The 43,451-nt window shown below is 40.0% G+C and carries 30 protein-coding genes, 10 tRNA genes and 1 rRNA gene; 30 read left to right on the top strand and 11 right to left on the bottom strand.

Annotated features, from left to right (window positions below; translation table 11 throughout):
• From L1264_RS15800 to L1264_RS15785, 4 genes are all read left to right on the top strand, one after another.
• Positions 1-1,180: TonB-dependent receptor domain-containing protein (locus L1264_RS15800; protein ID WP_235404210.1), on the top strand; the 1,180-nt coding region annotated here is incomplete at its 5' end.
• 424 nt (positions 1,181-1,604) lie between these two features.
• On the top strand, positions 1,605-5,801 hold the full coding sequence (locus L1264_RS15795) for an ATP-binding protein (protein ID WP_235404208.1): 4,197 nt from the start codon (positions 1,605-1,607) through the stop codon (positions 5,799-5,801).
• 113 nt (positions 5,802-5,914) lie between these two features.
• Positions 5,915-6,220, top strand: a complete 306-nt coding sequence (locus L1264_RS15790) for an H-NS histone family protein (protein WP_135925343.1) — start codon at positions 5,915-5,917, stop codon at positions 6,218-6,220.
• 67 nt (positions 6,221-6,287) lie between these two features.
• Entirely contained in the window at positions 6,288-8,033 is a 1,746-nt protein-coding gene (locus L1264_RS15785) for a DEAD/DEAH box helicase (RefSeq protein WP_199527399.1), read from the top strand.
• Between the two features lie 26 nt (positions 8,034-8,059).
• Here the strand turns inward: L1264_RS15785 and L1264_RS15780 are convergent, their stop codons facing one another.
• A complete protein-coding gene (locus tag L1264_RS15780; RefSeq protein ID WP_135925338.1) occupies positions 8,060-8,392 on the bottom strand; it encodes a ribonuclease E inhibitor RraB in 333 nt (110 codons plus the stop codon).
• Between the two features lie 171 nt (positions 8,393-8,563).
• On the opposite strand from L1264_RS15780, the gene L1264_RS15775 reads away from it, so the two are divergent.
• The 6 genes from L1264_RS15775 (at position 8,564) to L1264_RS15750 (ending at position 19,905) form a co-directional block, all read left to right on the top strand.
• Positions 8,564-10,291, top strand: a complete 1,728-nt coding sequence (locus L1264_RS15775; protein ID WP_442960448.1) for an autotransporter assembly complex protein TamA — start codon at positions 8,564-8,566, stop codon at positions 10,289-10,291.
• Positions 10,291-13,977 (top strand): autotransporter assembly complex protein TamB, encoded by a 3,687-nt coding sequence (tamB, locus tag L1264_RS15770; RefSeq protein WP_235404207.1) that lies wholly within the window; start codon positions 10,291-10,293, stop codon positions 13,975-13,977. Before L1264_RS15775 ends, tamB begins: the two co-directional genes overlap by 1 nt.
• 91 nt (positions 13,978-14,068) lie before the next feature.
• A complete protein-coding gene (locus tag L1264_RS15765) occupies positions 14,069-14,959 on the top strand; it encodes a peptidylprolyl isomerase (protein ID WP_199527401.1) in 891 nt (296 codons plus the stop codon).
• A gap of 260 nt (positions 14,960-15,219) precedes the next feature.
• On the top strand, positions 15,220-19,110 hold the full coding sequence (gene hrpA / locus L1264_RS15760; RefSeq protein WP_235404205.1) for an ATP-dependent RNA helicase HrpA: 3,891 nt from the start codon (positions 15,220-15,222) through the stop codon (positions 19,108-19,110).
• A gap of 121 nt (positions 19,111-19,231) precedes the next feature.
• Positions 19,232-19,600, top strand: a complete 369-nt coding sequence (locus L1264_RS15755; protein ID WP_442960449.1) for a response regulator — start codon at positions 19,232-19,234, stop codon at positions 19,598-19,600.
• Between the two features lie 8 nt (positions 19,601-19,608).
• Positions 19,609-19,905: a PilZ domain-containing protein gene (locus tag L1264_RS15750; RefSeq protein ID WP_119853297.1), complete on the top strand. Its 297-nt coding sequence runs from the start codon at positions 19,609-19,611 to the stop codon at positions 19,903-19,905.
• Here the strand turns inward: L1264_RS15750 and L1264_RS15745 are convergent.
• Positions 19,902-21,092, bottom strand: a complete 1,191-nt coding sequence (locus L1264_RS15745; RefSeq protein ID WP_199527404.1) for a class I SAM-dependent methyltransferase — start codon at positions 21,090-21,092, stop codon at positions 19,902-19,904. The genes L1264_RS15750 and L1264_RS15745 overlap by 4 nt on opposite strands.
• Before the next feature lie 135 nt (positions 21,093-21,227).
• Here L1264_RS15745 and L1264_RS15740 point away from each other — a divergent pair, with 135 nt between their 5' ends.
• On the top strand, positions 21,228-21,875 hold the full coding sequence (locus L1264_RS15740; RefSeq protein ID WP_135925325.1) for an HD domain-containing protein: 648 nt from the start codon (positions 21,228-21,230) through the stop codon (positions 21,873-21,875).
• A 1-nt stretch (position 21,876) separates the two neighbouring features.
• Positions 21,877-22,269, top strand: a complete 393-nt coding sequence (locus L1264_RS15735) for a VOC family protein (protein WP_199527405.1) — start codon at positions 21,877-21,879, stop codon at positions 22,267-22,269.
• Positions 22,270-22,285: 16 nt separating this feature from the next.
• Here the strand turns inward: L1264_RS15735 and L1264_RS15730 are convergent, their stop codons facing one another.
• Both L1264_RS15730 and L1264_RS15725 read right to left on the bottom strand, forming a co-directional pair.
• Complete coding sequence (locus tag L1264_RS15730) at positions 22,286-23,275, bottom strand: response regulator (protein WP_138558592.1); 990 nt, start codon at positions 23,273-23,275, stop codon at positions 22,286-22,288.
• On the bottom strand, positions 23,272-26,601 hold the full coding sequence (locus L1264_RS15725) for a PAS domain S-box protein (protein ID WP_199527415.1): 3,330 nt from the start codon (positions 26,599-26,601) through the stop codon (positions 23,272-23,274). Before L1264_RS15725 ends, L1264_RS15730 begins: the two co-directional genes overlap by 4 nt.
• 136 nt (positions 26,602-26,737) lie before the next feature.
• Here L1264_RS15725 and L1264_RS15720 point away from each other — a divergent pair, with 136 nt between their 5' ends.
• Positions 26,738-27,808, top strand: a complete 1,071-nt coding sequence (locus L1264_RS15720) for a GGDEF domain-containing protein (RefSeq protein WP_199527406.1) — start codon at positions 26,738-26,740, stop codon at positions 27,806-27,808.
• Here the strand turns inward: L1264_RS15720 and L1264_RS15715 are convergent.
• Positions 27,805-28,785 (bottom strand): ion channel, encoded by a 981-nt coding sequence (locus L1264_RS15715; protein WP_199527407.1) that lies wholly within the window; start codon positions 28,783-28,785, stop codon positions 27,805-27,807. The two genes, L1264_RS15720 and L1264_RS15715, sit on opposite strands and share 4 nt — an antisense overlap.
• A gap of 101 nt (positions 28,786-28,886) precedes the next feature.
• Between L1264_RS15715 and L1264_RS15710 the strand changes: the two genes are divergently transcribed.
• Positions 28,887-29,567 (top strand): M48 family metallopeptidase, encoded by a 681-nt coding sequence (locus tag L1264_RS15710; RefSeq protein ID WP_138558589.1) that lies wholly within the window; start codon positions 28,887-28,889, stop codon positions 29,565-29,567.
• Positions 29,568-29,621: 54 nt separating this feature from the next.
• Here L1264_RS15710 and L1264_RS15705 read toward each other — a convergent pair.
• Positions 29,622-29,706 (bottom strand) — tRNA-Tyr (locus L1264_RS15705).
• A 44-nt stretch (positions 29,707-29,750) separates the two neighbouring features.
• Positions 29,751-29,835, bottom strand: a tRNA-Tyr gene (locus L1264_RS15700).
• 112 nt (positions 29,836-29,947) lie between these two features.
• Here L1264_RS15700 and L1264_RS15695 point away from each other — a divergent pair.
• Both L1264_RS15695 and L1264_RS15690 read left to right on the top strand, forming a co-directional pair.
• Entirely contained in the window at positions 29,948-30,463 is a 516-nt protein-coding gene (locus L1264_RS15695; RefSeq protein WP_138557482.1) for a VC2046/SO_2500 family protein, read from the top strand.
• Between the two features lie 157 nt (positions 30,464-30,620).
• Positions 30,621-30,920, top strand: a complete 300-nt coding sequence (locus tag L1264_RS15690) for a DUF6172 family protein (protein ID WP_135925308.1) — start codon at positions 30,621-30,623, stop codon at positions 30,918-30,920.
• Between the two features lie 60 nt (positions 30,921-30,980).
• Here the strand turns inward: L1264_RS15690 and L1264_RS15685 are convergent, their stop codons facing one another.
• The 3 genes from L1264_RS15685 to L1264_RS15675 all read right to left on the bottom strand — a co-directional run bounded on the left by L1264_RS15685 (position 30,981) and on the right by L1264_RS15675 (position 35,065).
• Positions 30,981-31,376: a hypothetical protein gene (locus tag L1264_RS15685; protein WP_235383619.1), complete on the bottom strand. Its 396-nt coding sequence runs from the start codon at positions 31,374-31,376 to the stop codon at positions 30,981-30,983.
• A gap of 192 nt (positions 31,377-31,568) precedes the next feature.
• Positions 31,569-32,537: a cysteine synthase A gene (cysK, locus tag L1264_RS15680; RefSeq protein WP_135925303.1), complete on the bottom strand. Its 969-nt coding sequence runs from the start codon at positions 32,535-32,537 to the stop codon at positions 31,569-31,571.
• Positions 32,538-32,731: 194 nt separating this feature from the next.
• The gene (locus tag L1264_RS15675) at positions 32,732-35,065 is read right to left on the bottom strand and encodes a carbohydrate binding family 9 domain-containing protein (RefSeq protein WP_199527408.1); all 2,334 of its coding nucleotides are present in this window, start codon (positions 35,063-35,065) and stop codon (positions 32,732-32,734) included.
• Positions 35,066-35,280: 215 nt separating this feature from the next.
• On the opposite strand from L1264_RS15675, the gene L1264_RS15670 reads away from it, so the two are divergent.
• The 13 genes from L1264_RS15670 to L1264_RS15610 all read left to right on the top strand — a co-directional run bounded on the left by L1264_RS15670 (position 35,281) and on the right by L1264_RS15610 (position 41,247).
• On the top strand, positions 35,281-36,432 hold the full coding sequence (locus tag L1264_RS15670) for a dicarboxylate/amino acid:cation symporter (protein WP_199527409.1): 1,152 nt from the start codon (positions 35,281-35,283) through the stop codon (positions 36,430-36,432).
• 106 nt (positions 36,433-36,538) lie between these two features.
• Positions 36,539-37,189, top strand: coding sequence for a UvrY/SirA/GacA family response regulator transcription factor (gene uvrY, locus L1264_RS15665; RefSeq protein ID WP_054553647.1), 651 nt, complete (start codon positions 36,539-36,541; stop codon positions 37,187-37,189).
• An 8-nt stretch (positions 37,190-37,197) separates the two neighbouring features.
• Positions 37,198-39,021 (top strand): excinuclease ABC subunit UvrC, encoded by a 1,824-nt coding sequence (gene uvrC, locus L1264_RS15660; RefSeq protein WP_199527410.1) that lies wholly within the window; start codon positions 37,198-37,200, stop codon positions 39,019-39,021.
• Positions 39,022-39,063: 42 nt separating this feature from the next.
• Positions 39,064-39,609, top strand: coding sequence for a CDP-diacylglycerol--glycerol-3-phosphate 3-phosphatidyltransferase (gene pgsA, locus L1264_RS15655; RefSeq protein WP_062566986.1), 546 nt, complete (start codon positions 39,064-39,066; stop codon positions 39,607-39,609).
• A 139-nt stretch (positions 39,610-39,748) separates the two neighbouring features.
• Positions 39,749-39,824, top strand: a tRNA-Gly gene (locus L1264_RS15650).
• A 12-nt stretch (positions 39,825-39,836) separates the two neighbouring features.
• Positions 39,837-39,910, top strand: a tRNA-Cys gene (locus L1264_RS15645).
• Between the two features lie 34 nt (positions 39,911-39,944).
• Positions 39,945-40,031, top strand: a tRNA-Leu gene (locus L1264_RS15640).
• A gap of 67 nt (positions 40,032-40,098) precedes the next feature.
• Positions 40,099-40,174: transfer RNA gene (locus L1264_RS15635), tRNA-Gly, on the top strand.
• Positions 40,175-40,213: 39 nt separating this feature from the next.
• Positions 40,214-40,300, top strand: a tRNA-Leu gene (locus L1264_RS15630).
• Positions 40,301-40,339: 39 nt separating this feature from the next.
• Positions 40,340-40,415, top strand: a tRNA-Gly gene (locus L1264_RS15625).
• An 18-nt stretch (positions 40,416-40,433) separates the two neighbouring features.
• Positions 40,434-40,507: transfer RNA gene (locus tag L1264_RS15620), tRNA-Cys, on the top strand.
• A gap of 35 nt (positions 40,508-40,542) precedes the next feature.
• Positions 40,543-40,629, top strand: a tRNA-Leu gene (locus L1264_RS15615).
• A 171-nt stretch (positions 40,630-40,800) separates the two neighbouring features.
• Positions 40,801-41,247: a hypothetical protein gene (locus L1264_RS15610; RefSeq protein WP_199527411.1), complete on the top strand. Its 447-nt coding sequence runs from the start codon at positions 40,801-40,803 to the stop codon at positions 41,245-41,247.
• Positions 41,248-41,264: 17 nt separating this feature from the next.
• Here L1264_RS15610 and L1264_RS15605 read toward each other — a convergent pair whose 3' ends face one another.
• The gene (locus L1264_RS15605) at positions 41,265-42,683 is read right to left on the bottom strand and encodes an alanine/glycine:cation symporter family protein (protein WP_199527412.1); all 1,419 of its coding nucleotides are present in this window, start codon (positions 42,681-42,683) and stop codon (positions 41,265-41,267) included.
• 564 nt (positions 42,684-43,247) lie between these two features.
• Here L1264_RS15605 and L1264_RS15600 point away from each other — a divergent pair.
• A 16S ribosomal RNA gene (locus tag L1264_RS15600) occupies positions 43,248-43,451 on the top strand; the annotation flags it as partial.

The following is a 43,451-nucleotide window of genomic DNA, read 5'->3' as shown; positions in this document are numbered from 1 at the left end:
ATCACACTACGTAGGTATGGAATATTTTGAGCAAACTTATGCAGATATCTACGATGGTCAATCAGCTGCTGGTTTAATCGGTGGTTCAGCAGGTAACTCATCACAGGGTAAACGTGATGTAACAGCACTGTTCTTCGAGTCAGTTCTTCCAATTACTGAAACTGTAGAAGTTAACTTAAAAGCTCGTTACGATGACTACTCTGACTTCGGTGACAATATTGCTCCTGCGGTATCTGCTCGTTGGCAAGTAGCTGATAACATCGTTATCCGTGGTTCATATTCTGAGTCTTTCCGTGCACCAGGTCTTGACCGTCTTAATGCTGCGCGTTCATTTTCAGCAGAAGACGCTATTGACTATAGAAATGGCTCTACAACAGAGCGTCAGTACAATACATACTATACACAAAACTCAGAGTTAGATGCTGAAGAATCAGATTACACTAACCTTGGTATCGCGTGGGACGTAAACGACAACCTTACTTTCAAACTTGATTACTTCCAGTTACAAATCGATAATGTAATCCAACAAAAGACATTACAAGCTCTTTTATCTGACGAAGCTGCAGGCCTAATCTCTGCTGTATCAGTAGATACAGATACTTCGAATGAGACTTTCTATCTGAAGCGTGCTGCATCTGGAACGCTTATTGAAGCAGGTACATCTTACTTTAATGGTGCTGGTTTCGAAATTGAAGGTATCGACTTTACAATTGCTGCAAATCTTGAAACTGGTTTTGGTGATTTCCGTTTCCAAAACGTGAATAGCTTTGTACTTTCATATGAAGAAGAAGTAGGTGGTCGAGTTCAAGATACATCTGGTTGGTCAGGTCAACCTGAGCTTAAGTCTGTTGCAACGGTTGCATGGTCTTATGAAGATCACTCTTTAGCATGGAACGCAACATTTACTGATAGCACAAGTGAGTTTGAAAAAGCTCCTTTAGATGCTGATGGTAATCCAATTGCTGGTGCTAAATATGATGTGTCTGGTCGACTTGATAGCTGGTTAGTACATAACTTAACTTATACTTATAATGCTGGTGCATATGGTGCTGTTACTTTCACTGTTAATAACTTAACAGATGAAGATCCAGTGCTATCATCAAATGGCACATGGGATGATCAAGACTTATATAACAACTTTGGTCGCGATTATCGAGTAAGCTACTCAATCAGCTTCTAATAAAGTTTTTTGAACGTAAAAAGGCTGAATTTTTTCAGCCTTTTTTTATGGAATATACATGGCGATCATTGGACAAAATATTGATACAAGGCTACCTGATGTCTTTAGCAATTATTTTAATAGTTTATTAAGAAGGAGAGTTAAACGATTCGTCAAAACCATGATAATGAGCATAAAGTTCTTAAACTTAATCAAATGTTTGTTTGTCATCACTTTGAATCAATTATTATTCCGAACTAGAAAACTCTCAGTATTGTTAGTAAGTAAAATCAAAGAGTGGTTGATATTGAAGTGGGTTTTATAAAATAAGAAAGCACAGATATTAATGAGTGCTAATTGCATTGAAACAAGTTAGTTATTTGTACCATTTGAAATAATCTCTTATACTGGAATTTCCTGATTAACAATTAGTTAAGGCTTTTGTTTGGGTAAGATAACTGTCTTTATCTATATATTACTTTCATTACTTGTATCATTTAGTGCGAATTCTGAACAGACTGGTGCAACTTTAAAAGCAGGTATCGTTAGCTATAACTTTTTCCCGTATCATACGCGTGATGCTGATGGTCAGTTTTCAGGCGTGATTGTTGGCTACAGTAATGAAATTGCCAGCTTGCTTGGGGCTGAATTAGATTATGAGGTATATGCAAGTTTAAATGAGCTTTTAGATGCTTTGGAGGCAGGAAAAGTCGACTTTGCTGTTGGCTTAAATGAGACAAAACAACGCAAGAAGCATTTCTTATTTTCTACTCCGTTTATGGAATCGCCGCGCGGAATCGTGACAAAGCAAAAGATAGCCAACGATGCTTTAAAAAATTTGGCTAGCCTGCGCTGGGTTTGTATAACTGGCAGCTCACATTGTGAATATTTAGCCGAAAATGGCGCTCTGTTTATTAATCGCTTTATTCAACCGGAAGATGCATATAAGAAAATTGCTGATGGCACATTTGATGCGTTTTTGGGAGATTATTCTGCTTTATCTCATCAATTTAAAAATCGTACTCATGATAACTTAAAAGTAGTTAGTCCTATTTGGTTATCAAGTGAAACTTTGCATGTAATGTTTAATAAAAACAATACGTTGCTACGTAACCAAGTGAATTCTGTTTTGACCTCAATATCTCCAACTACTAAACAGTTGTGGGAAAGTGCTGCGAGTGAAGAGTACTTAGCTGCAAAGGCATATGGGCAGTTTAAGCGCGATTTTAACCGTATTAATGCCGAAGATATTAATAATTATTTACTGACATTTTCATTTATTGATGGCATTTATCCACTAAATTCAACAAACAAGAATGGTGAGGCCAGAGGGTATTTAAACGATACACTGCAACTTCTTTCACAGCGAAGTGATTTTCAATTTAAGTACATACCAGCCGCTAACTCTAGCGAGTTAGAAAAATTATTTTTAGCAAATAAAGTTGATATTATTCCTACACTTACACCATCTAAAATAGATGAAGGTGTACTAATTGCTTTACCTGCTCACTATAGTTTAGAAATGGTGTTAATTTCTAAGCGTTCAAGAGAAATTAAACGGATAGGGTATTTTGAAACGTTTGCAAATCCATTAGAGAGGCTTGTGGTTAGTGAACAGCTTGATACCGTTTCATTCGATTCAATTCAAACTCTTTTTTATGCGTTAAGAAATGATAACATCGACGGCGTAATCTTGCCTCAAAGCATTGCCGCTTATCAATTAAATCAGTTTTATATTGGTGAATTTTACATCAATCCAAAATATCGTTATTCGCAGCCTATTTACTTTTTAGTAAATAAACACTTTTCTGAATTTGCCACTTTACTCGATAGTTTATTTAAAACATTAACAAGTAATGATTTTACTCATGTAGTCAATCGCCATGGTATTTTTAATATTGAGCAAGGCTACGATAAAAAAACGGTAAACACGACAGCAATTCTTGTTTTAATCCTGTTGGCAGTATCTGTTATTTACTTTATTAGCTGGCGAATAACAATTAATAGAGAAATAGTAAAACGCAAACACGCTGAACAGGTTGCACTAAGTAAACTTAACTTCACTCAAAAGCTGATAGATGACCTTCCTACTATGGTGGTGATACAGGATAAAGATCAACGTCGCATAATGTGGAATAAGGCTTATAAAGATAATTTTGCTCATTTATGGGATAAAGATAATCAATACCTACGTACTGATCTTGATGTGGTTAAGAAACTGCTTTCGCAAAACAGACAAAGTTTAAAGTCAGGAAAAGTGATAAATCAGCAAATAAACTACACCAATAATGAAGGACAAAACCTTGAACTTCTTTATACAAAAAAACCTTACTATGGTGTTGATGGTTTACTTGCAGGCATTATGACAGTAATTACCGATGTTACCGAGCATCACCAATTACAGCGTGAGAATAAATCAGTACAAAAACTACTACAAACAATTACCGATACTATCCCTGGCGGCGTTTTTCAGTACGAGTATTATGATAATGGTGAGGGGAGCTACACTTATATTAGCCGAGGCGCGCAAGAGTTATTAGGTATTTCAAATACAACCGTTAATCGTCGGGGTATGACAGGTTGCATATCGCCTCATATTGTTGATGAAGACAGGGTTAAAATTGCTAAAAGTTTTAAGCTTGCTAACAAACTTAATAGCATGATCGATATTGAGTTTAGAGTGAACCATTTAGGTCAGCAGATTTGGTGTCGATATATAGCAAATGCTGAGCCCAAAAAGCAGTCTTCGCAAGAGGGAGTTCGTTGGAATGGCATTTTATTTGACATTAATTTGCTAAAACGCCAGCAAGCAGACCTTACAAAGGCAAATCAATTAGCACAGCAAGCTGATTTAGCGAAAAGTCGTTTTATTGCAACCATGAGTCATGAACTGCGAACGCCTATTTCAGGCGTTAGTGGCTTTATTGAATTACTAAAAGCTTCAACGATGACTGATGAGCAATACCAATTGGTAGAGCACATTGATGGCTCTTTATTAAAGTTACGCACTTTAGTTGATGATATTCTTTATTTTGCAAATACTAATGCGGGTAATATCGATGTTGAAATACGAAATGTAGATTTAGAGTCGCATTTATGCCGAGTTATACGCGCTCATGAATATCTTGCTAAGCAAAAAGGCATAGAGTTTATTTTATCGTGGCGTACAGCGGCCTATAATTTAGCTTCTGTCGATATAAACCACGTGATGCAAGTTGTTTCTAACGTGCTAAATAATGCAGTTAAGTTTACCGAGCAAGGCACGATTAGTTGTGATGTTTTGTTTGAAAAAAACACCCTTAAACTTGAAGTATCAGATACCGGCAAAGGTATGACTGCTCAGCAACTAAAGCAAACATTTACCCCTTTTGAGCAAGCAGATAATTCTATTCAACGTCGCTTTGGTGGTGCTGGTCTGGGTTTAAGTCTTGCCAAGCAATTACTAGATGCAATGGAAGGTGAGATTAATATTTCTAGTACTTATGGGAAAGGCACCAATGTTTATATCACTGTGCCATTAACCCAAGTTAGCAAATCTAAGCTAAGTCTATCTTCTGTTACTTGGTATGTCTGTAGTCAAAATCAGCCTCTGTTAAATTGTTTAGACAGCATTGGTGTTCAATATAAGCAGCTAGATTGGCCATTAGATAAACATGCTTTTGAGCAGGCAAAAAGTATATTTATTGATGAGTGCTATATGGTGGAACTTTGGGGTAACGACTGGCGAACAGAGATAAACCAAGCAAGCAATAAATACATTATTGTGTTAAGTCCGAATGGTACTCAAGCACCTGCAAAATGTAGCTGTCACGTTTTAGCTGTAGACCCACTGTATCCAGATATACTAAGAGAGTTAATTGATAATATTCACACTAAAAGTAGTGAGCCAACCCGACTAGAAAATACTCCTGTTTATGGGCAAATACTGATAGCTGAGGATAATAAAACGAATCAACTATTACTTGAAAAGCAATGTCAAAAGCTTGGTATTAAGGCTGTAATAGTCGAGGATGGTTTCGCAGGGTTAAAAGCGCTTGAGAATAATCATTTTGACTTATTATTAACAGACTGCCACATGCCGGATTTAGATGGTTTTGGCTTAGCGAAAAGTATACGAGAAAAAGAGCAATTTAAGCATTTACCTATTATCGGTTTTACTGCTGACTCATCGAAAGAATGTCTAAAAAAAGCTTTAGATTCAGGTATGAATAGCGTTCTTTTTAAGCCGTATAAACTAAATGAATTATATAATAGATTGGCTGAGTTTATTGACCTCAACACGAGTGATGTTGAAACCATTGATAATACATTTATAAATATACAAGGTGTTAAAGATAAGCAGCATTGGTTAACTGTTTTTGGAAATGAAAATGATGCAAAAATGTTAGCTGAGGTGTTTATAAACAGCTTACAAGAGGATGTGGATAATTTATCTACGCACTTAAAAAATCATGATATTGAAAAGGTTTCTCGTTCAATCCATAAGCTTAAAGGTGGAATTGTTATGCTCCAATACCCACCATTGTCAGAACTTATCGTGCAGACAGAAAATAGATTTAATCAACAACATGACACTTTGGTTGTCGAAGGGTTGATTTCAGAGCTACTTGACGTAATAGATAAAGTTAAGTTATGGCTTTAATATAATGAAAAGTGCTATAAAAAATAAGCATGCCATAGATTAATTCATGATTTAATTATATACTCATGAACGTTTAACATCTAACTTAAATTTTATATCCAAGAGAGCTCTAAATGAAAGAAATCCGATCTTTTGTTAAATCTGCGTCGTTAACTGAGCTTGAAAAAGCCAAGCAGCTAATTGACACAGCAATCGAGAAATATACTCAACAGCAAGAAGCTAAAAAAGAAGTACTCGATTTGTTAAAAGAAAAAGGACTTACATTAGAAGATTTACAAGATGTAGCAAGTACAGATAAGCGTACTAAAGTTAAACCAAAATATCGCATCGAGTATAATGGTGAAATCGTTGAATGGACGGGTCGTGGTAAACGTCCTAAAGCGTTCCAAGGTGTCGATCTAACTAAGCACTTGGCTTAATTTTTTGCTTTAAAGAATATGAAGGGAAGCGTATGCTTCCCTTTTTTATGTCGAATATTCCGATAAAATGAAGTACGTACTCAGAACCTACCAACAAGAGGCCGTAGAACGCACGGTTGCTCACTTTCGACAAACAGATGATGCAGCACTGATCGTATTACCAACAGGGGCAGGAAAAAGCCTTGTTATTGCAGAGCTTGCGCGTATTGCCAAACAAAAAATTATGGTGCTTGCACATGTCAAAGAATTGGTGGAGCAAAACGCAGAGAAGTATGTGAGCTTTGGCTTTAAGGCGAGTATTTTTTCAGCAGGTTTAAAGCAAAAGTCTTTAACAGAGCAAGTTACCTTTGCAAGTGTGCAGTCCCTGGCGCGCAATACCGATAAGCTGAGTGATGCTTACTCTTTGTTGATCATTGATGAGTGTCACCGTGTCAGCGGTGATGAACAAAGCCAATACGGGCAGGTGATAGCGAGTCTAAAAAAACAAAACCCCAACCTTAAAGTGCTTGGCTTAACTGCGACACCTTTTCGTATGGGGATGGGCTGGGTTTATCATCATCATTATCACGGTTTTGTTAGAGGTGATAAAGATGCGCCATTTAAAAAGTGTATTTTTGAGTTACCACTGCGCTATATGATTAAGAACGGCTATTTAACGCCGCCGCATGAAGTCGATGCTGCTATTAGTCATTATGACTTTTCATCACTACCGAGAGATTCATTTGGTCGATACAGTATCGAAAATATGAATGCATTATTGAAAGATAACACACGGGCAACAAAAGCTATTATCAAGCAAGTTATAGAATACAGTGAACAGCGTCATGGCGTGATGATCTTTGCCGCAACCGTGATGCATGCCAAAGAAATTACCGGTTACTTACCAGAGCAAAATACTGCACTTATAACCGGCGATACCGATAATAACGAACGTGACCGAATTATTAATCAATTTAAAGCAAAACAAATAAAGTATTTGGTTAATGTATCTGTGCTCACGACAGGCTTTGATGCTCCTCATGTTGATTTCATCGCGATTTTACGGCCAACCGAATCGGTCAGTTTATACCAGCAGATTGTAGGTCGGGGCCTGCGCTTAAGTGAAGGAAAAAAAGACTGCTTAGTGATTGACTATGCAGGTAATGGTTTTGATTTGTTTTATCCTGAAGTGGGCAGTAAAAAAGCGCAAAGTGATAATGAGCCTGTTCAGGTGCTGTGTCCGGGTTGTGGATTTGCGAATATTTTTTGGGGTAAAACAGACAGCGAGGGCAAAGTGATTGAGCATTTTGGCAGACGTTGCCAAGGCTTGCTGGACGATGGTGAAGAACAAGTACAGTGCGATTATCGCTTTCGGTTTAAAGAATGTGAGCAGTGTGGTGAACAAAATGACATTGCTGCAAGGCAGTGTCATTCTTGTGGTGCCATGATGGCAGACCCTGATGATAAACTACGAGAAGCACTAAATTTAAAAGATGCCTTGGTATTAAGATGTAGTGGTTTGTCAGCTCAGGTGCTCGCAAAAGGGTTACTTAAAATTAGTTATTATGATGAAGACGGTGCAAGTTGTGATGAGGTATTTAACTTAACAAATGACACCGGACGATTTATTTTTAATAAGCAGTTTGGTAAGAGAGCAGCACCAGGTTTTACACCAATTGAATGGCAAAGCGCTGAGCAGATTGTAAATTTACAGCAGCAACTACTGGCCCCCGATTTTGTGATTGCGCGTAAAAATAAAAAATATGGTTGGAAAGTGGCAGAAAAGCTATTTGATTATCAGGGGAGTTTTCGTAAAGCGAATCAACTAAATTGATTCGCTTACAAAATTGGCTGGCAGGCTTATTGTTCTTCAGCCATTAAACCCCAGCCATCACCATAACCATTATGGCCATTAGCGATGCTTTCTAAGTATTGCTCTGTTTGGCTAAGTAAAGTGTGATCTGGCACCATCTTCACGCGGGTAATTACTTCCCACACCCCTGTATCTGGGCATTTGGTTAACTCTGTTGAAGGAGCAAGCTCATCACTTGTAATCGCTTCAGCAAATTTTTCTGCTTCAGGTTTTTGTTCAAAAAGAATATAGAAATCGATGGTTTGCATACTGGTTAAATCGACACCAGCTTCAGCTATTTCAGCTAATAATTGACCGTTTTCGTCATCAGGGAAGTGCATTTAGTCGCTCATTCATTATAAATCTAGGTATTATCCGCTATTGTAGCGAAAATAATTGTTTAACGCGTACTAATTTTAGCATTTCAATTATGTCGGTGGCTATTGCACTGTGCTAGTATCTTTTTGTACTCATTTTAGATTATGACTCCTCCAAAAAAGTAAGGATATTTTTTGTATACTCGGCATTTCTTTTTTGTCTTTTTGTTTATCTGCTTTTCATACAGCCAGCATGCATCGAGTGCAGCTACGGTTATTAAAGATTATAAAATTCAGGGGATCAGTGATGAGCTCGAAAAGAACGTTGAGCTTTACATAAAACAACTTATCGATGAAAAAACTTCCAAGGCATTAAAGCGTCATGCTAAAAGCCAAGTAGAAATGAGTTTAAAAGCCCTTGGCTATTACAAACCGACCATCAAAATTAGTTTCGATAACGCGCAGCAGCTATTAATTGTCGATGTTGAACGAGGCCCTGTTACCCGAATTGCAGATATCAACGTAACTATCACTGGTGCCGGGAAAGATGACGCTGAATTTATGTCTGCTGTCAATAGTATCAAAATCAAGCAGGGTGACTTTTTAAATCACGGTAAATATGAGGCTGCTAGAAAAGGTATTGAAAGCCAGCTATTAGAGTTAGGCTATTTTGATGCGAAGTGGCACGAGCATAAATTGGCTGTATCGCTAAAAAATAATAGCGCAAAAGTCATTTTTAATGTCGATACCGGTCCTCGCTATCAGTTTGGTGATATCACCATTGGGAGTGAGACTCCCGCTGAAAAATACATTCGTTCTTTGGCGGAGTTTAAACAAGGTCAGCCATGTAAAGCGACCGAGGTTTCTGATTACAACTTAGCGCTATCGAGTACTCCTTATTTTACCAGTGTCCGTGTGTATGCAGACATTGCAAAACGTAAAGATAATCAAGTACCTGTTAATGTTGATGTACTACATAAGCCAGCCAATAGCTATGAAATCGGCGGTGGTTTCAATACCGACTTTGGCCCAAAAGTTCGTTTTAAATGGACCAAACCTTGGATCACCGAAGATGGCCACTACTTAGAAAGCAATTTAAACGTCTCTGAAAAGCAACAAGACATATCATTGGGCTACACGGTACCAGTCGACGATCCTAATGATGACCTTTGGCGTTTTTCTCTGGGTTACAAACTTGAAGATGGAGTAACCAATGATCTGTATAGCAAAATATTAACCGGACAATTGCAAAGGCAATGGCTAACCGAAGACGATTGGGTGCGCACGGCCTTTTTAAGGCGTGATTATGAAACCTATCGTATTGGTGATGAGGAGCAAAGTGCAAAAATGCTGATGCCCGGTATCAGTTATGCGAAAAAAGATACTGAAGGGGGGACAACACCTTATGAAGGTTACCAATGGATGGTTTCGGCCGAATTTGGTTTAAAAGATATGATGTCTTCAACCAACATTTTACGCTTACAACTGCAAAATGCCTGGCTAACTACTTTTGCAGATCGCCATATGTTGTTTTTAAGAGCCAACCTAGGTGCCATGCTGGTCGATAATATAAATGATGTGCCGTTATCACTGCGTTTTTATGCCGGTGGTGATCAGAGTGTACGTGGTTTTGCCTATGAATCTATTTCCCCAGAAGATGAGGAAGGGCGCTTAATTGGTGGTAAATATTTGATGAGTGGCACTGTTGAATATAACTATCAATTTGCTGAGCATTGGCGCGCAGCCTTATTTGTCGATAGTGGTACTGCGACTAATGATTTTAGTGACCGCGTCGAAGTCGGTGCCGGTTTTGGTTTTCGGTATTTAACACCTGTTGGCCCGGTGCGTATCGACCATGCTTGGGGTCTGACAAAAGAAAGCAAAAGTACCCGATTAAGTATTACCATAGGGCCTGAAATCTAATGAAGATGTTAAAAAAGATAACCAAGGTTCTATCAATCACGATGGCAAGTTTGCTAGTCATTGTGTTTTGTTTGTTATTCACCGCACCCGGTAATCACTTTATTGCATACACAGCTAATAAGTTAATTGATGGCTTAACAATAAAGCTGCCATCTGGGCGTTTTTTATATAACGATGCGTTTGATGTTCATTTTGAAAATCAAGGCATCAAGCTTGATGCAAAGCAGCTAAAAATTGATTTGTTCTGGTGGCGTTGTGATGGCATTTGTCTTGATAATTTAAGCGCACAGTCGATAGATTTAAATATTAAAAGCCAAGCTGCATCAACTGAGCAGAGCTCTGAAACAGAGCCTGAAGTTGCACAAGCCGCACAAATTAGCTTACCAATGAAAGTAGCTGTTAAGCGAGTTGCAATTAATCGCTTTAATCTCGCGCACCCGAGCGCCGATGTAACAGTCAATAAATTGAACTTAAGTGGTCGTGGCGAAGCATCGGATCTTACAGTGGATTCACTGACCATTGCTGATGTTTCTGTGATGCTGCACGAAGCAAAAGAGCAGCCTAAATCAACGCCATTAACAGAGCTTCCAGCATTACCAGCACTTGATATTACGCTACCGATTAATGTTGAGTTAAAGCAACTTCAAATCAGTAAAGTTGCTGTTACTCCTTATGGCGCAGAAGAGGCTCAGCTTGTCGAAAATATTGAATTGGTAGCTTCAGCCAAGGGAAGCGATATTAATCTTGAAAAGCTTGCTGCAAGTTATCAGCAATGGCAATTGAACACCAATTTAACGGCAGCGCTTGCGGGTAAAAATACAGTTGAGGGGGCTGTGTCTGTAAATAGCACTGAGCATCAAGCTAAGTTATTAGTTTCAGGGCCGCTTGAGGATTTAAAGTTAGACCTAGTTACACAGGGAGCATACCCAGCAGAGTTAAAAGGGGCTGTGAACCTAAAACAAACAAATTACCCATTTGATTTAACTGGTCAAATAGCAAAGTGGCAAATAGCAACAGATACACAACAGCTGCAATTATCGGACTTTGATTTAAAAGCGAAAGGCCATGCCGATGCTTATGCTGTTGATTTGAGTCTAGTAACGCAGTTAGATGCATTACCGGCAATGATTGTGAAATCGCAATTACAAGGTAGTTTAACAAACGCAAAACTTGAGCAGTTAAGCCTTAATACTAACGACAGTAAAGCAGAAATTAACGCATCAGTTGATTGGTCAAATGGCGTAAAAAGCCAATTTAAAGGGGTTTTAAGCCACTTAAAAGCCCAATATTTAACGGATGCACTAAGTAGTGATTTATCTGGTGAATTTAATGGTTCATTTAACTTACAAGCAAGTGAGTGGCAGCTTGCCTTAGATAATACGCAATTAAATGGCTCTGTGAATGACGTGCCAGTGACCTTGCTGTCGGATTTTGAACTTGATAGCAGCTTGCATGCGAGTTTTAATAAACTAGAAGTGAAAAGCGGTAAAAATGAAATTGCTTTATCGGGTCAGGTAGATGATGTATGGCAAGTTGACGGCAAATTGCGTTTAGATGCAAGTCGTCAAGATATCTTGCCTATGCAAGGCAAGGGCTTTGCTGATTTGAGTTTGCGTGGTGAGCGTCTTGCGCCAACGGTTGATTTAAATTTAGTTCTTAATACATTGAGCTATCAAGATATTCAGGTTGATGGTTTAACATTAAAAGGGCAATTTGATTACGCTGCAGACTGGCAAACGGATGTGTCATTGGTGCTTGATTCTGCATCGATTAGCGAACACAAAATTAATCAAATTGAGTTAGACGCCAGCGGCGATAAAACAGATCACCATTTAACTTTTTTACTCGATGCAGACCAAGGCAAGGCGTCATTTGATATTGACGGTAAATTTAATAAAGAAACCTGGCAAGGTGCGCTGAGCCAAATTCTTGTTACCGATAATCAGGTGCGCTTTGGCACTAATAAACCAGTTAATATTCAAGTTAATACCAAGACATTTGACTTTAATGTCGCTGCACATTGCTGGCAAAGTGATAACTCAAAATTATGCTTTGAGACTTTGCAGCAAACTAAGCAGTTAGGCCAGTTAAATGCACAGCTTGCAGCGTTATCGATTGCTGAATTTAAACACTTCTTACCAGATAACTTGAAAGTAACAGGGGATGCAAGCGGGGAGTTTGTTGCCAACTGGAATAATGGCGCACTAAAAACCATTCGTGCCAATATCAAAACTCAGCAGCTTGAAGCATCCTTAATCGATGGTGCAAGTGTCTACAAGTTACCGGTTGAGGTTTTAGATATATCGGCAATGAGCGACGCACAAGTTGGTAAACTTAATGCCACTATTGATTCATCCGTATTAGGTAAAGTAACGTCTGAGCTCAACATTGATGATATTCAAAATCAACAGACCTTAGCGGGCGACTTGGTTATTGAGAAAATTGAGTTAACAAACTTACGACCCTTTATTGCTTCACTTGAGCAACTAACAGGCGACATTAAAGGTCGATTAGCAATCGCAGGTACTTTAAAAGAACCATTACTCAATGGTGATTTTGATGTCGAAAAAATCAACCTTGAAGGGGCAAACCTGCCTGTATCGCTGCAAAACTCTTATGTGAACATTGCCTTTAATAACCAAAGTGCGAAGCTGACTGGTGAGCTTAAAGATACCGAAGGGGGCGCACTTAATTTATCTGGCGGTATTGATTGGCAGCAAGATTTACCTGACGTTGACGTGAAATTAAACGGTAAAGAGTTTTTTGTGCGTGCCCAGCAAGATGTCACCTTTAAAGTATCGCCAGATTTAACTATGTCTTTGAAGAATAATGCGTTTAATCTTGATGGCCAAGTTGTAGTGCCATGGGGTCGTATTGCCATTGAAGAGCTACCAGAAGGCGCTGTACAAGTCAGCGATGATGAAGTCATTGTTGATATTGAGCAGCAACAATCAGAAAAAGTCCCCTTTGACTATGCCATAAACCTAAAGGTGTTGGTTGAGAATGATGTGCGCGTTGATTCGTTTGGCTTACAGTCTAAAGTTGAAGGTGACATTAACATCAGCATGGACCAAGTTACACCGATGATAGCAACGGGTGAATTGAACCTTGTTCAAGGTACCTATCGTGCCTTTGGGCAAGACTTGCAAATTCGCACCGGTCAGGTGGGCTTTAGCGGCTCAATTGATAAACCGTACCTAAACATTAAGGCAATTCGTAATCCGGATAACACATCTAATGGCGTGATTGCAGGTATTACGTTAACTGGTAATGTCGAACAACCTTCATTAAAAGTGTTCTCAGAGCCTGCGATGGACCAAGCCCAAGCATTGGCTTATTTATTAAACGGGCAACCTCTTGATGAAGGAGATAGCTCAACCGATGCGATGCTCACCCAATTACTGCTTGCCCAAGGTGTAAATCGCAGTGAAGGTGTGGTATCCAAAATCGGTGAAAGCTTTGGTTTGTCTGATGTCAGCTTAAGCTCAAGCGGCAGTGGGGACGACACCAAAGTTGAAATATCTGGTTACGTCACACCGGGTATTCAAGTGAAATACAGTGTCGGCATTTTTGATTCATTAAGTGAAGTGGCAGTTCGTTATCAATTGTTGTCGCAATTGTATATCGAGGTAACCAGCGGTTTAAATAGAAATGTAGATATTCTCTACAAGTTTGATTGGGACTAACAATTTAACTTGGCACCATAAATCGCGTTTACTTGCTTATTAGGGCATAAGTTAATAGGCTGAATTGTCAATTACTTAAAAGATAATAACAATGAAATTAAGTCTATTAACTCTGTGCCTTGGCGTAGCATTAGCTGCACCAATTGCTGCAAAAGAAACAAGCCAAAAACGTTCTGCTGGCGAAATCATTAAAACCGCAAGTAGCAGTGAGTGGCGAAAAGTCAGTGCCGAAAACGTTATTAAATTAACCTTACCTACAGGCGCTGCTTATATCGAACTAAACGATAAACTAGCGCCCATTCACGCAAATAACATGCGACAGCTTGCCAAAGAAGGGTTTTATCAAGGCCTGAGTATGTATCGCTTTGTTGAAGGATTTGTTGCGCAGGGCGGGGATGCCAGCGAAAGTAAACCCGTTAAAAATGCCAAAAAAGGGTTACCTGCTGAGTTTTATCTACGCACCGAGACTCCTTTAGCGATTACAGAGCTTAAAGGACCTGATGGCTATGCCGCTAAAACGGGCTTTTTAAATGGCTTTGCTGTGGCACAAAACCAAAGCCAAACCGAAACATGGCAAGTACATTGCCCAGGAATTTTTGCTATGGCCCGCGGTAATGATATCAATTCCGGTGGTACCGAATTTTATGTAACCATCGGCAATAGTCAACGCTATTTAGACCGTAATATCACTGTGTTTGGTCGTGTTTTAGAAGGGATGGAGCACTTTAATCTCTTGCAGCGTAAAGCCACTGATAGTCAGGCATTTAACCCCATCACAGATATGCAAGTATTAGCAGATATCAAAGACACAGATAACAGTGAATTTCGGGTGATGAAAACAGACTCAAATGCGTTTAAAGCCCTTATTGAAGCGCGTAAAAATCGCGTAGAAGCATGGTTTGTTGAAAGCCCTGATTACATCGACGTTTGTGCCATGCCAATTCCAACCGAGAGGATTATGCCAACTCGCAATAATACTTAATCATTTTGAGGGATTAAATCTGTCGCTAACTGCGTTAAAAATCTCTCATTTACGACTGCATGGATGCAGGAGGTAGAGCAATGCAGGAGCAATTGCCGAGAACAACTAAATAACGAAATTTTTGCCTTGTTATCAACGAGATTTTATTGCCTCAAAACTGTTCACTTAATTAAGCGAATTGGCATAAATAAAGCCATGACCACCTGATAGATTATTTGATACAATATCAGTCTATTGGTTAAGAAATATAAGGGTATCGGGTGGTTAACCTAGGTCCGCTGTTCGGCGAATTAAAAACGTGTTTACGCAAAGATCAATTCATCTTCAAAAAACGCCTACATGGCATCAAAAAAATCAACGATGAAACTAAGCAAGCGAGCATAGCGCAAAAAATAGCTGAAGATATTAGCCGTTCGCAGCAATTGCGCGAGCAACGTTTGGCTGCCTTGCCTAAAGTGACCTACCCAGAGCAACTTCCTGTTAGTCAAAAGAAAGATGACATTAAACAGGCGATCGCCAATAACCAAGTGGTGATCATCGCCGGTGAAACAGGCTCAGGTAAAACGACACAGATCCCAAAAATGTGTTTAGAGCTTGGCCGAGGTGTTGACGGATACATTGGTCATACTCAACCTCGTCGACTCGCGGCTCGAAGTGTAGCGAATCGTATTGCAGAAGAAATGCAATGCGAGCTAGGCCAACAAGTGGGCTTTAAAATTCGCTTTAGCGACCAAGTTTCTGACAATAGTTACATTAAATTGATGACAGACGGTATTCTGCTGGCTGAAATTCAACAAGATAGGTACCTAAATCAATACGATACCATCATCATCGATGAGGCCCACGAACGCAGCCTAAATATCGATTTCATCTTAGGCTATTTAAAAAATTTACTGCCAAAACGCCCTGACTTAAAAGTTATTATCACCTCAGCAACAATTGACCCTGAGCGTTTTTCTAAACATTTTGATAATGCGCCAATCATTGAAGTATCTGGTCGTACTTTCCCCGTTGAGGTTCGTTACAGACCAACCACTGAAATCAATAAAGACGACATGGAAGCAGATGGTGACCAATTACAGGGAATTTTTGATGCAGTCGATGAGCTTTGCGATGAAGGCCCCGGCGATATTCTGATTTTCATGAATGGTGAACGAGAAATTCGCGATACCGCTGATGCGTTATCAAAGCGAAACCTCAAAGGCACGGATGTTTTACCGCTATATTCGCGTTTATCAAACGCTGAACAGAACCGAATTTTTGCGCCGCACAGCCGTCGTCATATTATTTTAGCCACCAACGTGGCTGAAACGTCACTAACGGTACCGGGTATTCGTTATGTTATTGACCCAGGTACTGCGCGAATTAGCCGTTATAGTTACCGTACTAAGGTACAACGATTACCGATTGAGCCAATTTCACAAGCCAGTGCCAATCAGCGTAAAGGTCGCTGTGGTCGTATCGAAGCGGGTATCTGTATTCGCTTATACAGTGAAGAAGACTTTAATTCGCGCCCAGAGTTTACTGACCCTGAAATTTTACGTACCAACTTAGCCTCTGTTATTTTGCAAATGCTTGGTTTGGGGCTTGGCGACATGCAGCAGTTCCCGTTCGTGCAAGCGCCAGACAGTCGTAATATCAATGATGGTTTAACGCTACTTGAAGAACTTGAAGCCATTAAGCCAGCTAAACGTCATAAGAAGACTGAGCTTACTAAATCAGGCAGAAGCTTAAGCCGCTTACCGGTTGATCCACGTTTAGCGAAAATGGTACTGACTGCTGATGGCTTAGGTGCACTGCGTGAAGTGATCATTATTGTTGCGGCATTGTCGATTCAAGATCCACGAGAGCGACCCCAAGAAAAACGCGGTGCAGCGGATGAAAAGCATGGCCGTTTTGACGACCCTGATTCAGATTTTATCGCCTTTTTAAATCTTTGGAATTACCTTGAAGAGCAGCAATCTGAATTAAGCAATAGCCAATTTAGAAAGTTATGCCAAAAGGACTTTTTAGCATATATGCGTATCCGTGAATGGCAAGATATTGTTTATCAGCTATCAACGGTATGTAATGAAATGGGCATGAAGGCCACTACCCATGTTGCTGATAGTGACCGAATCCATCAATCTTTATTAAGCGGTATGTTAAGTCATATTGGTTTTAAAGATGAGAAACAAATTTATAAAGGCGCACGCAACAGCCAGTTCCATATTTTCCCAGGCTCAGGATTATTTAAAAAGAGCCCAAAATGGATCATGGCAGCGGAGCTTGTTGAGACCAGTAAGCTTTATGCTCGCATCAACGCGCGCATAGATTTGAAATGGGTTGAAGGCTTTGCGCAGCATTTAGTGAAACGCAGCTATAGCGAACCGCATTGGGAGAAAAAGCCGGGTGCAGTTATCGCGTTTGAACAGCAAACCTTGTATGGCCTATTAATTGTAAATAAGCGCCGCTGTGTGTATAGCAATATTGATCCGAAAGTAAGTCGCGAGTTATTTATTCGCACAGCATTGGTAGAGCAAGAGCTGGGTCAAAATGAAGGCTTTTTACAATTTAACCAAGAGCTAATTGAAGATATTCAGGTACTCGAAAATAAATCTCGCCGCCGTGATATCTTGGTTGATGAACAAACCTTATTTGAATTCTACGACAAGAAAATTCCGCAAGATGTAAATAACCGTGCCGCGTTTAATAAGTGGTGGAAGGGACAAAAACAAAAAGATAAACGCTTTTTGCATATGTCTCGAGAAGAGCTAATGCAGCATGGTGCCGATCATGTCACTGAGTTTGATTACCCAGATACCTGGCAGCAAGAGAACTTGTTATTACCACTGGCTTATCATTTTGATCCAGGGCAAGCCGTTGATGGTGTTGCGGTACAAATTCCGGTAGCACTGTTAAACCAAGTGCAAAAAACTGGCTTTGATTGGCATATTCCAGCATTTCGACATGAGTTAATTTGTGCGCTTATCAAGTCGCTACCAAAAACGATTCGTCGCAACTTTGTGCCTGCGCCAAACTACGCCGATGCGGTACTTGCTGCAATCGAGCCGATGCAAGGCAACTTAATTGATGCAATTAGCACGCGCTTATTACGTATGACAGGTGTGCGTGTTGAGCCGGATGCATGGGATTTATCAACCCTTGCTCCGCATTTACGCTTACAGTTTGAAGTACGCGATGAACACGATAAGTTACTCGCTCGCGGTTTAAATTTATCTAAACTAAAAGCCCAGTTACAAGGTAAGGTAACGGATACCTTATCGAAAGTGGCCGACAAGGGTATAGAGAAAGCTGATTTGACCGAGTGGAGTTTTGGTGAGTTACCAAGCTCTTACGTGAAAAAGCAAGGTCAATACGAAATTAAAGCATTTCCGGCGCTGGTGGATAAAAAAGATTCAGCAGCAGTTGAGCTATTTGATAATGAACACAAAGCACAGCAGGCGCACCAACAAGGTTTACGCCGCTTGGTATTATTAAACGTGCCATCACCGATTAAATATTTACAGCAAAACTTACCGAACAAATCTAAATTAGGTTTGTACTTTAATCCCTTTGGTAAGGTGAATGACTTAATTGATGACTGTATCGCAGCAGCCGTCGATAGCCTATTAACTAAATATGGCAACATCCGCACTGCAGAGTCATTTGAAAAGGCCAAAGAGCAAATTCGCGGCGAGCTTGGTGACACAGTTGTTGAGATTGCCACCCAAGTAGAGCAAGTGCTGAGTATAGCTCATGGCTTAAATAAACGTATGAAAGGACGCGTTGATTTAACCATGATTACGGCGCACGGTGATATTAAATCACAGTTACAAAGCTTAGTGTTCAAAGGCTTTGTAAGCCAGCACGGCGCAGCAAAAATGACAGATTTAATTCGTTACTTAAAAGCTATTGAACGCCGCTTAGAAAAGTTACCGGTTGATCCTAATCGCGATCGTTTATGTGTATTAGAGCTTGAAAAAGTGGCCGAGCAATATCAAAAACTTACTAACAAAATTCCAAAGGGGATGCCTGTACCAGAAGAGATTTCAAATATCTTTTGGATGCAACAGGAGTTGCGCGTTTCTTTATTTGCACAAACACTGGGGACACCCTATCCTGTATCTGCAAAGCGTGTACTAAACGCAATTAAAGAAAGTGAGTTATAATTAATGTAAAGGTATTATGGTGAGCGTGAATCCTCATCAAATTGAGTCAAATACGTGACTACTAAAAGGAGAGAGTGTGGGCATTGAAAAGGAAAGACCGATTTCTATTCCTGAGCGCAGCATAAATCGGCCTCAACAAACTATCTTAATTGTTGATGATGAATATTTTAATTTTGAAATGCTCAAAGCAAGCCTTGGGAATGAGTTTTCGTTAAGCTATGCAAACTCAGGCACATCGTGTTTAACATCGGCTATTGCTGAGCCGCCGGATGCTATACTACTCGATGTGTGTATGCCGGGCTTAGATGGTTATGATACTTGCCGATTACTAAAAAACACCCCAGAAACAGAGCAAATTCCTGTTGTCATGGTGTCTGGTCTTGAAACCGAGCTTGAACAAAAAGCGGGGTTTGATGCCGGTTGCGACGCCTATGTAGTGAAGCCTTTTTCTGTTAAAACATTAATAGAGAAAATAAAAACACTGGTATAGGAGGCCATATGTTTCATGAGGAGAAACGCGATTTTCGCCGCATGCAAATTCATACCCCTGCAAAACTAATCCCATTAGATGCAGTTAATGGCGAAGAAATTCAGGTGATGTGCACTGATTTAAGTGCAACAGGGCTGGCTATTCACCTTGATGAAGTCTTAGAAATAGGCAGTCTTTATCGGGTGTTAATTGCTTCGACTAGCACGGCGATTACTTCATTTGATGCAACAGCCCGTGTGATACGAGCAACCAAGGAGCAAGATGGCTCCTTGAGTGCCGGTTTAGAAATTGTAAGTTTTAACTAGTAAACCTTACAAATCAGACCTTTAAGATAAAAGCCTTCTGGGTAGCTGCCAGCAATTGGGTGGTCGGCAGCTTGGTTTAGTCGCTCCATGATCAATAAGTCTTTACCTGCATCAAGGGCAGCATCCGCAACCACTTTTTGAAATAAGTTTTGTTCCATTAATCCAGAGCACGAGAAGGTGAGTAAGGTTCCACCTGGTTTTAAGATTTGCATCGCAATCATATTGATATCTTTATAACCACGACACGCACCCGTTAATTGCGCTTTGTTGTCAGCAAATTTTGGTGGATCCATAACGATAGTATCAAATTGCACACCTTCATCACGGTATTGGCGTAATAACTTAAAGACATCTTGCTTCACAAAATCAACTTTAGATAAATCGAGGTTGTTGTGCTCAACGTTACGCTTAGCAGTATCAAGCGCTGGCTGTGACACATCCACGTTAGTAACGTGCTTACAGCCACCACGTAACGCATAAAGCGAGAAAGTACCTGTGTAGCTAAAGCAGTTTAATACTGTTTTGTCTTTAACAAAGCGCTCAAGAGCAGCACGACTATCACGTTGGTCTAAATAAAAGCCTGTTTTGTGGCCTTCAAGAATGTCTACTTCGAGTTTAAGGCCATTTTCTTCGATGATGACAGGTTCTGTTGGTTCCTTACCCCAAAGTAGGCCCTTGATTGGCTCAAGACCTTCTTTAGTGCGAACATCAACGTCTGAACGTTCATAAATATCGCAACCTGGGAAAATAGCCATCAGTGCAGCAACAATTTCACCTTTATGGCGTTCTGCACCGGCACTTAGTAGTTGACAAACAAGTACATTATCAAATTTATCGATAGTAATACCAGGTAGGTAATCAGACTCAGCAGCACTTAAACGAAAACCGGTTAAACCGCCTTCGCTGATCACCTGCTCACGGGCAGCATAGGCACGGCGCAAACGTTTTTCAAAGAATGCTTGGTCAATGATTTCGTTTTGATCAAAACTCCATACACGAGCGCGAATTTGCGATTGCGGACTGTAAGCAGCAATGGCTAAAAACTTACCGTCATTGTCATAGATAGTGACAGTATCCCCTAGTCCTGGCTTACCTTTTACTTTCTTAATGGCTTTTGAGAACACCCATGGGTGTTTTCTTTTTAATGATTTTTCACGTCCAGCTTGCAGGTAAATAGCAGATGACATAGGGATTCTCGCGTCAAACAAAAGGGGGCATAGTTTAATGAAGCACTGGCAAACATACAATGAATGTTTTGAACAAATCCAGCAAGCACGCTAAAGTAAGCATAATTTCAATTAGTTAATGGTAATAGCCTGTATATGCAGCCAGAAATAGACTTTGCAGCTTTAGAAACTCAGTGTCGAGATTTTATTATGTCTTTACTCCATGCCGATGTCGCACACGATATAAGTCATATCGAGCGTGTTGTGAGGGTTGCAAAACAGTTATGTATTGCCGAGCAGGCAGAAATGGCAGTAGTGTTACCAGCTGCTTGGTTACATGATTGCGTTGCGGTTGCAAAAAATCACCCAGACCGTGCAAAAGCATCGACTATGGCCGCAGACAAAGCGTTGAGTTTTTTAGCCTCAATTCATTATCCTGAGCAGTATTTTAGCGCAATTCATCATGCTATTGCGGCACATAGTTTTAGTGCCAATATCAAAGTACAAAGCGTCGAAGCGCAAATAGTGCAAGATGCTGATCGAATGGATGCATTAGGCGCAATTGGGGTAAGCCGCTGCATGAAAGTAGGGGGCTCAATTGGTCGCTACCTGTATCATAAAGACGATCCATTTTGTTTAAACCGCGAACCAGACGATACAAAATATACCCTCGATCATTTTTTCATTAAGTTGTTACACATCAGCGAGAGTATGAACACGCCATCAGCAAAGGATGAGGCTAAACGACGCACAGAATACATGCTCGCATTTTTAGAACAGTTGAAAACTGAGATAGGGGAGTAACATGGCTATTCCGTCACTATCTGGAGTTGATCACTGCCACTTAAATGTTGATGATTTAGCGGCTGCAGTAAAGTGGTATCAACAAGTACTTGGTTTTAGTGTGGTACCTGAACTTGCTTTTTGGGATGAAGGAAAAGGGCCTTTAACTTTAGAAGATCAAGCAAAGACGATTCGTTTGGCGCTATTTGAAGCAGAAGGCACAAGTAAAGGAATTGCCTTTGGCGCAAATGCAGCACAGTTTTTAGCGTGGCTTGAGCATCTAGCTCAATTTGATATTAAAACCGTTGTTGCAGATCATGGTGTTACTTACTCAATGTATTTTAAAGACTGTGCCGGTAACAGCCATGAAATTACTTCTCACGATTATGAAGCAATTAAAAAAGGCCTCAAATGAGGCCTTAAATACACTATTAGTTGCTATAAGTGTTTTTGATTTCTATGATGCTGTCTATTTGACCGATAAATAAATCGATAAGTTGTGGGTCAAAATGCTTACCGGCTTCGTCTTTCAATAAGTCGATGGCTTCTTCAACTGACCAGGCTTTTTTGTAAGGGCGCTTCGACGTCAATGCATCAAATACATCTGCAATTGTGACAATACGTCCTTCAATACTGATCTCTTCGCCTTTAAGGCCATACGGATAACCCGTACCATCCCATTTTTCATGGTGTTCAAGCGCTAGCTTATGAGCGAGCTGTAATAATGGCGAACTTGAGTTTTCTAGAATTTTAGCGCCAATGAGAGCATGTTGTTTCATATGCTCATACTCTTGTTCATTTAAACGTCCTGGTTTTAATAGAACAGCATCAGGAATTCCTATCTTGCCGATATCATGCATAGGCGCTGCTTGCCTAAGCTGCTCTGCTTCATGCTCACTCATACCATAGGCAAGTGCTAATATTTTACTGTAACGGCTCATACGAGAAATGTGCTCGCCAGTGTCGGTGTCTTTGTATTCTGCGGCGCGGCCTAAGCGTTGGATCAAATCAATATGCGCCAGTTGTAACTGTTCAGCATGAACTAACGATAGATGGTTTTTTACACGAGCCTTTACAATCGCAGGGCTAATTGGTTTGGTAATATAATCGACTGCACCAAGGGCAAAGCCTTCAGATTCGTCTTGCTCATGAGAGAGCGCGGTGACAAAAATGACAGGAATATGCGCTGTTTTTGGGTTTGCTTTTAATACTTTACAGACTTCAAAACCAGTCATATCTGGCATCATGATATCCAGTAAAATTAGCTTTGGTGGTTCATTTTCAACAAGCTGCAATGCAAGCTCGCCAGACTTAGCAAATGATAGCCGGTAATCTTTAGAGAGCACTTCTCTGAGCACTTTGAGGTTTGCAGGTTCGTCGTCGACTACAAGAATTCTTTCACGTTCTGAAACGGGAGTCATTTGTGTTCCTTAGCAGCTAAGAGGCATTGCTTTAACTCAGTTAAAGCCTGCATTGCTGCATCAAAATCAAAATTATCAAAATGCGCACAAATTTCAACAACCCTGTCTTTATACTCCGCTGGGGTCTCTGTTTGAACAAGGTTTAATAGTTCATCGTCTATTTCTGCGTGTTCAGCTTGCGTGAGCAGTTTATTAACTTTAGCTATTAATGCGCCTATGGGAATAGCGTGCTCCAGTGGTTGATCAACTTTTGACTGGTTAAGGTCCCCAAGCTGAGAGTAAAGAATACGCCATTCTTGTTCACACTCGTCAATCAGTGCAGCAAAGCTATCCTTTTCACGCTCTTTTTCAGCTAAAGTCAGTAGGTCTAATAACTTTGCAAGTGCTAAATTCCCTGCAACACCTTTTAATGTATGTAAAATTGATTTTTGCTCTGCTTCGCTGAGTGTGGATCCCTTAAGTCGTAGAATACTATGTTGGTGGTTAGCTAGGAATAAGCCAATTTCAGTATTTAGCTTTTCTTTCGAACCCCACATTAACACCCCTTTATCGTAGTTTATGTGTTTTTTATCATTACTTTCGTAGTAATCATGGGTAGTACTAATGTCTAAACCAAGTACTTTGGCTATTTCATGATTTAGTTGACTAATGTCCACAGGTTTATTCGCAAAGCCATTCATGCCAGCTTGTTTAGTGGTCAACTTATCTTGTTGAAGAACGCTTGCGGTGAGGGCGATAATTGGCGTAACTTTTATTTGTTGTATCTGCTCTAATTCCCGTATCTTCTTACACGCGGTTAAACCATCACACTCAGGCATATGAATATCCATTAAAATGACATCGAAAGTTTGCTTTTCGAACGCTGCAATAGCCTCAAAACCATTGCTTGCGGTTGTGATAGTATGACCTGCCTGCGATAACAAGATTTTAAGTAGCTCGATATTTTGCTCAATATCGTCAACAACTAAAATTCGCAAAGGTGGTAAGGTGAGCTTACTGTGATTAAGAATATCAACCTGTTTTGCATCTCCCTCTTGTAAGGGGAGCGTGAAATAAAAACAACTACCTTGTCCTTCATCGCTAATTACATTGATAGTCCCACCCATTAATTCAACTAATTGCTTGCTGATAGTCGTACCAAGACCTGTGCCTCCAAAACGTCGAGTCATTGTGCCATCAGCTTGCTCAAATGGTTGAAAAATAGCATTTAAACGGTGTTTAGCAATACCAATACCTGTGTCTTTAATTTCAAAGAAAAGTTGATTATTTTGCGTTTTACTGACGCTGACTGTCACAGAGCCTTGCTCTGTAAACTTGATAGCATTGCCTAGCAAGTTATTCATAACTTGGCGAATACGAACTTCATCACCGATATAAACAGGTGCAACATCGTCGTTGATCCTCAGATCAAGCAGTAAATTTTTTCGCTTTGCTTCAAGCCAAAAAGTAGAAACGATGTTATCGAGCAGAGTCTGTAAATTAAAATGCTCAAGTTGTATGTCGAGTTTGCCCTTTTCTAACTTAGCAGAATCTAATACTTCATTAAGCAAGTGCAGTAATGAGCGTGCTGACTTATTAACGGTAATAATATGCTTTTGCTGTTCTTTACTTAATGGGCTATCCATTAAAATATCACTAAAGCCAATAATAGCATTCATAGGTGTGCGAATTTCATGACTCATATTTGCCATAAATGATTGCTTCGCATGAGCCGCAGCCTCAGCTTCTTGTTTTGCTTGCTTTAGTGATTCTTCATATTCATGACGAGCCGTGATATCGATTAATACACCATCAATGCACTTTTTATCAGTATCGACAGTTTCGTTTACTAATCCTTGCTCTAGTAGCCAGATAATCTTACCGTTGCGATGGCGAATGCGATATTCAACGGCGTATTGAGTGTTGTTTACTGCAGCATTTGAGATAATTTCATTAATAGATTGTTTATCATCGCCATGAATGATTTGCTCAAAATTAATTCGACCTGAAACAAACTCATCAGGGCTGTATCCCGTTAAATCTAAAACGCTGGGGCTAATAAACAGCATGCTCCAGTTTTCGTCTAATAGGCACCGAAATACAGCACCCGGCATATTATCCATCAAGGTGCGGTATTGTTTCTCTTTTTCTTCAAGACTTTGCTGCAAAGCACGCTGTTCTGTTAGGTCAGTAATAAAACCGACAAACAATGGCTCTTTGTCTGGTTGTTTTACTTCGCCAAGCCCTAACCGGATAGGAAATAAGTGTCCATGCTTGTGTTTAGCATAAACATTTCGGTTTACCCCGATGATTTTTTTAACTTCATGATTACTGCTATTTGATAAGTAGTCATCATGTTGAGCTGCAATATCATCATTCATTAGTATTTTTACATTTTTGCCTAACACTTCGTGTTGCTGCCAGCCAAAAATGTTCTCTGCTGCTTTATTAAAGCTCAATATCACTCCTTTGATGTTGATAGTCACAATACCATCAACAGCAGTGCTTAAAATGGCTTCTAGACGAGATTCTTCTGCAGACTTTTCAGCGAGTAGCAAGCGAAAACGCACCATACCGTTAAATATTCCGACTAGGGTGGTAAGTAATACGGTGGCGAATGAGACGCTAATTGCAATAAAAACCAGCTGCGATGTTTGGACATTTTCAGATAGCAGAGGGGATGTGGCTACAAACCGAGTTGCAGCCATACCCATGTAATGCATTCCTGATACTGCAAAACCAAATATAATGGCGCAAATAAGGCGATTTTGGAGCGTTGATAGTGCCTTGAAGTGATCACTTAAATGAAAACGTGAATACAATCCGATAAAAGATAAAAGGACAGCAACAATTATGGAGGCTGAAAACCAGCTAGGGTCATAGCGAAGCAGAGGGCTTAGCTCCATTGCAGCCATGCCTGTATAGTGCATTGTGCCAATACCTGCTCCAAGTAAAACTGATCCCAAGGCCAATTTAATTGCACGCGGGATACCCGACATATAATGGCGCCTGAAGATTGAAAAGCATATGTAACAAGCTAGAAATGCCGGTAAGAAGGATAAAAACGTGAGTGTGGGGTCGTAATTAACTGTCGTACACAGAGAAAAAGCGAGCATACCGATAAAATGCATACTCCATATCCCACCAGACATTACTAATGCGCCCGTTGCACTGCCTAACCTTTGGTACGAGATAAACTCAGTCTTGTTTGCTAAATCTATAATATAAAGTGAAAAATAGGCGGCAAAAATAGCTGTTGCGATTGAAAGCGTCACTAATGTGGGGTCGTAGATCCCATTAACAATCAAGCTGGGATTTTGATCGGTTATAAAAAACGTATTTATCATCATATTTATTCGTCACTGCCTTTATAACTAGTCTAATATAAATTGTTAGTTATTTTGAGAAAATACTCTAACTAAACTTCGTAGGTTTTAATTCCTTGGCTATATTTAGTTAAAAAGGAGTATTTTGAGGTGGTAAATGCGTAGAACTGAACAGACTTTAGTGGACCAAATGAAAATTAATGACGTTGAAATTCAGCACAGAATGAGTTTACTGGGGCTCACTTCGAAAAGTTTATCATCACTAATTAATTACAAACCAATTATTGAATCAGCGATTGAAGATGTGGTGAGTGATTTTTATAAAAAGCAAACAGAAGTCGATGAAATATCATTGTTAATTGGTGATGCCGATACATTAACCCGATTAAGAGATGCGCAGCGTCAATATATTATTGATTTATTTTGTGGTCGCTATGAGCATGAATATGTCAACAATAGACTAAGAATTGGTATGGTTCACAAACGTATTGGGGTAGAACCTAAACTCTATTTGTCGGCAGTTTGTACGCTTAAAGAACTGATCTTTGATGTGCTTAGAGAAAAGATTAGTGACCACGCTGAATTACAACAAACTCTAACGGTTATTGATAGATTAATTTATTTTGATACTACTTTAGTGTTTGATACTTACATAGACAGCTTAGTTGGAGAGATTGAGAACGCCAAACGTCGAACAGAAGTCTACGCAAAAGGACTTGAAGAAAAGGTCGCACAACGAACTCAAGAGCTTGAAAAGCTGGCTAAACTAGACCCTCTCACGAACCTTTATAATCGACGCGTAATGCAAGAGCTTTTACAGCGTGACTTAGCAAGAGCTCGGCGCCATAAATCACCGCTTACAATTGTCTATTTTGACTTAGATGACTTTAAATCAATCAACGATACGCAAGGCCATCAAAAAGGCGATGAAGTTCTTAAGTACATAGGCCAATATTTGTTGGAAAATATTCGTGAAATAGACGTTCCATGTCGTTACGGCGGTGATGAATTTTGCATCATTTTGCCAGATTGTGAAGTTGCTAGTGCAACCCATATCTGTGAAAAGCTAATAGGTATTTTTGAGGAGCAGTATCCGGAATTACATTTAAGTGTTGGCATAATCGCAGCCCCACTTGATAGCACTGTTGATGCAGAAGAACTAATTAACCGAGCAGATAAAAAAATGTATCAAGCTAAAAAGCACGTTGGTTCATACATTATGCTTTAGCGAGTCATACGTTTTACGAATACAACCACAAACAAAGCGAGAGAAAAACTACCACAAAATGCTTCTAATGCAGCAATAAATCGTGAAAAACCTATGGGAGTTATATCTCCGTATCCAAGCGTTGTGAATGTTACTACACTAAAGTAAAAACTATTCAATAAGGCAGATAAGTTGTCTTGCCAAGTGTTATCAAGGCTAAGTTGCAAAATTGTATCGCTATAGCTGACACCGAATAGAAAGTAACAAATTGCGCAGCAGATTATCAGCGAAAGGCTAAAGCGAATAACGTTTTCAGGCTTTTCACCATACCCACAAAGCATATCAATAAAACTCGACGTAATTTGTTTTGTTGATCCTTTTGGATATTGGGCATGGCGCATTCTAAGCTCTTTATAAGTAAAGTTGCCAGCCAGTTCAAAAAGTCCTTGGTTTTCAGATGCCTTCCTTAAGTTTCGATATATCTCTTCGGATTGTTCGAATAAGTCACGAGCTTCATCATACTGTCTATTTTTGCGAGCTTTAATGGCCTGTGCTTCTTGCAGTAAATGGTCGCCTAAATCGATATTGTCAATACGACTATCATTAAACTTAACCCCTAATAAGTTTGTATTCTTTAAATCGCAATAATGTAAGCTGGCATCGTGAAGATTTGCTTTCATTAGTGATGCGTTAGCGATTTTGTTATTAAAAAGGTGTGCGCCTGATAGGTTTGCTCGATAAAAGTTACAGTAGGATAGGTCATATCCCTCCTCATCATCCTGCTTAATAAGATTAAGACCACTGAGGTTAGCGCGCTTTAGCTGTAACCCATGCAGTAAACCACCTTTTTTCGCATAACGCTCTAATTTCTGGGTTAGATCTAGTCCTGACTTATCAAACTTACTATCGTGCCAAAAACAGAATCCAGACCCCATATCGGTTTCCAAGCACTTTTTTCCTGAAGGCGAGGTATAACTACAACAAGGTTTATCAGACATAAACATGAAAATTATTTGTTGGTCATCTTTATAGATTAGCAGTTATTTTACAGGGTAAAATGGAATCCATACTTTTTATTAATTGAATTGGCTTATATTTGTTGAACTACACCCTAAAGCGCAGTAAACGCAGAACCACAGTGGCTATTAAAGTTGCCCAGCAGAAACTCACTGTTTATGCGCCTTTTTATGTTCCACAAACTGAGATTGATGCCTGGTTAAAGACCAAGCAAGATTGGGTCGATGAACAAATTGCCAAACAATCCATTCATGCTGAACGCCGCCAACTTCCTCTTGTAAACGCGGCGATTAAGTTATTTGGACAAAATGTGCCGATAGTATTTGCTAAAGGCACTAAAAGCACTTGGCAACAAGATGCACAGTGTCGGCTTATTTTATCTATTTCATCACGGGTCAAACATCAAGAAGCAAACTATTTAGCACTGCTCGAGCAGTTTTTACACGAAAAGCTAGAGAGTTATATCGAAATGCGTGTTCATGATTATTGTTTGCAGATGTCTGAAGCTCTGCCCACAAAACTTAAAATTCAACATTATAAACGTCGTTGGGGAAGTTGTAATAAGCGTCGAGAGCTGACCTTTAATTTACATTTAGCGAGTGCACCGACATGGGTGATTGATTATGTGGTTGTACACGAACTTGCTCATCTTAAACATATGAATCACAGTGCTAAGTTTTGGCAACGTGTTAGACAGTTTTATCCAGACTATAAAAACGCTGAGCAATGGTTGAAACAAAATGGCAGTAGTTTGAGTTGGTAGCGATAAGCTAGAAAGAGTAAAGCTAGAAAGAGTAAAGCTAGAAAGAGTAAAGAGTGGTGGAGGGAGCTGGATTCGAACCAGCGAAGGCTGAGCCGTCAGATTTACAGTCTGATCCCTTTGGCCGCTCGGGAACCCCTCCACACAGATTTTACTATTGCATTTGGCCCCACTACCAGAAGGAAGTGGTGGAGGGAGCTGGATTCGAACCAGCGAAGGCTGAGCCGTCAGATTTACAGTCTGATCCCTTTGGCCGCTCGGGAACCCCTCCAATGCAACGGCGCTGATAATAGCAAACTGGTTATTTAAGTAAAGAAAAAAACTAAAGAAAATTGGATTAATGCCGATAACTGATTAATCTGGAATCTATTTGGCTAAAGTCTATGCAAGTTGATGGTTTGTTGCTCAATGAGAGTCAACTCGATAATCGTCTTAATAAAAGTGTTCATGAACATCGCTCTGGTGAGTTTGCATTATTATTAGCAATGCTCTCACATGACGCACTTGATTTTAGTCAATTTCATCTACCTAAAACAGAAATAAGTAATCCTCACGTTTCAGAAGAGGTGCTTAGAGCCCAGTTAGGGGCAGGTCCTAAGCAATCATTAGCACCAGAGCAATTTGATATGTTGATTGGTCAAGATAATGCTCTTCGATTACTTCAAGGTGGTCTTTCAGACATTCGCTTACGTCATTGTTTAGCACCTGAGCCATTGCATGTTCGAGATGATAAAAATCACATTCCACTAGAAGTGATAGACAATTGTGAGCCCGCAGTAAGAAAACGCTACCTTGATAAAAATCAACCAACTGAGCGTGCCCAAATTGACGCTGCAGCTTTTTACGATAGTTTAACAGAAGATGCTATTCATCAACCTTTGCATTTAATTTCAGCCTAATTGATTAACTACATTGTCACATAAATAAATTAATCTACACTTTAATAAGTAAATTCAAGCAAGATAAGAAAAAATACAGCTAATTTTTTATGGCCTTGTTATACTGTGTGCCTATGGCTTAGCGCCATTGTCATTGAACCAAGCTATTAGGACTATAATGAAGAAGACATTCACGCTTAACCACGAGAAGATTAAGTACCCTCGCATGGTTGATGCAGCCAAACACGAAGTAAAAAAATATTTGAAACGTGAGCGTAATAAAACACTCCCAGCTGGTGCTGATTATTGGGCATTTGACTGCAAGTTTGGTGAATCAGCGGATGAAGCCGAAGTTGTTCACGTAGCAGAGATTAATAAATGTATTAGTGATATTGAAGCCAAAGGCTTAACATCGTTTTATGTTGAGATCTTAGCGCGCCCTGCACAGCGTCAACACCAAGAATTTGATGAAGAGTAATTTATACACGGAATCAAAAAATGGGCCTTTTTAGGCCCATTTTTACTTTAAGATAACCATCTATCGAGCAAATGGATCGGCGTTAATCTTTTCTATATACCAATTACCTTTTTTGCGGATCATTTTTACACTGCGCATATCATCCACTTTTTTACCGTTGAAGTAACCCGTAAAGATTAAATTAATATTAGCCTTATCACCGTACTGTTCACGTAAACTCATATTGGTCATATCAACTTCAATTACAACTTCGTCGTATTGCATGTTAATTAGGTTACGAGCGAATTGGTTTGCGGTGCCATAAGATTTCATAATGCGAGCCATTTTTGGAGTTGCGTATTCCATGGCTTGATTTAAATCGTTTTGGTTATACAGTGCATCAAAATAAAGCGTGGCTGTGTTGCCTGGGGTATTTTTTTCGCCCTGAGGTGACTCTTCAGAGCCACAACCCAACATTAAGCAACTACTCAATAGAGCAAAAATTAAGAGTACGTTTTTCATTATGCTTTGATTTGCTAGATTAAATAATTTTAAGTGTGTGACTAAATGACTGAGATGTAAAGTTAACTTAGTAAAATTGTGGGATTTATTTTTGCTTGGCAATAAAAAAGGATGCCTTGGCATCCTTTCTTAAATTAACTGCACTCGTTATTGAACTAACTCTTTTTCACTGAATTCTTCAGCAAATAATGGGCTAGATAAGTATCGCTCAGTAGCACTTGGTAAAATAACAACGATGTTTTTACCCGCATTTTCAGGTTTTTCAGCAAGGCGTTTTGCAGCAACCACTGCAGCACCAGACGAAATACCTACTAAAATACCTTCGTTTTTCATAAGCTCGTGAGCCATTGCAATTGCATCTTCATTTGATACTTGCTCAGCGGCATCAACAACTTCTAAATCAAGGTTGCCTGGGATGAAGCCAGCACCGATACCTTGGATTTTATGAGGACCCGGTTTAATTTCTTCACCAGCTAAGGTTTGGCTAATAACTGGAGAATTAGTTGGCTCAACAGCAACAGATTGCACGTTTAGGCCTTTCTCGAGTTTTAAATAACGGCTAACACCGGTAATAGTACCACCCGTACCAACACCTGCTACGAATATGTCGATTTTACCGTCCATTGCTTCATAGATTTCAGGACCCGTTGTTTCAAAGTGAATTTTTGGGTTAGCTGGGTTTTCGAATTGTTGTAAAAGAATGTATTTTCCAGGCTCACTTGCTTGAATTTCTTTTGCTTTTTCAATCGCGCCATTCATACCTTTAGCGCCATCAGTTAAAACTAGGTTAGCACCTAACGCTTTTAATAGTTTACGACGCTCTAGGCTCATCGTATTAGGCATAGTCAGGGTTAATTTATAGCCACGAGAAGCTGCTACAAACGCAAGTGCAATACCTGTGTTGCCAGAAGTCGGCTCGATTAACTCTTTGTCTTTGGTTAATACGCCTGACTTTTCTGCTTCCCAGATCATTGAAGCGCCAATACGGCATTTAACACTAAAGCTTGGGTTACGTGATTCTACTTTAGCAAAAACATTACCTGAGGTTACGCGGTTAAGCTTTACAATCGGTGTATTACCAATTGTTAATGAATTATCTTCAAAAATGTTAGACATAGTGTTCCCTTGGAAGCAATTTATTCAATCGTGATCAACTAGCTTAGGCTATTGATCTGTAATAGTCACACTTTACTGTGACTATTAAAAAACGAAAGTAAAGTTTGGCTATAACATATAGCGAATAGGCTTATAGCATTTAGTAATAAGGTGGGAAAAGAAGGGCGCGCACCGAAAGGTGCGCTCATGGAGTCTTAAAGTAACCAAGCGTAGCTAAATTTAGCAAATAGGGTACGCTGCTCTTTAGTTATCGATGAAAGTTCATCATCTTGATAGCCATTATCAGAGTATCCTGCAAAGAATACTGTTTGCGGGTTCAGTTTGTAAGAATACAATAACTGGGTGGCTAACTTTTTATATTGGCTATCTACATCATCAATGTAATTAGCTTGATTACGTTTTAAATCGGTATAAATGACTGCAAGGCGTAAAAAGCTATTCACGTTAAACTGGTAAGTTAACCGCACATCACTTAAATTTGCGGTAAATACTTCGCTACCATCTGCTTCCAGTTGCTCGTAAGTATGACGTAAGCGTACTTCAAAATGTTTACCAAGGTTCATATTCAGTACCGGGCGTATGTGAAACTTATCACCAGTGCGGTTATTGGCTAAGTCAACGGCATTACCTGTATACATATATAAAGAAGCAAAGACCCCAGCGGTTGGTTTAAAATCACTGTAAAAGCCAACGCCATTTTCGCTAAATAAATCAGTGTTGCCGTCTATATCTAAACGTGATTTATCGTGGCGAAGACCTGTACGGTTTCGGTGCTCAACAGAGACTTCAAAAAAGCTTTGTAATGGGCCGCTGACAGAAAAGCTGGTTTGTGCTTCTTTTTCAAGAAGTTCGTTATTTTCGTTGTGGGTAATATCCCAGTCGGCATACAGGTTAGCGCGGTTCCACCAATTACCTTTATCACCATACCAGCGGTATTCGCCACCTGTAGTAAACTTTTTAAAATCAACTTGCGAGATAAAACCTAAGTCAGCTCTTAAATCAGCATCGCGATAATTATAGTCAGCAAATGCACGCCAGTACTTCTCATCATGTTGATACTTAACATAGTAGCCAGTACCCGATTGTTGTTCTTTACTTAAAACACGAAGTACACCTTCGTTATAGTCGCAATCACTATTTAATTCACAAATTACTTGCTCAGGTTGTAAACAGTTATCACCATCACATAACTCGTCAATAAAATCCTGACTGTATTGCGTTTGTGACTTTAATACTTGTACTAGGAAAACATCGTTCACTGTTGGTTTGTATTTACTATCAATACTATAAACCGTGTTTTTATAATCATCACTTTGTCTGTGAGTTGCTGTTGAACCAAGTGATAACCCTGATTCAAAGTCGTATCGGTATCGTAGAGCACCGTTTTCACTTTTCTCGTCAAGGGCGACAAGAGATGAACCTAAATTGCCCGGGATCAACACATTGGTTTGCGTATCATTGGCAATAAAACCGGCAAATGTATGGCCATTTTTGCTACCTGTGATCTTGGTTCCATAATCTGGTTGGGCAATATTACGGGTATGAATAAGGTTAAGTGTTGATGCAAAGTAGTCAGCGTTATCTAAAAAGAAGGCACGCTTTTCTGGGAAGAACAAGCTGAAATTATTATTCACACTCAATTGAGCAACATCCGCTTCAACCTGTGAAAAGTCAGGGTTAATCGTCGCATTTAAGGTAATATCTGGGGTGATCCCCCATTTAACATCCAGGCTGGCTTCAGTATTGTTCTCTGACTCCCAATCAGCCACTTGTGCGCCATCAATATCACGAGTCTCATTTTTGCCAAGCACTACAGATGGAATAATCGCCACGTTATTGCCTTGCTTTGCTTGTTCAAAACCTTGGTAACTTGGCATTTGGCAAATCCAACAATTGTTACCATGGTCAATTTGCATATTTGAGATACGCAAACGCTCACTACGCGGTAAAAATCGTAAAAACTCCATCGCCATCGTTTTGGTTGCTAAGCTGTCGTCAAAATTCAATACGCGTAAGGGAATAGCCACTTCTACTGTGTAGCCTTTATCATGAATAACACCAACACTATCCCAAATACCGTCCCATGATGAGCTTTCATGTTTAGTCAGTTCGTTTTCTATCGAGTCTTGTTGTACGCCAAGTGGGTTAATAAAAAACTGATAAGCTAATTGAGCATTATTGTATGAATCAATTTTCAGTCCCACTAAGTCATCATCCCATGCTGCATCACGGTCACGATAAAAAGCGCGAATTAGTTCTGGATTTGGGTCGTTTGCTTCAAAGCCAATAAATAACGTCTCGCCATCTTCATAGACATAGGCGTGTGTGGTCACTGGGCTTTTGCTGTTTTCATAAGGCCACGTGACATTATCAATCGTGATTTTTTTTGCGTGTTGCCAACTTGCTTCATTTAGCTTTCCGTCAATTGTTGCTTGTTCTGTAACAAAAGGGAGGGTGATGGGTTGGCTGGTGGCCAAGGAAGTAAAAGGTGTGCTCAGTAGAGCGGCACTTAATATAGATTTATACATAAGAACTACACGGGTATTCAAAATTGCGAGCATGTTATTAACTTGCAACTTTGTTAACAAATGCAACGCGATAGGACGCATATATTTACGTTCAAATTAGATTCTGCGAAGCTGTGGTGGTAATTTGCGCAGTTAAACGTTAATTTGGCTGTTTTATAACAAAAGTAAACTAAAACGTGGTAAAAGGTTACCACCTAAAAATTGAAGTGATCGTTATGAATTTAATTCTAAAATTAATTGCTGGTATTGTTGCCGGTATTTTAGTGGGCTTGTATGTGCCGCTAACAGGTGTTGAACTCCTCTATACAGTAAAAGAAATAATAGGTCAGTTGATCACCTTTACCATTCCACTGATTATTTTATTTTTTATCGCATCTGGTATTGCTGGCTTACCAAAAGGTTCTGGCCACTTACTTGGCAAAACTGTCGGTTTTGCTTATGGGTCAACGATTATTGCTGGAACCTTAGCGTTTTTATTAGTCAGCGCCATGATCCCATTGTTTGATGGGGGCTTAACGTTTGAAGCTGAAGTAGCTACAGAAGTGGGCAGCTTTATTGATTTAGAAATTCCACCACTTATGAGCGTAATGACGGCGTTAGCTGCGGCTTTCATTTTTGGTATTGGTATGAGCCAAATGCAACTTGATATGTTGAAGAAAGTTTCTGATCAGGGTCGTGATGTAATTGATGGCTTATTAGCAAAGGTTATTATTCCAGCATTACCGTTTTATATTGCCGGTGTATTTGCAGAGATGACAGTCGCTGGCACTGTGGTAGATACGCTGCAAACATTTAGTATTGTATTACTTGCAGCATTGATAATGCATTGGTTATGGTTAACCGTTTTATATGTCTCAACGGGACTTTTATTAAAAAGAAACCCATTAGAGCTTGTAAAAAATATGCTACCCGCTTACTTTACTGCTTTAGGTACAATGTCGAGTGCTGCAACAATTCCTGTATCGCTGCGCTCAAGTAAAGCTAATAATGTAAAAGAAGATGTTGCAAACTTTACAGTGCCGTTATGTGCAACCATCCATTTATCGGGTTCAACAATTACCATTGTGACATGTGCAATGGCAGTGATGTTCTTATCGCCTAATATGGATGTACCATCTTTATTTGGTATGTTGCCATTTATTATGATGTTAGGTGTTGTCATGATTGCAGCTCCTGGAGCGCCGGGTGGTGCGGTTATGTCGGCATTAGGACTATTAACAAGCATGCTTGGTTTCAATGAAGGCGCAGTGGCATTAATGATTGCACTTTATTTAGCACAGGATAGTTTTGGTACAGCTTGTAATGTTACAGGTGATGGTATTATTGCGCTGTGGGTTGATCGTTTTAGCGAGAAAAACGCCGCATAAAATGATGAGTGAAACAATAATTTGATTTATTGTTTCACTCATTCTGTGCTAATGTGGCACATTAAATTTACACAAGCATGTATTTGGGTTATTTGAGGGTGTTCCATTGATTAATGTACTTTTAGTTGATGACCATGAGCTTGTACGGACAGGTATCAGACGTATACTTGATGATGTTCGTGGTTTTAAAGTGGTTGGTGAAGCTAAAACCGGTGAAGAAGCGGTGCAATTTTGCCGTCAACATTCGCCTGATATCGTGTTGATGGACATGAACATGCCAGGTATCGGTGGTTTAGAGGCAACTAAGAAAATCTGTCGTTATTGCCCTGATGTAAAAATTATCGTGCTGACGGTGCATTGTGAAGATCCATTCCCAAGCAAAGTGATGCAAATCGGAGCTCATGGTTATCTAACTAAAGGTGCCGGCTCTGATGAAATGGTTAACGCTATTCGTGCTGTAAATGCCGGCCAACGTTATATCGCGCCTGAAATTGCTCAGCAAATTGCCCTTGCACAGGTAAGCGGACGCACAGACGAAAATCCGTTTCAGAGTCTTTCTGAGCGTGAGCTGCAAATTATGCTGATGATCACCAAAGGTGAAAAGGCACAAGACATAGCAGAGCGTTTGAACCTAAGTTCTAAAACAGTGAATAGCTATCGCTATCGCATGTTTGAAAAGCTAAATGTGGGTGGTGATGTTGAACTTACGCATTTAGCAATACGTCACAAAATGATCGACATTGATAGTTCGCATTAATTTGCTCAATGTCTGATTTCGAACCAGCCCGTTTTCTTAAAACACTATCAAGTGAGCCCGGTGTCTACCGAATGCTTGATAGTGAAGGGCAAGTTATTTATGTCGGTAAGGCTAAAAATCTAAAAAAGCGCGTAACTAGTTACTTTCGCAGTAATGTAACTGATAGTAAAACACGTGTCTTAGTAAGCAATATTTGCGGTATCGAAGTCACCCTGACTAACACAGAGACCGAAGCCTTATTACTTGAAAACAACTTAATAAAAAAATATCAGCCTCGCTACAACATTTTACTGCGCGATGATAAATCATACCCTTATATTCTTTTAACTGATCACAAACACCCGCGACTCGCTTTTCATCGTGGTAGCCGTAAAATCAAAGGCGAGTATTTTGGTCCATTCCCAAGTGCAGGGGCGGTATCTGAAAGCCTGCGTTTAATGCAAAAAATCTTTCCGGTTCGCCAATGTGAAGATGCCTATTACCGAGCTCGAAGTCGTCCATGTTTACAATATCAGTTAAAACGTTGCTCAGCGCCGTGTGTTAATAAAATTACCGATGAAGAATATCAACAAGAAGTCGATTTTGTACGTAAGTTTTTACTAGGCAAATCTCATGAAGTTATTGCTGATTTAATTGCTAAAATGGAGCAAGCAAGCAAAGAGCTTAAATTTGAGCTCGCTGCAAAAGTACGCGACCAAATTATGTTACTTCGGAAAATGCAGGAACAGCAATCGATTTCCGGTAATCATGCCGAAATGGATGTGGTTGGCTTTGCGCATTTAAATGGTTTAAATGCGGTTCACTTATTAATGATCCGCGATCATAAGGTACTTGGTAGCAAAACCTATTTCCCCAAAGTGCCCAAAGACTCTGGGCAAGAAGAGATTTTAACTTCCTTTTTAGGCCAGTATTACTTAGCACCTGGTGCAACAGGGCGCATTGCTAAAGAAATCATCTTACCGTTTACAATCGAAGAGAGTGAGCCTCTAAGCGATGCACTTACGGCAATTTCTGAGCGTAAAGTGAGTTTAAAAGTCGCTAATCGTGGTGAGCGAGCTCAGTATCTTAAGCTTGCTAATAAAAATGCACTTAATAGCATTAGTGTTAAGCAAAGCACGCAGGACTCAATTAATAAACGCTACGCACAATTAAAAGAAACGTTACGCCTAGATGATATTAATCGCATGGAATGTTTTGATATTAGCCATACAATGGGTGAAAACACGGTTGCAAGTTGTGTGGTGTTTGATTCGCAAGGTCCAAATAATAAAGAGTATCGCCGTTTTAATGTTACCGGCATCACCGGTGGCGATGATTATGCCGCGATGGAATTTGCACTTAATAAACGCTACAACAAAGTAGTCGATGAAGAAAAAATTCCAGATGTCATCTTTATCGATGGGGGTAAAGGGCAATTATCTCGTGCTGAACAATATTTTGAAAACTGGCCACATAATAAAATACCATTGCTGGTGGGTGTTGCAAAAGGCATAAGCCGAAAACCAGGTTTAGAAACGCTATTAATTGATGGTGGACGAAAAACAATACCACTTGATTCAGACGCGCCGGCACTGCATTTAATCCAACATATACGTGATGAGTCGCACCGTTTTGCTATTGCTGGGCATCGTAATAAACGTCAAAAGCAACGCACGCAATCATTATTAGAAGAAATTACCGGTGTTGGACAAAAGCGCCGACAGGCATTATTAAAATATTTAGGGGGCATGCAAGGGGTAAAAGCTGCTAATATAGACCAATTAAAACAAGTTCCTGGGATCAGCCCTGAAATGGCTGAAAAGATATTTAATCATTTGCATGACAAGGCGTAGCCTTCGTGCGAATATAGTAAAAAAAGACATCTCCAAGTAGTTATGTGGAATATTCCAAACACACTCACAACCTTTAGACTTTTTCTTATCCCCATTTTTTTGGTGATATTTTATTTGCCTTTCTCATGGGCGTTTTTCGCAGCTGCGTTTGTTTTCTGGCTTGCGTCAATCACAGATATCCTTGATGGCTATCTTGCACGTCGTTTAAATCAGTCAACGCCATTTGGTGCGTTTTTAGATCCTGTTGCTGACAAAGTAATGGTCTGTGCGGCACTTGTTGCTTTATCAAGCCATTATCAAAGTTTGTATATGACTATACCTGCATTAGTTATTATTAGCCGCGAAATTGTTATTTCTGCATTACGTGAATGGATGGCAGAGCAGGGTAAGCGTGACAATGTAGCTGTATCTAACATGGGTAAGTTTAAAACTGCGGCACAAATGCTAGCCATTATTGGTTTGATTTGGCAATTTGATACATGGATGATCTACTTAAGTTATGGTCTTTTATACGTTGCAACATTCTTAACGCTTAGTTCTATGCTGCAGTATTTAATGGCAGCATGGTCAGAATTGACCAAAAATTGATCCTAAGCGTATAATTACACACCGTTTTAGATAAAAAATAAGCAAACAGTTCAAAACTAGCATTTTTTATATTGACGCGTTTAATAATCTCTGTAGAATGCGTCCGTGTTGAGAGGGCATAGCCCCCAAGATAAAGAAAGCGGCACTAGCTCAGTTGGTAGAGCGCAACCTTGCCAAGGTTGAGGTCACGAGTTCGAGCCTCGTGTGCCGCTCCAATTATCTAATTTGGCGGAATGGCAGAGTGGCCATGCAGCGGATTGCAAATCCGTCCACCTCGGTTCGACTCCGGGTTCCGCCTCCATTCAACACTCCACGCGCTCTATGAGCAACCCGATGCCCGGGTGGTGGAATTGGTAGACACAAGGGATTTAAAATCCCTCGCTGGTAACAGCGTGCCGGTTCAAGTCCGGCCCCGGGCACCATTTTGTGGTTAACTACAATACCAAATGTAGTTTTAAAATTACGATTTAACTCTAGAGTTAATATGATGCGGCACTAGCTCAGTTGGTAGAGCGCAACCTTGCCAAGGTTGAGGTCACGAGTTCGAGCCTCGTGTGCCGCTCCATATTAGCTTTATCCACTTGCTTTAAATAGCAAACCCGATGCCCGGGTGGTGGAATTGGTAGACACAAGGGATTTAAAATCCCTCGCTGGTAACAGCGTGCCGGTTCAAGTCCGGCCCCGGGCACCATTTAAACTTAGATAGTTTATTGGATAAACAAACAAATTTGCGGCACTAGCTCAGTTGGTAGAGCGCAACCTTGCCAAGGTTGAGGTCACGAGTTCGAGCCTCGTGTGCCGCTCCAATTATTTGGAAGCGATAAGGCGGAATGGCAGAGTGGCCATGCAGCGGATTGCAAATCCGTCTACCTCGGTTCGACTCCGGGTTCCGCCTCCATATAATACTCCACATGCTCTTACGAGCGACCCGATGCCCGGGTGGTGGAATTGGTAGACACAAGGGATTTAAAATCCCTCGCTGGTAACAGCGTGCCGGTTCAAGTCCGGCCCCGGGCACCATTTATATTTAATACCACTTCTCTATTTCATTTATATTTCTTTTTATAATCCCAGCTAAATATTTTTTTATTGCCAAAATAGCTTTATAGTTTCCTTAGTCATTTTAAATCAGCTAACGCTTTTTCAGTTTTAAGTGCTACTGAACTCAATAAATAGGATCAAGGAAAGAGAATGGAGCAATTTAAAAGTGGTTTAAATCAGTTTTGGGTGGGCGCCGTATTTGGGCTTTGTTTAGCAATCTCATTAGTACTAATACCTGTTGCGATTATTATGTCGAACATTAACGACGTACTTAAAATTCATGAAGTCAGTGTGCTTGTTGATAAAGTATCGACCGCATTTGAAAAATCAGAACAAGTCATCAGTAATGCTAAAGCGGCGCTAACCGACTTTGATAATGACGTGGTGATGGCTATGCTCACCGCCGTGCAATCTTATCAGCAACAATCGCAGCCATTATTAACTGCAGAGCAAAAACAAGCATTAAAAGCGCAAATAAAAGAGCAGCTTGTTACACAGCTTGAATCCAAACTTAACGAACAGCAAATCACATTCATATTGTCTGTTTTTGAAAAATTAGCAAATACAAAAAAGGGAGCACAATCGCTCCCCAATTAAGTAATCACTTGGCTTGATTATTTGCGCCACGCGCCTTTAGGAATAGTTTGATCGAGCTTTTTGTTTTGCGAAGGATCGAAAGTAGGTAATTTACCTGCTTTACGTTGTGAGTTGTAATCCTTCGCAAGCCAAATAACGACACCCGAAAGCATAAATAAAGCGATGACGTTAACAATTGCCATCAAGCCCATCGAAATATCGGCAAGCGTCCATACTAAAGGTAATTCGCCGAGCGCACCAAACATCACCATACCAAGTACTAATAATCGGAAGATCAACATGCCCGATGCATGGTTATGTTCTAAAAATAATAAATTGGTTTCCGCGTAAGAATAATTAGCAACAATCGAGGTAAATGCAAAAAACAAAATTGCAATCGCAACAAAGGTTGCTCCCCAGCTACCAACATGTTCTTCAAGGGCAGCTTGCGTCAATGCAATACCAGTCACACCTGAATCAGGTATAAGCTGTTGTGATAATAAAATAAGGGATGCGGTTGCAGTACAAATAATAATTGTATCTACAAATACACCGAGCATTTGCACATAACCTTGTGAGGCTGGGTGCGGTGGGTTAGGTGTTGCCGTTGCAGCAGCATTTGCAGCGCTACCCATACCAGCTTCATTAGAGAATAAGCCACGTTTAATACCCTGGATCATCGCCTGCATAACACCATAACCAATTGCACCAGCGCCTGCTTGCTCGATACCAAAGGCACTATTAATAACATGCATGAACACATTGGGTAGTAAATCGTAGTTCATGGCACATACATAGAGTGCAACTAGCAAATAAGCCAGCGCCATAAATGGCACAACCATTTCTGCAAAACGTGAAATAGTTTTTAAGCCACCAAAAATGATAATGCCAGACCCTAATACCAAGGCTATTCCGACAACATAGTTTGGAATCCCAAACGCAACATCAAATGCAGCAGCAATAGAGTTTGATTGAACTGCATTAAATACCAAGCCAAAAGCAAGAATAAGGCAAAGAGAGAAAATGACTCCCATCCAACGTTTACCTAACCCATATTCCATATAATAAGCAGGGCCACCACGAAAGTTGCCATCTTCATCGACCGTTTTATATGCTTGGGCAAGGGTACTTTCTGCAAAACTTGTCGCCATACCTATTAAAGCAATAAGCCACATCCAAAAAATTGCACCGGCACCGCCTAAATAAAGTGCAACAGCAACGCCCGCCATATTACCAGTGCCAACTCGCGCAGCTAATGAAGTACAAAATGCTTGGAATGAAGAAATGCCCTCACCAGAACCTTGGCGGCTCTGAAACATCACTTTGATCATATGTGGAAATTGAGTGAATTGGATAAAACCAAGTCGAAGAGTGAAAAATAGCCCCGCAGCTATTAAAAGGTAAACCAGAATGTGACCCCAAAGGAGACTACTTATACTATTTATAATGTCTGTCATTTTTCTTGCCTTGTGAGCGAGTGGAAAATCTGCGGCGCAAGTTACCATAACAAGCGCGGAGAGTTTAGTTATTCTGCTAAAAATCATCAGTTATCCACAGTTGTTTGTGGGTAACATGTTTGCATTTGGTGGGTATCTAATTAATTTGAAAATAATCAAAAAAACCTTAAAAAAGTGCTTGCGTTAAAAATCCATCTCCCTATAATGCGCATCCACTGACACGGCGGGCAGCAATGAAAAGCGCTGAACGCTGAACAAAGTGACAGAGAGTTAAGTAAAACTTCGGTTTAAAACGGTCTGAAAAGAAAGTTTAAAATTAAGTGTTGACTCAAAAAATTAAGGATGTATTATACGCATCCCTCGAGACGCGAAAGCAACTCGAAACGTTCTTTAACAATATAAAGCAATCATCTGTGTGGGCACTCGTACAGATTGAGTTCTAACAGCCGATTCTAGTTCGCTAGATGACGCAAACAAATTTAGAGTCTCAATTTCTTATGAGTGACTATATAGTCAATTTATACAGAATTCATTGAGCACGAAACTTCGGTTTCAAAAAACTTTTAATTGAAGAGTTTGATCATGGCTCAGATTGAACGCTGGCGGCAGGCCTAACACATGCAAGTCGAGCGGTAACAGAGAGTAGCTTGCTACTTTGCTGACGAGCGGCGGACGGGTGAGTAATGCTTGGGAATATGCCTTATGGTGGGGGACAACAGTTGGAAACGACTGCTAATACCGCATGATGTCTACGGACCAAAGTGGGGG

Source organism: Pseudoalteromonas sp. APAL1 (assembly GCF_021532475.1).
GTDB lineage: Bacteria > Pseudomonadota > Gammaproteobacteria > Enterobacterales > Alteromonadaceae > Pseudoalteromonas > Pseudoalteromonas lipolytica_C.
The sequence above is the reverse complement of the archived record's forward strand: the minus strand, read 5'-3'. Positions and strand labels throughout refer to the sequence as shown.

What these genes read in the sequence shown, in the direction of transcription:
- L1264_RS15790 (WP_135925343.1), top strand. Translation starts at nt 5,915, where the DNA reads ATGAAAGAAATCCGATCTTTTGTTAAATCTGCGTCGTTAACTGAGCTT.
- L1264_RS15785 (WP_199527399.1), top strand. Translation starts at nt 6,288, where the DNA reads ATGAAGTACGTACTCAGAACCTACCAACAAGAGGCCGTAGAACGCACG.
- L1264_RS15780 (WP_135925338.1), bottom strand. Translation starts at nt 8,392, where the DNA reads ATGCACTTCCCTGATGACGAAAACGGTCAATTATTAGCTGAAATAGCT.
- tamB (WP_235404207.1), top strand. Translation starts at nt 10,291, where the DNA reads ATGAAGATGTTAAAAAAGATAACCAAGGTTCTATCAATCACGATGGCA.
- L1264_RS15765 (WP_199527401.1), top strand. Translation starts at nt 14,069, where the DNA reads ATGAAATTAAGTCTATTAACTCTGTGCCTTGGCGTAGCATTAGCTGCA.
- L1264_RS15750 (WP_119853297.1), top strand. Translation starts at nt 19,609, where the DNA reads ATGTTTCATGAGGAGAAACGCGATTTTCGCCGCATGCAAATTCATACC.
- L1264_RS15745 (WP_199527404.1), bottom strand. Translation starts at nt 21,092, where the DNA reads ATGTCATCTGCTATTTACCTGCAAGCTGGACGTGAAAAATCATTAAAA.
- L1264_RS15740 (WP_135925325.1), top strand. Translation starts at nt 21,228, where the DNA reads ATGCAGCCAGAAATAGACTTTGCAGCTTTAGAAACTCAGTGTCGAGAT.
- L1264_RS15735 (WP_199527405.1), top strand. Translation starts at nt 21,877, where the DNA reads ATGGCTATTCCGTCACTATCTGGAGTTGATCACTGCCACTTAAATGTT.
- L1264_RS15730 (WP_138558592.1), bottom strand. Translation starts at nt 23,275, where the DNA reads ATGACTCCCGTTTCAGAACGTGAAAGAATTCTTGTAGTCGACGACGAA.
- L1264_RS15725 (WP_199527415.1), bottom strand. Translation starts at nt 26,601, where the DNA reads ATGATAAATACGTTTTTTATAACCGATCAAAATCCCAGCTTGATTGTT.
- L1264_RS15720 (WP_199527406.1), top strand. Translation starts at nt 26,738, where the DNA reads ATGCGTAGAACTGAACAGACTTTAGTGGACCAAATGAAAATTAATGAC.
- L1264_RS15715 (WP_199527407.1), bottom strand. Translation starts at nt 28,785, where the DNA reads ATGTCTGATAAACCTTGTTGTAGTTATACCTCGCCTTCAGGAAAAAAG.
- L1264_RS15695 (WP_138557482.1), top strand. Translation starts at nt 29,948, where the DNA reads ATGCAAGTTGATGGTTTGTTGCTCAATGAGAGTCAACTCGATAATCGT.
- L1264_RS15690 (WP_135925308.1), top strand. Translation starts at nt 30,621, where the DNA reads ATGAAGAAGACATTCACGCTTAACCACGAGAAGATTAAGTACCCTCGC.
- L1264_RS15685 (WP_235383619.1), bottom strand. Translation starts at nt 31,376, where the DNA reads ATGTTGGGTTGTGGCTCTGAAGAGTCACCTCAGGGCGAAAAAAATACC.
- cysK (WP_135925303.1), bottom strand. Translation starts at nt 32,537, where the DNA reads ATGTCTAACATTTTTGAAGATAATTCATTAACAATTGGTAATACACCG.
- L1264_RS15675 (WP_199527408.1), bottom strand. Translation starts at nt 35,065, where the DNA reads ATGTATAAATCTATATTAAGTGCCGCTCTACTGAGCACACCTTTTACT.
- L1264_RS15670 (WP_199527409.1), top strand. Translation starts at nt 35,281, where the DNA reads ATGAATTTAATTCTAAAATTAATTGCTGGTATTGTTGCCGGTATTTTA.
- uvrC (WP_199527410.1), top strand. Translation starts at nt 37,198, where the DNA reads ATGTCTGATTTCGAACCAGCCCGTTTTCTTAAAACACTATCAAGTGAG.
- pgsA (WP_062566986.1), top strand. Translation starts at nt 39,064, where the DNA reads ATGTGGAATATTCCAAACACACTCACAACCTTTAGACTTTTTCTTATC.
- L1264_RS15610 (WP_199527411.1), top strand. Translation starts at nt 40,801, where the DNA reads ATGGAGCAATTTAAAAGTGGTTTAAATCAGTTTTGGGTGGGCGCCGTA.
- L1264_RS15605 (WP_199527412.1), bottom strand. Translation starts at nt 42,683, where the DNA reads ATGACAGACATTATAAATAGTATAAGTAGTCTCCTTTGGGGTCACATT.